The organism is Pseudomonas sp. UMAB-08 (assembly GCF_900095225.1).
In the GTDB taxonomy this organism is placed as follows: domain Bacteria; phylum Pseudomonadota; class Gammaproteobacteria; order Pseudomonadales; family Pseudomonadaceae; genus Aquipseudomonas.
The window spans coordinates 115344-172564 of sequence record NZ_LT607416.1 but is presented as its reverse complement, the minus strand read 5'-3'; the positions used below and the strand labels follow the sequence as shown (position 1 = coordinate 172564).

Genomic DNA, 57221 nt, shown 5'->3' with positions numbered 1-57221 from the left:
CATGAGCGATTAGAAGGCCATGTCGCAGAGCGGGTGGGTAAAGCGACCTACGCACAGTTCTGGCCCATCGTCGCGCAAATTGTGGTGCTGGATGCCGTGTTCTCGCTGGATGCGGTCATCACGGCCGTCGGCATGGTTGAACACCTGGCCGTCATGATGATTGCTGTGGTCATCTCCATTGGCCTGATGATCATTGCCAGTAAGCCGCTGACGAACTTTGTCAATGCGCACCCGACTGTGATCATGTTGTGCCTGGGCTTCCTGATGATGATCGGCTTCAGTCTTACGGCTGAAGGCTTGGGCTTCCATATCCCCAAAGGTTATCTCTATGCCGCGATTGGCTTCTCGATCCTGATCGAGCTGTTCAACCAGATTGCCCGCTCACGGCGTAAAAAACCCCTGCACGGGAGCCGCCCCATGCGCGAACGTACGGCCCATGCCGTTATGCGCCTGCTGGGCGGACGCAAACTGGAAGCCGATGAAGTCGGTGAAGAGATCGCTGACCTGTCGGACGAAGGCCAGACCGATGCGGTGTTCGGCCGACGCGAACGGATTATGATCAGTGAGGTTCTACAACTCGCGGAGCGCCCGATTCGTTCGGTGATGACACCGCGCGCCGAAGTCGACCACGTTGACCTGGCAGCTACGCAGGCAGAAATCCACACCAGACTGATGCATTCCTCATACTCCAGACTGCCGTTGATCCGCGATGGACGCATTGATGAGCCGTTGGGTTTCGTGCATAAAAAAGAACTCTATAAAGAGTTACTGACCGGCAATCAGCCAAACCTTGAGAGCATGGTGCGTAAAGCGGTCAACCTGCTGGAAAGCTTCACCATCCTTAACGCGCTGGAGCAGATGCGTAAGGAATCGACGCATATCGCCTTCGTCGTGAACGAGTTCGGTGACTTCATCGGCATCATCACCATGACGGATATTCTCGAATCCATCGCCGGTGAGTTACCCGATGCCAGTGAGGTCGAAGGCCCGAATATCGTCGCTGAAGGAGACGGGTTCATGGTCAATGGGGCGCTCAACCTCAGCCAGATTCGTGAGCGTATCGGCTTTCAGGCCAGGGCGACCGAAGATTATCAGACCATGGCCGGGCTGGTTGTCAGCCTGCTGGATCGACTGCCACACACCGGAGACCAGCTCAGTTGGGAAGGATGGAACATGACGGTGGTCGATGTTGAGGAGCGCAGGGTAAAGAAAGTGTTGCTCAGCAGAATGTAGACACCGTTGAACAAGGCCGTTTTAAGCGGCCTTGTTGCTCCGGAGTGACTGCGAAGTGACTCTATCGCTACTTGATGAACGCTCTCATATCACCGGCCAGCCCGTCGATCGCGGCCTTGAAGTCATCCACGGTAATCGCCTGGCTTTCATTTTTCAGGGTTTTACCGAAAACTTTACGCACGACTTTCACCACTGGCGAACCCGTGGCGGCGTCGACAAAACTCGCCTCAATGTAAAGTTCACTGTTCTGATCGCGATGGCCGGAAGCAGCGCTGGCAGCCCCCACAACCGCCGCGACCGGAACCACTTCGTACCATTGCATACCTTCGTTAGAAGCCGTTACACCGGTAATTGCCGCGTGCATGATCAAGGTGCGCGAACCGGGTGGTACAGCCTGCAGGCTGTTCACCACCCGGTACCTTTGTGAAAGAACGCCCTTGGCACTGCTGCTGGCATACGCCTGTATTTGCCTCAGCGTTTTCATGTCAACCCGATCCGTCGGCTTGGGTGCGGGGTACAACTCAAGTTCGTTGAACACCACCGTAGAGTACGCCCCGGGTTTAAAGTCGGGAGCCACCCAGCGCAGCACTTCCTTCCCGCTCGACGACGTCGTTTCCTGGAGTCCATCGTAATTCGGCAAAAAGCCTGAGAACTGTTCCTTTTCAGTCACTTTCGAGACACAACCACCCAGCAACAAGCTGCTCAGCGCAATGCCGACAAGCCATTTACGTGATGCTTTCATGTGCTTTGTACTCATGGGATTAATAGGGTATTTATTGTTGTCAGGCGTTAGAAACGCCACGTCATATTGCCGGTAACAGACTGAATCCAGGCGCTACTGAACTGGCCGGAAACGCGATCACCTGACAAACGTTTGCTCTGGTCGACAGGCATATCGCCCATCCACACAAAATCCCAGCCGAGGTTAAGGTCGGTATCATGGTCCACTGCATAAGTGACCCCGGCCCCCACATGCCATTGAGCACTCATAGGGACATTCAAGGTTCGATCACTGTTCGATACCGCCGAGGTATCGTAGGCGACACCGCCGCTCCAAAGCAGTTTCGGGGTGGCTCGGTACTGTGTGCCCAGCGCTAATTGATAGGTGTCCTTATAAGGCGCATTAACGGTGGTTGACTGCCCACCCGCACTGGACGTATCGACATCGATATAGATCTCGCCGAACTGTGACCAGTCCTGCCAGTTGACGGTCGCCAGCACGGCCCATTGCGCGTCGAGTTGTTGATAGAGGCTGAGCGTGACCGTTTGTGGGACCTGCACACCGAGCGTGGTGTCCGTACCATTCACGCGGTCCAGTAACAGGCCATTCCCTTGAACGTCTATACGGTCCTTGAAATCAAGATCAATCTTACTGGTATAAGCCAAACCAATCCGGGTGCCCGGCTTGGGTGCATAAATAACCCCCAGGTTAGCGCCGTACCCCCATGTACTGTCCTCATATTTGTACTGCCCGTCAGCACGATCCGTTAATCCAAACGGAGACCGATTGATCGCCGCCTGAGCTTGCAACATGCCGTACATGGCCTTTATGCCAACGCCCACTGACCACTCGTCATTGAAACGATAGGCCACACTGGGTACAAATGACACACCACCAATACTTCCATATTGACTGAAGTAACGACCGTACCAGTCATTCTTATAACTGAGCGCCAGACCGAAGTCGCCATACGTGCCAAAGCCGACACTCCAGTGCTCATCCAGTTTATGGCTTATAAAGAAGCTGGCACCCGGTGTCGGTTCAATAACATCGCCGCTGCCACTGCCAGCCACGTTAGTGTCCCCGTCAGCATCAAACTTCACATTGCCGTAAATAAGTTGCGCACCGGCCGCGATCTGGGTGCCCTCCAGATAACTGAGGCCTGCCGGGTTACTCGCAATGGTCGACGGCCCTTGCGCACGCGCCGCGGCACCCGCATTGACCAGACCGGTATTATCGCTACCGATCTCATAAAGCATGATGCCTCCTGCCAGCGCCTGTTGGCTGTAACAGAGCGTCAGCAGGGTAAACGCGGAGACCGGCAGCGTACCTGTTTTTGACGGCATAAGAACTCCAGGATCACGTAGGCGCACACACCGCCTACCCGATCGATACCTGAGTTAGTTACTTACCTGACTGGCTCAACATCGCGTGCTGGATTTGTTCCTTCACTGCATCCAGGTTAAAGCTGGCACCCTTTTGCATTGGAGGAAACTCAATCGCAGTCGCCGCCACCTTGGCAACTTCTTTTTGCACGAACTGAAAGCGCCAAAATTCGTAGAGGAACCAGTTCATGTACTGGTATGAGCCTTGAGCGCCTTTGGTAAAGCCCGTGCGCTCGAAGGGATCAAGGCGCAGGTTGGTGAGAACCGGCATGTCCAACTTCACGGTACTGCCGATCCAGCCATCGGGTTGATCAGTGAAGCGGTATTTGAAATCGTCGATACGCACGGCGGAGAGCGTGCCTTCGGTGAAATAGAAGACTTCGTGGCGCGTCGACGGCCCCTTGCCCATGATCATGTCGGTCTGATTGTAGCCATCAAGGTGCACCTTGTAGCTTTGACTGCCGACTTGTTTACCCTTCAGTAACTCTTCGACGATGTTCGGATTACCCGCCGCAGCGACAAACGTCGGGAACCAGTCCATCCCTGACATGATGCCGTTCTCGACCTTGCCGGCCGGAACTTTCCCTGGCCAGCGCAGAATGGCCGGGACACGGAAGCCACCTTCCAGGGCCGTCCCCTTCCCGCCAGCAAATGGCGTCTGGCCACCGTCCGGCCACGTAAAGTTCTCGGCACCGTTATCGGTGGTGAATACAACGATGGTGTTATCGTCGAGGCCCATGTCCTTGAGCTTCTTCAGGACATCGCCAACGATGTCATCCAGCTGGGCCATCCCGGCTTCCTGGATAGTCCAGTCGTTGTCCGCGTTACGCATCCCTTCATATTTGGGCGACAGGTGAGTGGTGACGTGCATACGTGTAGGGTTGAGCCAGAGGAAGAACGGCTTGTCATCCTTCTTGGCCTTATCAATGAAGCTCAAGGCAACGTCGCGAATCTCCTCGTCGACCGTTCTCATTCTCTCCGGATAGAGCGTGCCGGCATCTTCGACTTTCTGCTTGCCCACTTTGCCCCAACGCGGCATCACCGTAGGGTCATCAGTGTCGGTTGCCCAGCTGTGCACCATGTTGCGCGGGCCGACCGTATCTTTAAGCGCCTGTGGATAGTTTGGGTGGGCCGGATCTTCCATCGCGTCAAGGTGATAGAGGTAGCCAAAGAACTCGTCAAAGCCGTGAACCGTTGGCAGGAACTCGTTCAAGTCACCCAAATGGTTTTTGCCAAACTGCCCCGTGGAATAGCCCATCGACTTAAGCGTTGTCGCAAGGGTCAATGCCTGAGCGGGAATACCAATCGGTGAACCGGCCTGGCCTACGGTGGTCATGCCCGTGCGGATGGGCAACTCACCGGTGATGAAGTTGGCCCGGCCAGCGGTGCAACTCGCCTCGGCGTAATAATCGGTAAACCGCATGCCTTGGGCTGCCAGACTGTCGAGGTTCGGTGTTTTACCCGCCATCATGCCTTGATGATAGGCGCCAATATTAAACCAGCCGACGTCATCGGCCATGATGACAACAATGTTGGGTTTATCGGACGCTGCCTTCACGTGCAGGGGCATGGCAGTAAGCAAAAGAGTTGTTACTGTCAGCGCCAAAAAATCGATAGTTTTTGTCACGGTCAGTTCCTCAGTACTCTTATGAAAGTCTCAGGACTAGCCTACAACGTGAAAATTCGGGATACACACAGTAGCTGAATTTAATCCTAGGCGAGAATACTCAGATAGCCACTTTCTTTTTTATCGCTCGCCCTGGAACGGCTGCCAACTTCCAGGCCTGCAATATGCCCGCAAACCCTCTATTGCGCAGGTTCGTTACCGACACTCTTTCGTCGATCCCCACAGCGACTCATAACGTTTAGACATAATAATTATTCAGTTTCACTATGAACACGAACCCCCACACCCGCGCCCGTATATAAACAGGAATGAATATCGAAAACCGCCAAACACACTAGTGTAACTATTATGAGAACACACAGAATGAATAGTTGACAGGCCTCGGCCCTGCGTCAAAGCTGCAACCGTATTGGATAATGTTCTATCAGGACGACGGAATGCCGAAACATAAAAATAAATCAGCGCACTCCACATCGAGTCCCCGACACCCTTTCATGACGCCCTCTCTGCGTATCGTTTTAGCGATCCTGTTACCCTTGGCAGTCTTCAGTAGTTGGCTGTTCTTCCAAAACAGTAAGCCCGCGCCTTTGATCTATTCACCCGCCGTCACATCAGCACCACAACCGCTGAAAACAACTCCCACGCCAGCAGCAAAAATGGTCGACGAGCAGCAATGCCAGGGTTGCCACGGCGCGCAGGTAAGCGATTGGCAAGGCTCTCATCACCAGTTGGCCATGCAATCGGCTAACGCTGAAACGGTCCTCGCCAATTTCAGTGACATCACGTTCAAAAACGAGGGAGAGACCACCCGTTTCTCTCATAAAAATGACGGTTTCTGGGTCAACACTCCTGGCGCAGACGGTAAACCCGCTGATTTCAAAGTCGCTTACACCTTCGGCGTCGCCCCCTTGCAGCAGTATCTGATAGAGACACCCGGCGGGCGGTTGCAAGCGCTGGGGGTGGCCTGGGATACCGAGAAACATCGCTGGTTTCATCTCTATCCAGGCCAAGGTGTGAACTTCAAGAATCCCTTGCACTGGAGCAAGCCGAGCCAGAACGCCAACTTCATGTGTGTCGAATGCCATACCACGGGTTTCAAGCGCAATTTCGACACCGTGAGCAATAGCTTTGCCAGCCAGTGGAACAGTCTGGGAGTCGGCTGCCAGGCGTGCCATGGCCCGGCCTCTAATCACTTGGCGTGGGCGGCAAAGCCCAATGGCCTGACGCATGCCGGCTTTGCCGTCGATCTCAAAGATAAAGACGCCACCACCGAGATCGAGACCTGCGCCCGGTGCCATGCTCGTCGCGCACCGCTGGACGACGGTTATCAGGTCGGCAAGCGGTTGATGGATGATTACCTGCCCAGCGTGCTGACGCCCGAACTCTATGCGGTGGACGGCAAGATCAAGGATGAGGTGTTCGAATACGGCTCCTTCCTGCAAAGCAAAATGTTCGACAAGGGTGTGCGCTGCAGCAACTGCCACAACCCTCATAGCACCGCACTCAAGGACCCGGGCAACGGTGTGTGCGTGCAATGCCACAACACCGCAGGCACAACCTCCGTCGAGCGTGTCAATGGCAAGGGCCTGCAAGCGAAGAACTACGACTCTCCCGAACACCATCGGCATCAGGTCGGAAAGCCTGGCTCGCAATGTGTCGATTGCCACATGCCCGGCAAGCTGTACATGGGCAATGACTTTCGCCATGACCACAGTTTCAGTATCCCCAACCCCCTGCGCGCGCAGACACTCGGCACGCCGGATGCCTGTTTGAGCTGCCACCAGAGTGTGGCGGGCAACAAAATTATTGAGCAATTCAAGCTATGGATCGGCGACCCACCTGAACAAGCACCGCGCTACGACGAAAGCCTCTCGCTGATTCGCGGCGGCCAAACCGGTGCAGCACAGGCGTTGTACGAACAGCTGCAACGTAGCAACCTGCCCGCCATCCAGCGCGCAACACTACTCGCCGAACTGCCCGCCTACCCCAGCGCACAAGCGCTGAGGCTGGTCACCAAGGATCTGAACAATCCGGCACCGCATGTGCGCGAAAGTGCCATTCGCGCGGTCAGCGCCCTGATGCCCGAGGCGCAACGTCTGGCGTTGCTGTCACCGCGGCTCGATGACCCGGTCCGCGCCGTACGAATCGCCGCCGCCCGTGCGCTGCCAGGCGCTGCGAATGGCGGATTGGGGGCCTCTCAGCCCAGCTGGAACACCGCCATCGGCGAGTACGAGGCTGTGCAGTCGAGCCTTATGGAGCGCGCCGAAGCCAACCTCAACCTGGCGATGCTCTACCAGGCCAGTGGCCGCAATGCAGATGTCGAACCCCGCCTGCGTGCCGCCTTGCAACGTGACCCGGATTTCTTTCCGGCACTGGTCACACTGGTGGAGTGGCTGGAATCAAATGCTCGCGGCAAAGAGGCTCGACAGTTGCTGGACGACAGCCTGCGCGAACATCCCGACGTCGCCTTGCTGCACCAGGCCCAAGGCCTGGCAATGATTCGCGCGGGACAACGGGTACAGGCCATCCCCGCGTTACGCAGGGCTGCCAGGCTCGAACCGCAAAACGCTCAGTATGGCTACGTACTGGCAGTGGCCTTGTATGAAAACGGCCAGGTCGATGAGGCGTGCTCACAACTGGAGCAGATGCTCGAACACCAGCCAGCCAACCGCAATGCCCGGCTGTTGCTGATCCAGTACGACCTGAAAAACGGTCATGAGCCAAAGGCGCGAAGGTTGATAGAGGCATGGACGCACATCAACCCTGAAGACCCTGCGCTTAGATGATCGCTTTCTGCCACGTAAATGCCATTTTTTATGCCAACCAGCAAGGAACTGATCGCCGGTAATGCTGCCCGAAACCGCAGTTTTAGGACCGCCCATCTAAGTATTATGATCGTCCTACAATACATGATATCTTTTTGACATCATGCTCCCTGTACATAACATCTTTCCGGCTAGTTTTTTTGTGTATCGAGTGGTACTGGCGCACCTCGCCAGGTAAAGAGATCAGAAGTTAATGTGGTTTCCAAGAAGTAAAACCACAGCGCGCGGTTTGGTGGGTGTAGAGACAGGTCCAAATGGAATAGCTCTAGCCCATATACAGAGAAGCCAAGGCGAAGCTCCACGCCTGCTCAACTGTAGCTTCCGCGTAGCCGCGCCAGAACAGCAACCCGCCGTATTGAAAAATATGGTCGACGAATCAGGGCTTGGCGGCTTGCCGGTCAACCTTGTGCTGCACCCTGCTGCCTACCAGATGCTGCTTCTCGACAGCCCCGATGTCCCCGCTGAAGACTTGGGCGCCGCCATGCGCTGGCGCATCAAAGACCTTATCAGTGAACCCCTTGAAGACGTCGTCGTTGACGCGTTTGCCCTGCCCGAAGATGCCTACCGTGGCCGCTCGCGCATGGCCTACTGCGCCGTACTCAATAAAGCGCGCATGCAGGAGTGGGCCAAGCTGATCAAGCAGGCCGGTCTCAATCTGGTCAGCATCGACGTTACCGAAATGGCATTTCGCAATCTTGGCCTGTTGGCCGGTGCCGACAATCTGAACATCGCACTGCTGCGCTTGCGTTCCAGCGAGGGCTTGATCTGCGTGCAGCATGGCGCGGATCTGTATATGGCGCGCGTCATTGAGCATGGACTGGAACAGGCTGGCCAGGATTTTTCTTCCGCCACCCTGGAGATCCAGCGTTCCCTTGACTATTTCGAAAGCCAGTTAGGCAAGGGGCACATTAATCGCCTGCTGTTACTGCCCATGAAGCGCGATGGCGAAGCCGCACTGCAAGCGCTGGGTAATGGACTGACCGTCAAACTGCAGGCCCTCGACCTGCGCGAATTGTTCAGCGGGCAACCCGCGGCTGAACTGGACGAACAGATGCAGGCTCACTGCATGGCAGCCGTCGGTGCAGCTCTGCGCCAGACGGTTTCCTGATGCAGAACCTCAACCTTTATCAGGTAGAAAAAAACGCACGCCACGGACCGCAAAAACCCCAGCTACTGGCTGGCCTTGCCGTGCTGGTGCTGCTCTGTCTGTGTCATGGCGTTTGGCAGGGATGGCACCTGTATGCAGGCGCTGAACGTCTGACTCAGGCCCAAACCCTGGAACAACAGCAGCTACGCCAGCTGGAAGACGCCAAAGCCTCTTTCGTCCAACCGACACTCGATCCCCAACTGCCATTGCGTCTGGCCGATATAGATGCGCAAAACCGCGCACTGCAGCGCCTGGTCAGCTATCTGGACGTCGTGGCGCGCCAGCAGCGCATCGGCTTTGTTGCGCCGTTAGCGGCTCTGGCGGCACAGCACCCACCCAGTGGCCTGTGGCTAAACGCTATTTCCTTGCGCGAAGGCGGCACCCAAATGCGCCTGCAGGGTTTCAGCCAGCACCAACAAATGCTGCCGCAGTACCTGGAGCGCCTGGGCCAGAGCGCGGTATTCAAGGGGCGTGAATTTGCACGCTTCGATGTGCAACGTGGCGACGATCAACTGCTGCATTTCGACCTGTCCTCACGGGCTACCGATCCAAAGGACAGCCCATGAACACGAGCAAATGGTTGCAGCGCTGGCAGACCCTGGCCCCGCGAGAGCAATGGCTGGCCTGCGGGGTCGGTCTGGCGCTGTGCGGCACCCTGTATCTGGTGCTGCTCGGTAACCCGCTGGGCGCCCGCCTGGTCAAGCAGACGGCTGACTATCAGACTGCCGAAGCGCATCGGGTTGAAGCCGCGACCGCTCTGGCCAAGCTGCGTGCGGCCCTTGAAGCCGACCCCAATATCCCCTACAACCGCGCCCTGCTCCTGGCTTCGACGGACAGCGCGCAGTTGCTGGAGCAGATCGACCACAACACGGGCGAGCTGATCACCCCGGGCAAAATGCGCGCGGTACTTGAAGACCTGTTGAAAGCCCAGCCGGGTCTGCAACTGCTGAGCCTGGAGAGTTTCAGTACACCCGTCGAAGTCCCCTCGACCGACCCAGCCCCGACAACGAAGGCCAAGGGTCAGGCCAGCGCCGTTGTCCTGTATCGGCATGGGGTGAACCTGAAGTTACAGGGAGGGTACTTCGACCTGTTGCGCTACCTGCAAGCGATCCAGGGCACCCAGTGGAAACTGAACTGGGACAGCCTCGACTATCGGGTCGGCGAGGCCGGGGCAGCGCACGCACAGATCAGCCTGCAGCTGTATACCTTGAGCCGTTATGCGGGGTGGATCGGTGTTTAGATTTCTTCTAGCGAGTGTGCTGCTGTATGGCGCGATGGCCCAGGCCAGCATCGAAATCCCCCTCGATCCGACTCAGCCACCGGCCAGCCTCGCGCCAGCCCGTACGGATGAAAAGACTCAAACTCCAGTGCTGCAGGCCATCCTGCTGGGCGCCCAAGGCAGCCGCGCGGTCATCAATGGCCAAACACTACGCGTCGGTGACGAATATGCCGATGGCCGCGTACTGGCTATCTATCCCCAGACTGTTTTGATTGAACGCAAGGGCAAGCGCGAACTTCTTCGCCTGGCTAAATCCGTTATACAACCGAGCCGATGATGCCCATGATGAAGTTCTTGTCGGGCCCAGGCCTCCTTGGTCTGGTGTGCCTGTTAAACGCCTGCCAGACGTTCAACAGTGGCGACCAGGTGCTCTATGACCAGAGCAACCGGCTGCTCAACGAAAGCCTGCAACAAGCACAAAAGCAGGTCGCGCCTCCCCCATCGGTGCAAGCCGCACTGATACCCGCTTACTCCCCGCAAGGCCCCTCTTCGAACGATCCGCGTTTCGACGTATCGGCCAAGGACATGCCCGCTCGCGACTTCTTCCTGAGCCTGATGCAAGGTGCCGGGCAGAACCTGGTGGTGCATCCGGACGTCACCGGCAATATCACCTTCAGCCTGCACCGGGTCACGCTCGAAGAAGTGCTTAGCGCAGTACGAGACACCTATGGCTATGATTTTCGCCGCACCAGCTACGGCTATCAAATCCTGCCGAACAGTGTGATCACTCGCAGTTATGACCTCAATTATCTGAATTTGCAGCGCTTCGGTAAGTCCGACACCCGCGTCAGCGCAGGCCAGATGACCAGTAACAATAATAACCAGGGGAATAACGGCAGTAACGGCAACAACAGTGGTGGAAACGGTAGCTACGGCGGCAATGGCAACGGGAGTAATGGCGGCAGCAATGGCAGCAATGGGCAGGCGTCCACCCTCAATGCCAGCCAGGTGACCACCGTCAGTGACGCCGACTTCTGGAAGGAAGTCGGCGATGTCGTGAAAGTGATGGTGGGTGACGAGCCAGGTAACAGTGTTGTGGTTAACCCACAGGCCAGCCTGCTGGTGGTCCGCGCCAAAAGTGCCGACCAGGAAAACGTCGCGCGTTTTCTGGAAAAGGCACAACGTAACCTCCAGCGCCAAGTGATTCTGGAAACCAAGATTCTCGAAGTGACCCTGTCCAAAGGCTTTCAGGCCGGGATTAGCTGGGACCAGCTGGGTGGCGATATAGGCACGAGTCTGGCGGGCGCAGCGCTGACCGGCCCCACCGGTATTGGCGGCGTATTCAGCAGTACGATCAGTGCGGGTAATTTCAACGGGTTGATCCAGTTGCTGGAAACCCAAGGCGAGGTGCGCGTACTTTCAAGCCCGCGAATTTCCACACTGAATAACCAGAAGGCCGTGATCAAGGTCGGCACCGACGAGTTTTTTGTCACCGACGTGTCATCACAATCAGGCACCACGACGGTCGCCGGGGTCACCCAGCCGACCCAGAACGTGACCCTGACCCCGTTCTTTTCCGGTATCTCGCTGGACGTCACACCGCAGATCGATCAGAACGACACCGTGACCCTGCATGTACGTCCCACGGTTAGCCGCGTTACCGATCAGAACAAGATCATCACTCTGGGCACGAACACGGTGTTGAACCTGCCGCTGGCCCTGTCTGAAACCCGTCAGTCCGACTCCATCGTGCGCGCCCGCAGTGGCCGGGTGGTGGTGATCGGTGGCTTGCTTCAAAACAACAGCAACGACACCGATGCCAATATTCCATGGGCCAGCAAACTGCCGATCATCGGCAACCTGTTCAAGCAGCAGCGCAAATCACTGAACAAAAGCGAGCTGGTGATTCTCATGCGGCCGCAGGTGGTGAACGACGAAGTCTGGCTGGGCGAACTGCGTAAAACCGCAGAGACCTTCAAGGAACTCAAGTAAGGCCATGTACGAAGCCTACTTTGGTCTGCGCGAGAAACCGTTCGCCCTGACCCCCAATACCGAGTTTCTGGTCCAGCTGGCGCCTTATCAGGCCTGCCTTAATATGCTGCACGTGGCGCTTGGCGAGGGTGAAGGCTTTATCAAAGTCACTGGCGAGGTAGGCACCGGCAAGACGCTGATCTGCCGCGCCCTCCTCAAGCAACTGGACAGCGAACGCTATCAGTTGGCCTACCTGCCCAACCCAGGCATGAGCCCGAGCGGCCTGCGCCAAGCGGTGGCCCGCGAGCTGCACATCAGCGGCATTGAAGAGCTTGATACCCAAGGTGTGCTGGAGCTTTTGCAGCGGCGTTTGATCGAGCTGGCGGCGGCCGGTAAAAGCACGGTGCTATTGATCGACGAAGCTCAAGGGCTGCCAATCGGGACCCTGGAAGCGCTCCGACTGCTGACCAATCTGGAAACCGAGCAAGCCAAACTCCTGCAAGTGGTCCTGTTCGGCCAACCGGAACTGGATGTCACCCTGGCGCGCAACGATCTGCGCCAACTGCGCCAACGCATCACGTTTTCTTATCGTCTGCGCCTTCTAGACCTGAAAGACACGACCCGGTATTTGACTGAGCGCCTGGCCGTGGCTGGCTACCGGGGCGAGCCTCTATTTTCCAGGGCCGCAGTGCGCCGCTTGGTGCACGACAGCGGTGGCATCCCGCGACTGCTCAATATCCTGGCGAACAAGGCGCTGATGGCGGCCTATGGCGAGGGGCGCAAACAGGTCACGCAAAGGCATGTGCACCGTGCCATGCAAGATACCGACAGCGTCCTGCCGGCCCCGTACTCGTCGCGCCGGAGGATTGTAATGCTCTCGCTGTTGTTGGCCGCTGCTGTCGGCTTCGGGCTGATTCAGTACGGGGAGATGCTGGTATGAGCCTGGTCAACGACATGCTGCGCAACCTTGAGAGGCGCCGCGCTGCGCCAACCGAACGACTCAGGCTGGACGGCCTGTGGGCGGTGGATGAGGCCGGGGCTGCCCGTCGCAAGCGCTTTCAACGCGTCCGCACGGCCTTGACTGGACTGGCGCTGATCATCCTGATCGGACTGCCATTGGGTGTGCTGATAGACCGCCTGCTTGAATCACCCGCACTGCCGCACAGCGTAACGGCAATGCCCATCGCGCCTGCGGCCCCTGTCCCAGTGCCGGCACCGGTAGCGCCCGTTGTGACTCCAGGTCCTGCACCCGTCGCTTCGACCCACATTCTGGAAGTGCTCCCTCAGAACGATGGCCGCAGCCTGGTCCTGCAACTGCTGCTGGACAAGTCAGTGGCGTATCAACGCATTGATCAAAGCGGTTCCGTAACCCTCAGCCTCCCTGGGGCGCAATTGAGCACACAGCTTGCAGCCGACATGCCCCAAGGCCGGGTGCAGCGCGACGGACGCAGCCTGTCTTGGCGAGTACAGGGTCAGGGTCAGGGCGTGCAGGTGTTGCTGGTCGGTCTGGGTGACAACCTGCACGTGCGCGATCGACTTGAGCCCGCCGGCGATCATTGGCTGTTGTGGGTCGAAGTGCCTATGTCGGCAAAGGCATCGCAGACCGACGCCTCGGACAGGGTGGGCGATATGGAAAACAGTCCGGCCACTGACGCGACAACGGTCGATTCAGAGACCGCAGAGTCACCGCTGCCGGCATGGGCCAATGCGCGGGTACCGTCTGCGGAGGCGAGACCCCGACCTGCCGTCATCCCGGTGGTAAAGCCGCTCTCTGCCAGCGGTCCGCCACAGATGAAGATCGTGCCTTACCAGCCGGACGCTCTGGCTCAAGCGTTGCAAACCCTGCGGAGCGGTGACTATCCACGGGCTGTCCGTGAGCTTCAGTCCCTGCAACTGTCACGTGGGAACGATCTGGATGTCGTGCACGGTCTGGCCCGCGCTTACCTGGCCAACGGCCAATCATCATTGCTGCTGACGTGGTTACCGCTGCAGCTGAAACAGTGGCCGAACGACAGCGAGTTGCGCCTGCTATTGGCACGGTCGCAACTGCAATCCGGCAATGCACGCGGCGCGGTCGCAACGCTGGAGCAGAACCCTCCGCCATTGGCGCAGGAACTCACGTATCACGCGTTGCTCGCGGCCAGCTACCAGCAGACCGCGCAGTGGCAAAAGAGCGCTTCGTTGTATCAGCAGATGATCACACTACGGCCTGACCAGGCGACTTGGCAGTTAGGCCTGGCAATCGCTCTGGAGCGCCTGGACCAATCGGCTGCGGCGGCTCGCCATTATCGTCTGGCCCAGCAAGGGCAAGCGCTGGATGACAGCGCACGACGCTTCGCCAGTGAACGCGCGACAGCACTGGGAGCTCGGTGAACCATGATGAATAAAGAAGATATACGTCAGCGCAAGGTGCGCCTGGGTGACCTGTTGATCGAGGCCGGCCTGATCAGCGATGCTCAATTGCAGCGCGCCTTGCTGGAACAAAAACGCACCGGTTTCAAGCTGGGTCGTACCGTAGTCGACCTCGGTTTCATCGATGAAGTGCGCCTGCTGACGGCACTGTCCGAGCAGTTGAACATCTCCTTCATCGAACTCAAGCATTTCAAGTTCGACAAAAACCTGGTCCAGGCCCTGCCGGAAGCCGTGGCACGACGCTTCCGCGTCATCGTTCTTTCGCGTGAGGGCGATGGCCTGCTGGTGGGCATGAGCGACCCGCTCGACCTGTTCGCCCTCGACGAACTGGACCGCCTGCTGAAGACCACCGTACAGCCTGCCGTGGTCCGCGAGTCTGAGCTGCTGACCGCCCTCGACATGCTGTATCGGCGCACCAGCGAGATCAACTCGATTGCCGGCGAGCTGGAAGGTGAACTCAAGGACAGTGACTTCGACCTGTCTGTCCTGGGTGCCGACAACAACAGCGAAGCGCCGGTGGTGCGCCTCCTACAAACGCTGTTTGAAGACGCGGTGCAGATGCAGGCGTCGGATATTCATATCGAGCCCGGCGATGGCATCTTGCGCATTCGTCAGCGTATCGACGGGGTGCTCAACGAGCATGTCATGAAAGAGGCGCGGGTGGCCTCGGCCCTGGTCATGCGCTTGAAAATCATGTCCGGTCTGGATATCTCCGAAAAGCGCCTGCCCCAGGACGGGCGCTTCAATATCCGGGTCAAGAACCACACCCTCGATGTACGCGTGTCGACCATGCCCGTGCAGTTCGGCGAGTCGGTGGTGATGCGTCTGCTTGACCAGACTCACGGCATTACCAGCCTCGACGCTGGCGGCATGCCGGCGCAGATGCTGGTGCGGTTTCGCCAACTGCTGCAGCGCCCCTTCGGCCTGATTCTGGTCACCGGTCCTACCGGCTCGGGCAAAACCACCACGCTGTATGCCGGGCTCAGCGAATTGAACAGCCCGCAGAAGAAAATCATCACCGTGGAAGACCCGGTGGAGTACCGGCTGCCACGGATCAACCAGGTCCAAGTCAACGCAAAGATCGACCTCAGCTTCACCCGCGTGCTGCGCGCCGCCCTGCGTCAGGACCCGGATATCCTCCTGATTGGCGAGATGCGCGACCAGGAAACCGCCGAGATCGGGCTGCGTGCCGCGATGACCGGCCACTTGGTGCTCTCGACGTTGCACACCAACGATGCCCCGACGTCAGCCATGCGTTTGGTTGACATGGGCGTCGAGCCATTTCTGGTCGCCACCGCGTTGAGCGCCGTACTGGCCCAGCGGCTGATCCGTCGCGTGTGCGAAAACTGTCGGGAGACCCACGTGCCCGAGGTGCGCCAGATGGTGTGGCTGGAGGCCCTGTATGGCGCCTCACTGAGCGGGCGCAACTTCCAGCGTGGGTCCGGCTGCAACCACTGCCACAACACGGGTTACTCCGGGCGGATGGGGGTCTTCGAACTGCTGGAAATGAACGAGACCATGATCGCCATGCTGCGTCGCAACGACCCCCAGGGCTTCGCCGACGCAGCCCTGAGCAGCCCCCACTATCGGCCCCTCGCCGCCTGCGCGCTGGACTATGCGCTGGCCGGACTGACCAGCGTCGAGGAAGTGCTCAAAGTGTGCGTTTCCCGGACCGACGAGGTGCTGATCTGATGCGTACACGCTTGTACAGCCCGGCGTCCTTGATGCCCACGCCCGTCGAACGGAGTGTGGCGCCATGAGCCTGTTCCGGTTTACCGGCCGCGATGCTCAGGGCGGCAAGGTCAGTGGCAGCCGCAATAGCGGCTCTGCAGACACGTTGGCCAATGAGCTCCTGGCACAGAACATCATTCCACTGACCATCGAAGCGCAGGCTGAACAGGGCGATGGCCTGCTGGCGTTGCTCGCCGAACGCATGCGCAGAAAAAAAGTCGACCTGCTGGAGCTGATCATCTTCTGTCGGCAGATGCACAGCCTGAGTAAGGCCGGCGTACCGATCATCCGCGCGATTGGTGGCCTGGCCGAATCACACCGTAACCCATACTTTCGCGAGGTCCTGCTGGAGGTGCGCAGTGACCTCGAAGGTGGCATGAGCATGGCGGTGTCGCTCAACGCGCACCCCAAAGTGTTCGGCACCCTGTTCATCAGCATGATCAGCGTCGGCGAGAACACCGGCCAGCTCGATCTGGCCTTTCGCCAACTCTCGGTTTATCTGGAGCTGGAACGCGAGACGCGCAAGCGCATCAAGCAGGCCACCCGTTATCCGATGTTTGTACTGATCGCGATGGGGATAGGGCTGACCGTAATTAACCTGTTGGTGATTCCAGCCTTCGCCAAGGTGTTCGCGCAGTTTCACGCTCAACTGCCATTGCCCACCCGGGTGTTGATCGCGACCTCTCAGCTCTTTCAGGATTACTGGTGGCTGATGGGGCTGATGGTGGCAGGCGCTATTTATGGGTTCATCGCGTGGACAAATACCGAGGCGGGAGCCCTGCGATGGGACCGGACCAAACTGCGTCTGCCGATTGTCGGCGGCCTCTTCGAGCGTATCGCCCTGGGCCGTTTCACTCGCACCTTCGCGATGATGTACCGCGCGGGCGTGCCGCTCCTGCAGACCCTGACGATCAATAGCGTCAGCGTCGGTAATCGTTATATCGGCCGGGCCATCCTCAGTATGCGTGAGGGCGTGGAACGCGGCGAAGCACTGACCCGTACCGCGACCGCCAGCGGCCTGTTCACCCCGCTGGTCCTGCAAATGATGGCGGTGGGTGAAGAAGCGGGCGCGCTGGACGAGCTGTTTGTCGAGGTCGCGGACTTCTATGAGCAGGAAGTGGATTACGACCTCAAGCAATTGGCCGATGCCATCGAGCCGATCCTGATCGTGGGCATGGGCGCCATGGTGCTGGTGCTTGCCCTTGGCGTGTTTCTGCCGATGTGGGATCTGTCTGCGGCCGCCAAGGGCCACGCGTGAATCGGAACGATGGAATGGGCCGTAGCGTTCGCCGGATGCGTCGGCTGGGCTGGGGCATCACTGGACTGATGTTGCTCCCGGTGCTCCTGGCAATGGGCTGGAAAATCGCTCAGGTCAGTGAACGTCGGGCGATGGAGGCCACCCGTGAATACCTGGCCTCCAGCCTGAGCGGTCTGGCGGCGCAGCGGTTGGCCAACGGCAAGGTGCTGGAACCTGAATGGCGGAACGCCAACCCATTTGCCCTGCTGCGCTGGCAGCAGGACAACTACGGCGGCGCACTGCTGGCTGGCGCAGAGCCAAAACCGGGTTATTGGTACTGGTTGCCAGCCCGGGCCTGGATTGTGTACCGGGTACGGTTTGTTGAGGGATGGAAAACGTCGCCGGGTGAACTCCATGCCTACCGACTGTTAGCGGGGTCAGGCGCCACTTTTGCTCTGGAGCTGGAAGCGGTACCCGCTGCGGAGCTTTCCGCAGCGGATTGGTTAAATCGGTGAAGGGCTCATGATGAAAAAAAGCAAAGGCTTCACCCTGATCGAACTGGTGGTGGTGATCGCGATACTCGGCATCCTCGCCGCCGTCGCGCTGCCACGTTTTATCAACGTCACCCAGGATGCCCAGCACGCTGCGGTCAAGGGCGCCGGCGGCGCGCTGGCTTCTGCCGTGTTGCTCGTGCGCTCCCAGTACGAAGTGAACCGTAACGGTGGCACTAATGGCTGCGGCACGCCGGTCAACTGTCAGATCGACGTGCAGGGCTTTGGCACTAACAACGTCGACGTGAACACCAATGGCTGGCCGGTGGGTATCAATGCGACGGGCACCGCTGCCACCGCAATGACCGCAACGGCGTGCAATGAGGTCTTTCGCAACGTCCTGCAAGGGTCGGCACCCACGGTGGGAACGAGCGCAGGCACTGTCGACTATGTGACCACCGCCGCCGGCAACGTCTGCACCTTTACCTATCAGCCGAATAGCGCAAACGACACCATTTCATACGACGCCAATACCGGCGACGTATCCAGCACCATCAACTGACTCACGCTTTACCTAAAGGAATTAAATAATGAAAAAACAACAAAGTGGTTTCACCCTGATCGAGTTGATCATGGTGATCGTTATTCTTGGCATTCTGGCGGCGTTCGCGCTCCCTCGCTTTGCCAACTTCAGTGTCGATGCCAGGGTCGCAGCCATCAATGGTGCGGCCGGAGCCATGCGTTCAGCCTCTGCGATTGCCCATTCGCAATTTCTTGTCTCGGGTGCGCCCGTAGTCCTTGAAGGTACGACTATCACCATGGCGGAAGGCTACCCAGACTTGGCGGGCATGCTGGATGCGGCGCAAATCTCCTCCAAGGATTTCGTCACGACAACGGCCGGAACAGTGGGATCGAGCGGCGCACCGACGCCTGCTACTTGCAGCGTGGTCTACACAGAAGCAACGTCAACAGGGACTCCAGCGGTTTTAACAGCTCCGACCTTTGAAGTAAAAGTTGGCGGCTGCTAATGCCTGACAACCGCGGCTTCACGCTGATCGAGCTGATTCTGGTGATCGTTATCATCGGGATTATCTCGGCCGTTGTGGGGCCGCGGTTCTTTGATCGACAGGTGTTCGATGAGCGCCTGTTTTTCGAAGAAAGCCAGGCGGCCGTGCGCTATGGGCAGAAGCTTGCCCTGGCCAGCGGCTGCCTGACTCAAGTCAGCCTCGACAATAACGGCTACCACCTGCGCCAGGCGGCCAACTGCACCAGCGGCGCTTATAGCGCCGAGGTCAGGGGCCCGGATGGCGAAACACCCTTTGCCGCGCCAGCGCCCACTCATGTGACGCTGACAGCGGTCAATTTTCCCGTGGTATTCGATTCGCTGGGCCGTCCGTCCAGCGCGGCGAGTGCCACTGTCGGTACGCTCAACGGCGGCTTCACGCTCAGCGTGACGCCCGAAACAGGCCTGCTGCAATGAAGCGCCAAACGGGCATGACCCTGATCGAACTGGTCATGACCATCGTGATTATCGGCATCGCGGCGGCAGCCCTGTTCAGCGCCATGGCCGCCATCACCACACGGTCGGCCGACCCACTGCTGCGCCAACAGAGCCTGGGCATCGCCGAAGCCTATCTTGAGGAAATCCTTCTGAAGGACTACGTCGATGCGAACGGTGTCGTCTGCCCGGCGGTGCCCGGTAACCGCAGTCAATATCAGACGGTCTGTGATTACGCAGGGCTAAACGACAACGGCGCCCGCGAAGCAGACGGAACCTCTATCGCCGCCCTCGCCGCTTATCGCGTGAACGTCACGGTCACCCCGCACGCGTGGGCGGGCCTGGCGGCAGCTGATGCGCTTTATGTTGAAGTCACCGTCACCGACCCCGCAAACCAGCCGCTGGTGCTGGCCGGCTACCGGACTCGCTACTGATGAAAACCCCGGCATTGGCGGTTGGCATCCCGCAGCAAGCGCGCGGCTTCACCCTGGTCGAGCTGGTGCTCGTCATCGCCCTGGCCGGCATTATTGTGGTGATGATCAGCACAGTGCTGTCGCGTCCTCTGGACGGTTTCCTGGCCCAGAGTCGACGCGGCGAGCTGGTGGATCAAGCGGCTGGCGCGATGAACCGCTTGACCCGCGATGTACGCCTGGCCGTGCCCAACTCGCTGAGGGTGTCAGCCGATGGCCAAGCCGTGGAGCTACTGCTGATCCAGGGCGCTGCGCGCTACCGTGCGAATCGCAATGACAGTCAAGGCCTGCGTTTTTCCCCGGAGGCTGCTGGCACGTGCGCAAGTACTGCCATCGACGGTCGTTGCGATACCGTGCAGGTGCTGGACGGGGCATTCGATCCGACCGGGGCCCGCTGGATGGTGGTGTACAACATCGGGGCCGAATCCGGTGGCAACCCGGTGGTCGGGAGTAACCTTTGGGCACCGACCAATCCAGGAGTAATGACCCCGACAGGCAGCACGTTCAGTCTGCTTCCAGGCGCACCGGCTGGAGAAAGCATTATCGCGGTGGGCAACCTGCCCGCCACCGGTTTTCGCTTTGCCTATGCGTCGCCACAGCAGCGTGTGTATCTGGCCCAGACGGTCGTGGGCTTTCGCTGCCAGAATGGCCAACTGCTTCGCTACACCTATAGCCAACTGCTTTCTACACTGCCCGCCGCCCCGCCGTCCGGTTCCAACCCTGAGCCGCTGGCACTGAATGTCGATTGTGGGCAAACACGCTTTACCTACCAGGCCGGCAGCACTGCGCGCGCCGGTTTGCTGTCCCTGGCACTGCATACCACCCTCGACGGCGAAAGCTTCCAACTCTTGCAACAGGTCCACATCGACAATGCGCCCTGATCCCCGCTGGCCCCATCGCGCCCAGGGTTTTGGCCTGGTTGCAGCGATGTTCCTGCTCATCGTGGTCGCCCTGGTGGTGATCGCCATGGCACGCCTGTCCGTCGCGCAACACGGCACCATCAGCCTGTCCATACAACAGGCACGTGCCTATCAGGCGGCGCGGGCCGGGGTCGAGTGGGGCATAACCCAAGCGATCAGCAGCGGCAACTGTGCTCAGGGAACGCCGAGCCTGGCCGGTAACAATCTGGGCGAGTTCAGCCTCAATGTGGCGTGCATCCGCAACAACTATGTGGACAACGACGGCGCTGCCGTAAGCATCTTCCGGTTCACCTCCACCGCACAGAATGGCACCCCAGGCAGTCGCTCCGACTACGCCTACCGACAGCTCACCTCAACGATAGAGAAAGGGGCTCCATGAGCAGACAAACATGGGCACGGGGCGGTCTTGGGATTGCGCTTCTGGCGGGGCTGTTGCTAACGAACGTGGCGCAGGCTGCAACGACCTATACGTTCAGTTTGCTGGGTACTTTGCTGGGTATAGATGCCCCATGTTCGGGCACGTGGAGCCGCAGCGGTAATACCTTCACCTGCAGTGGACAGATGATACTGGGGGCGGGGGACAAACTGGCGGTGGGTTTCCTGACCATCGGCAACATTACCGTTGTCGCGAATCAAGGCTTCTCACTCGACACCAACTCGATCGGCACCAGCAGCAACACCGTGGCGCTGGTCTCTGGTCCAGGCGCTATCACCGTCACGGGCACCCACAGTACGTTCAGTGCCTCGATAAGCTCCACCGATGGCGCGATCAGCCTATCCAATGCCGTGGTAGCCGGCTCCGTCCAGACAACAAGCGGCGCCGTGACACTGGTCGGTGGCAGCGTCGCGGGTGACGTCCTTGGCGGCGGAGCAATTACCGCCACCGGAACCTTGGTAAACGGCAATCTCACCAGCAGCGCCGGGGCCGTCACGCTCGCGGGGGGCAAGGTCGGCGGTAACCTGCTGGTTCAAGGGGCGGTCACCCTCAAGCTGGGCACCGCCGTAACCGGAACCCTGACCAGCCGGGCAGGCGCACTGACGCTGACCGACTCCAGCGTGGGGGGCGATGTCCAGGCTTACGGGGCCATCACCTCCACCAACACAACCGTGAAAGCCAACCTGAGCACCAGCACTGGCGCGATCACTGTCGTCGGCGGTAGCGTCGGTGCTGCGGTTCACGCCGAAGGCGCCATCACCTCAACGGGGGCGCCGATTACCGGCAATCTGACCAGCAACTCAGGGGCGATTACCCTCACCACCGGCAGTGTCGGCGGTAATGTCCTGGCCGGGGGTGTCATTACGGCGACTGACACCCCGGTAACGGGCAACCTGACCAGCAGCGGTGCGGCTATCACCCTCGTACGCGGCAGTGTCTCGGGTGATGTCAATGCATTCGCCGCCATCACCGCCACCGACACGTGCATCGGCGGCGATGCAGTGTCCGGTGCCGCGACCACGCTCACTCGCGCTACCGTCGGCGGCAATGCCCAGGCCTTTGGGGCGATGACGCTCACCGGGACCAGTGTCGGTGGCAATGCCACGGCCGGCGGCGCCATCACTGCCACTGACAGCTGCATCGGTGGCGTTATCGTGACGGGCGGAGCCAAAACCATCACCGGCGACTGTTCATCCAGCCCGCCGCATAATGCTTGCAAGGCGGTAGCGCCGACGGCTCAAATTGACCACTTCGCGTTCAGCTATGCGGGCGCGGCACTCACCTGCAATCCGCAGCCGATCACAATCACCGCCTGCAGCAATGCCAGCTGCAGTCTCTATGCCGATCCGGTCAGTGTCGTACTGAGCCCTTCCAGTGGCTGGACAGCGACCCCGCCCGCAGGGATCAACGGCAACACCATTACCTTCAGTGGCGGCAGTGCTCAAGCGCAGTTGCGCAGCAGTAGCGTGGGGAGCGTGAGCCTTGCCGTTGCCTCGTCAGTCCCGGGGAGCACTTCATCGACGGTTTGCTCGACCAGCGACTGTACGATTGCCTACGCCGAGAGCGGTTTCATCTTCGATGTACCGACCCTGATTGCAGCCAGACCGCAGAGCAACATCGCCCTGCGCGCCGTGAAAAAAAGTGACACCTCGCAAGCCTGTGTCCCCGGGTTTGCCAACGTCACTCGCAGCCTGAGCTTTACCTCGGCCTACATCAATCCCGACACCGGCATCCAGCCAGTGATGGTCAATAACAGCCCGGTGACCAGCAGCCCGAGCAGCCTCAACCTGACGTTCGACAGCACGGGCAGCGCGCTGCTCACGGTACGCTATGACGATGCCGGACAGATGATGCTCACCGCCAGCTACGACGGCACCACCGCCAATGGCGATGTGGGATTGAGTATGAGCGGCAGTGATTTGTTCGTGTCCAAACCCTATGGCCTGTGCCTGCAGACCGCGTCGACCTGCACCGTCGCAGGCGTGAACGACAACTGTCAGGTCTTCGAAAAAGCAGGCGACAGTTTTCCCCTGCGCATTCAGGCAGTGGGCTGGCAGGCAGACGGAGAACCGCTTACGGCAGGCAATTTGTGCAGCAGCCATATCATCACGCCCAACTTTCAGATGAGCGATATCACCCTGAACAGCGCACTGGTGGCGCCCGTCCCTGGAGACAGCGGCACGCTCTCCCCGCCCCGATACAGCCATGTAGTGGGTAACCAGACCACCACCAGCACCTCGATTTCCGAGGTCGGTGTATTCCGCCTGACCGCCACGCCAACGGCCAATGGCTATTTCGGCGAAACCGTCAGCGGCGGTGGGAGTGGTTTGGTCGGCCGCTTCATTCCTGCTTACTTAGGGGTGCAAGCAAATGCCAGCCTGATGTCGAGCTGCGGTTCGTCCTTCAGTTACCAAGGCCAGCCAATGGCCTTTGCCATCGGCCAGGAGCCTACGCTGACTGTCACTGGTTTTAATCGCAGCGCAAGTATCACCCATAACTATGACCGTGGCGCGTTCTGGCGGTTGGCAACGCCAGTGCCGAATGCCTACACCTCGATCACCGGCAAGACCAGCCTGGATATCAGCGGGCGGTTGACCCGCAGTGGCATAGCAAACCTGGCACAAAGCGGTGCCGACAATGGTGACGGTACCGAGCGCTACCGCTGGAGCGGTGAAACGCTGCAGTACACCCCGGCACTCTTGCCACTGGCTGATGATTACCCGTTTATCGCGGCGATTCGTCAAGGTTTCAGCGCTGCAACATTGACCGATACCGATGGTGCCTGTTTTGGCGATGGCAACAGTTGTTCAGCGTACAGCTATGACTTTAGCGACAGCCCTGGCAGCGAGGTTCGTCTGGGGCGCTTGCGTCTGGACAATGCCCATGGCTCTGAGCTACAGGCACTGGATCTGCCCTTGCGCATCGAGACGTGGCAGAAACTTGCGGGCGGCAGTTTTCGGGTCGAAGGCCTGGACACCTGCACCACGGCAGCCGTTTTACAAACGCCTGCACTGAGCAGTTACACCGGGCAACTCAGCCAACAGAACTATGGCAATGACAAGGTCACGTTGATCGCACCCATCGCGGGTTTGGGGCTGTTGCGCTTGCAGCCTCCCGGGATCAACGGATCGGTACTCGGAGGACTGCCGGCAACACCGTCCTGGCTTTTCTACGACTGGAATGGCAAGGGGCGTGAGGCTGCAACGGGGCTGGCCAGATTCGGCATCTATCGAGGCTCATCACCAATGATCTTTCGCCGCGAAGTGTATCGCTAGCGACCTGCTCTTCACAGGCGCTGGCGGCTCACATCGACAAAGCGCTTAAAGCTTTGTTGTATCGACTGGCGCTCGCCACTCAGGCCGTTTGAACGCTGTCTCCGCGCCGGAAATCGAGACGGCTATACGATTCAGCACCTGCTCGGCGGTGTATTTTTTGGTGGTCGTGTTAAGGGCGATGAACACAAGGCCAATCACCAGCGCCGCATGAGGGATTTTTTTGATCTCTGTATTTTCCAGGCAACACAAAAACCCGCAGGCAGCGGCAGATCCCAGGAGAGCCCCGGCAATCGCCTCCTGCAGCGGATGGATATAGGGTGCCACGCAGTTGACGCTGAACCACCACGCGACCAATAACCCCACACCGGCTCCCGGCCAGCGAAGGCGAGGATCGATTTGTCGCGCGAGCAGGCTCATCGCCACGGGCAGCACCAGGCTGGTATTCATGGCATGACCGCTGATGACCGCAATGTTCAGGCTTTCAAGGCCGACACCCCATCCTTTGAAGAGGATTTTGCTCGCCCCGACAATCGCGTACACGAACAGCAGCACGGCGCCCCATAACAACGCCGACTGCCTGGACCTGGAAAACCAAAGCCAGCCCGCGATGACCACGGCCGCCGGAAGCATGACCGTAATGCCGCCGTACTGAGTGATGTCTGCCAACCTCATATCCCACGCAACCTCTATCAAGTCCTTCACTCAGGAGCCTATGAGAGCAGAATTTGTTCGGCCAAGGGCGCTTTACGGGCCTTTATATAGGCGATGAACGCGTCCATGTCAGAACTGCACAACGTTCTGGCAACGGCTTTGACCTCTGCAACCGGCCAGTCCCACCAGGCAGACCCTAGCAGGATCTCACGCGTGTCTTCTTCGAACCGCCATTTGATGAATTTGCAGGGATTGCCGCCGACCACCGAAAAAGGGGCCACATCCTTGGTCACGACGGCGCCTGCTGCAACGACTGCACCATGACCGACAGTGACGCCGGAAAGAATGACTGCATTTGTGCAGATCCAGCAGTCGCTGCCGATCACGACATCGCCCTTGCTCGGGGCAAAGTCCACAATACCCTTAACTTCGTCGATCATCGCCGGGAACGGATAGGTGGTGATCCAGTCGGTGCGATGCTCTCCTCCGAGCAAAATCCTCACCCCATCAGCAATCGAGGTGTAAGCACCCACTTTCAGAATCGTATCGTCACCGAACTCGATAACCTCCGGAATCCCGTACGTTCCAACGCCGATGGAATAGTTCGGATAACGCAATCTAATCCGCTCTGCGCACCGGTCGAGCTTGTCCATTCGGCGGAGCTGCTTTCTTGTTTTTCGCTTTTTTAGAAATTCCAAAAGCTTCATGCAATGGCTCTCATCGGTCGCCCGGTTGTGACTGAAGGCATTTCAACCAGACTCCGTCACCCAGCGGCCATCTCAACGATGGAGCAGCAGCCGTTTGAGTCGGCGAAAGGTGATCTTGTTGAACTGCCTGAAGGGGATGGCACGCAGCAAACGCCACGCGTCTTTTTTATCTGTCACCACCGCATACTTCAACGCTTTGTTGAGGATGACGGTCTTGCCTTTTTCGTAACCGGGGTGCGTTTGATAGGGGCTGATCGCTCTCATGTCAGCGTCGAGCAATACCTTGTATCGGCGGGACAGGTTGTTTGGATGGCGCCGATAGCGGGTGACGCACACCGGGAGCACATGGATCTGATAACCCTGGTTGGCGATTCTCAGCGTCATCTGAAAGTCTTGCACTTTGATGTTCGGCTCGTAGAAGCCTACCGCTTTAAGTGCCTCCATCCGATACAGAGAGACCGGCGCGCCCACCACGATGGCGTTGCTCAGTATTTCGTCAAAACCCAGGCACTGGATCCCGTCGAGTTTTTGCGTCTTGCCGTTGTTCCCTTCGCTGTCCATGTACGTGACCAGCGCGCCGACACAGCCGACTTCCGGGTGTTTATCCAGGTATTCGGCTCTTATACGCACCGAATCCGGAAGCATGATGTCATCGAGGTCAGGCGTGGAAACATACTCCCCTTTCGCGTACCTCAACCCATGATTGAGGGCCGCGCTGACGCCTTGGTTGGGCTGCGTATAGAGCTGGAACTTATAAGTGCTTTGCAGCGCCTGCAACATCGCATAGCTATTATCCGTCGACCCGTCGTCGACGATAATGACTTCTCTATTTTCATAATCCTGAGCGAAGATGCTTTCAAGCGCCTCCTCCAGGTACTTTTCTGCGTTGTAGCAGGGCGCAACAATCGAGACCAAAGGCCCTGTGACCGCTGCCTGATTGTGTGTAGCCATAAGTTCTTCAGTCATAAGTGTGATGTTTCTACTAAGCATTTCAACTAAACCCACCCGAAAAAAGCCGGCTTTGCAGTCGTTTCCGGGGCAGACGACAGCCACTCATCAGGCTCAGCGGTTGTCGGAGCCGCGTGCAGCGCGTCTACTGGGCTGAAGCCGACATATCATGCTGCAACACGCACCTGTTGTCATGAATTCAATGATGGCCTTATCTATCACAACCTTTCAAACCGCTCCGTGAAATACCCTCCATTATTCAGCCCACAAAAAAACGCCCCGTTCTTCATCCGAAGAACGGGGCGTTTTTGTTGCAGCAGCTGGCTTAGTTCAAGGTGCGTAAGTCAGCAACAACTCACTGGGCGCCTGAAAGTCCAGCGACATCATCACGCTCAGCGCGGTGATGGTGAAGATCGAGAAGACGAACAGTTTACGCGCCCAGACCCGGTCATCCACTGCCTTGTAACCGCTCCAGGCCATGTACAGCCAGTACATACCCATGACGGCCGCAACGGCCAGATAACTAAGACCGGCGTAACCACCCACGGTCAACATCAGGGTAGCCAGCAGGAACGCCAGGGTGTAGATCAGGATATGACGCTTGGCGACGACGATGCCACGCTTCACCGGCAAGACCGGAATCGACGCAGCGAGGTAATCGTTGAAGCGAAAAATCGCGATGGCGTAGGAGTGCGGCATCTGCCACAAACTGAACATCACCAGCAAGGTCAGTGCCGCCAGGTCGAAGCTGTTGCTCACCGCGACGTAACCGATCACGGGCGGCATCGCCCCTGACAAGCTGCCGACCAGTGTGCCGTGCACCGATTTGCGTTTCAGGTACAAGCTGTAGAAGCCGACGTAAATCACAAAACCGATCACCGCGAACAGCGCCGCCAGCGGGTTAGCCTTGGTGTACAGCAAACCCACCCCGGCGATGCCAAGCACGCTGGCGAAAATCAGGGCCAGTCTCAATGAAACCAGGCCCTGCACCAGCACCCGATTCTTGGTGCGCTCCATCTTCACGTCGATGTCGCGGTCGATGCAGTTGTTGAACACACACCCGGAGGCCACCACCAACGAAGTGCCGATGACAGCAGCCAGGAACAGGCCAAAGTCGACATGCCCTTTGGACGCCAGGAAAAAGCCACCTGCCACCGAAAGCACATTACCGAAAATGATCCCCGGCTTGGTGATTTGGATAAAGTGCTTCAGCGACATGGGGAGATCCTCAGTGCGCCATCATGTTCGTGTGGACGTTGTACATAATCCACAACGACAGGCCGACCACGATCGCAATGATCAGGGCGGTAAAGGCGAAGGCAATGATGTTCCAGCGCTGTTCGGACGACCTATTCATGTGCAGGAAGAACACCAGGTGCACGAATATCTGTACCACGGCGAAGGCCACGACAATGGCCAGGGTCATCGTCTTCGGGAACACCGGGTGCATCAAAAGACCGAAAGGGATCACCGTCAGAATCACGGAGAGGAAAAACCCGACGGCGTAGGACTTCAGGCTGCCATGGTCGGCACCGCCGTGGCTGATATGTGCGTTAGCCATTTACAGGGCTCCCATCAGGTAGACAACGGTGAACACGCAGATCCAGACCACGTCCAGGAAGTGCCAGAACAGACTCAAGCAGCTCAGACGCGTGTTGTTGGTAGCGGTCAGACCTTTCTTCTTGATCTGGAACATCAGCACCGCCATCCAGATCAGACCGGATGTCACGTGCAGGCCGTGAGTACCGACCAGCGTGAAGAAGCCCGACAGGAAGGCGCTGCGATCAGGGCCGAAGCCCTCGGCGATCAGGTGATGGAATTCATTGATTTCCATGCCGATGAACGCGAGGCCCAGCAAGAACGTCACCGCCAACCAGGCGATAACCCCGTTCTTGTTGCCCTTGTGCATCGCCAGCATGGCGAAGCCGTAGGTGATACTGCTGAACAGCAGGCAGAAGGTTTCTACCAGCACGTAAGGCAGTTCGAAGATGTCTTTGCCCGATGGGCCACCTGCGACGTTGTTACTGAGCACCGAGTACGCGGCGAAGATCGTCGCGAACAGGATGCAGTCAGTCATCAGGTAGATCCAGAAACCGAACACGGTCATGGACCCGGCATCCTCGTGCCCATGCTCCTCAGCATGGGCAATCTGAGTTTCTAATACTAAGTTCGACATGGTTTAAGCCTGCTTAGCCAAAGTTTGAAGGCGTGCATTTTCGATTCGCGCCACTTCTTCGGCGGGAACGTAGTAGTCGATGTCATCGTCGTTACTGCGCACGATGAAGGTGGCTACCATGCCGACCAGACCGACGGCGGCCAGCCACCAGATGTGCCAGATCAACGCGAAGCCAAAGACCAGACTGCCAAAGCTGATATACACGCCAACACCGGTGTTGCGCGGCATGTGGATCTTCTTGTAATCGACTGCTTTTTTGCTCTGTACCCCACGCTCCTTGGTCTCCCAGTGGGCGTCCAGGTCATTGACGTGCGGTTGCTCGGCGAAGTTGTAGAACGGCGGCGGCGAAGAGGTCGACCATTCCAGCGTGCGGGCATCCCACGGGTCACCTGTGAGGTCACGGTTTTTCTCGCGATCACGGATGCTGACCACCAGTTGCGCGATCTGGAAGATGATGCCGACCATGATGACCAGCGCACCACAGAACGCAGCGATCAGCCACGGTGTCCATGCCGGGTTGTCGTAGTGGTTCAGACGACGGGTCATGCCCATGAAGCCGAGCACGTAAAGCGGCATGAACGCCAGGTAGAAACCGACGATCCAGCACCAGAACGCATACTTGCCCAGACGCTCGTTCAACGTGAAGCCGAACGCTTTCGGGAACCAGTAGGCGAAGCCCGCCAGGTAACCAAACACCGCACCGCCGATGATCACGTTATGGAAGTGCGCGATCAGGAACAGGCTGTTGTGCAGCACGAAGTCAGCACCCGGAACCGCCAGCAGTACGCCGGTCATGCCGCCGATGCTGAAGGTCACGATAAAGCCCAGGGTCCAGAGGATCGGCGTGGTGAATTGAATTCGCCCGCGGAACATCGTGAACAGCCAGGTGAAAATCTTCACCCCCGTGGGCACGGAGATAATGATCGTCATGATGCCAAAGAAGGCGTTGACGTTGGCCCCCGAGCCCATGGTGAAGAAGTGGTGCAGCCAGACAACGAAGGACAACACGGTAATGGCGATGGTCGCGTAGACCAGCGAGGTGTAGCCGAACAGGCGCTTTTTGGCGAACGTCGAGGTCACTTCCGAGAAGATGCCGAAGGCCGGCAGGATCAGGATGTACACCTCGGGATGGCCCCAGGCCCAGATGAGGTTGACGTACATCATCGGGTTGCCACCAAGCTCGTTGGTGAAGAAGTGCATGCCCAGGTAACGGTCCAGCGTCAGCAGAATCAAGGTCGCGGTGAGGATCGGGAACGACGCCACGATCAAGATCGCGGTGCACAGGCAGTTCCAGGTAAACACCGGCATTTTCATCAACGTCATGCCAGGGGTGCGCATTTTCAGGATGGTGACAACGAAGTTCACCCCCGTCAGCAACGTACCCAAGCCTGACAACTGCAATGCCCAGATGTAGTAATCGACCCCGACACCCGGGCTATACGCCAGGCCAGAGAGCGGCGGATAAGCAACCCAGCCGGTGCGGGCGAACTCGCCGAGCCCCAGGGACAGGTTGACCAGCACCGCGCCGACCACGAACAACCAGAAGCTCAACGAGTTGAGGAACGGGAAGGCAACGTCGCGAGCACCGATCTGCAGCGGTACGACGATGTTCATCAGGCCGACCACAAAAGGCATCGCCATGAAGAAGATCATGATCACGCCGTGAGCGGTGAAGATCTGGTCGTAATGTTCCGGTGGCAAGTAGCCTTCGGAACCGGCGCTGGCGAGGGCCAGTTGCGAGCGCATCATGATCGCATCGGCAAAGCCGCGCAGGAGCATGACCAGCGCAACGATGATGTACATCACACCGATTTTTTTGTGGTCGACCGAGGTCAGCCATTCAGTCCACAGGTAGGACCACTTGCGATGATAGGAGATTGCAGCAACCAGTCCCGCACCCACCAGCATGATGATAACCAGCGTCACCATTACGATCGGTACATGGAAGGGAATGGCTTCCAGCGTTAATTTACCGAACATCTCTTACTCCTCTGCGCCGGCAGCCGAATGCATTTTCATGTCCATGCCCGTCATTTCTGGTGCATCGTCCGCCTTGTGGTGCATCCCCTTGGCCTTGTTCATCCCCTCATATTTATCAATGATGGTCTGGAACAGGTTGGGCTGGACGCTGGCGAAGTACTCAACAGGGTTTTTCACGCTAGGCTTGGCCAACTGATTGAATTCAGCGATTTCAAGCGGGTGTGGTGTTTTTTTGGCTGCAACGACCCAAGCATCGAAGTCCGCTTGCGACGTGGCATAGGCCTTGAATTTCTGGTCCGAGAAGCCTTCGCCGCTCAAGTTGGCCGCCATACCGTCGTACACATGTTCTTCGTTGGAGATCAGGTGCAGCTTGGTTTCCATACCGGCCATGGCGTAGATCTGACCGCCAAGGCCCGGGATGAAGAACGAGTTCATGGTGGAGTCGGAGGTGATCCTGAAGTTAACCGGGACATTGGCCGGGAACTTGATCTCGTTGACCGTGGCGATACCCAGTTCCGGGTAGATGAACAACCACTTCCAGTCCATCGCGACGACTTCGATGACCACCGGTTTGACGTTGGAATCCAACGGTTTGTAGGGGTCGAGTTCGTGGCTCGATGTCCAGATCAGGATGCCCAGCGCGATCACGATCAAGGTTGGAACGCCCCACACCACGGCTTCAATCTTGCCGGAGTGAGCCCAGTTCGGCGCGTAGGTCGCCTGGGTGTTCGAAGCGCGGTATTTCCAGGCGAAGGCGAACGTCATGATGATCACCGGAACCACCACCAGCAGCATCAGCAGCGTCGCGGTGATGATCAGGTTTTTCTCGTCAATGCCTATCTGCCCTTTTGGATCGAGCAGGGCCATGTTGCAACCACCCAGCGCAAGCATGCTCAAAAGGGCCAACGAGCCAAACAATCTGGGGTACCTTTTTCTACTCATCTCACGACCTCTAAAGCTGCGCACGCAATGCAGTTGGGTTTCGACCGCCAACACTTCACCCTGCCAGGTGTTGGCATGTTTTTTTGATTGAATAAGGGCCTGCCAGAAAAGCTCGAGAGCTGGGCGGCAAATCCAGAATTGTCTGTGGTTTCTTATTGAACTGGTGTGGCAACGGCCTGGTTAGCAGACCAATTCCATTTGGTGCGGATTTTTTGAAAGGGTGTCAGTCCCTGAAGCCGTATCGGCGTGGTCTACATAGAGTGCGTAGAGACGCTTTCGACCTCGTTTCTTGTCAATTGCAAAGCGGTACTGACTGATAAGTGTTAGCGATTGTAGATATGTAACCATTTGTTGACTATGGCTTATTCTGCAACAGTTCTTCTCGCATCCAACAATTATCAGCCGGCGAGGACATTATCGGGGGCTGAAAAAAAGCCCTACTTTCCGTCGGAAAACAGGGCTTTTGCGGCCTCCCGCTGAGTTCAGCGGACGGTGCGACGATTACGCATGATCCCCAACGGAACCAATATCACGGTCAGAACGAAGGCAGCCAAAGCCCACTGCGCCAGCGATAAACCGAGAATCGGTGGATACGGCGTGGTGCAGAAGCCATCAACCTGGAAGCCCAGCGGGAACCACGACGCCAGCGGCAGGCCATCAACGATAGGCTGTAATACATCCAGACCGCAGCTCTCGTTCGGATTCGCCAGGATGTAGACATGACGGCCGGCAGCGACGATGCCGCCAATCGCGCTAAGCACAGTCAGCCCCTCGAACACCGTGGTGCTGCGTTTGCCCGGCATCGCGGCGCCAATGAAGGCGAAAATGGCGATGAACAGCAAGGCATAACGCTGAAGAATGCACAGCGGGCATGGCGCCTCGTCCAATACCACTTGCATGTACAGCGCGCCACCGATCAACGTGAGGCAGATCACCCCGAGCAAAACCAGAAAGCGCTTTTCGCGTCTTAGGTACATCGTGCTGTCGCTCATTCCCTTACCTTTTGAGATGGTGTAACCCGAAGTGTAAATGCACAACGGTCTGATCGCCCGCGATAATCGTGGGCAGAGGTTACCAACTCAAGTGCAAAACCGCTGTACGGAACAATTGGGTGGCCGATGGCGCTGGATCTGACACGCAGCCTCAACCCTGCGAAGCGCGGACAAAAAAATGCCGCCAGCCCCTGACAGAGGCTGGCGGCATTTTTTATCGCGCCGGGTTTATTCGAGCACGGAAGCCGGGCCAAAGAACTCGTAGCGGCTTTGTTTCTCTGGTACGCCGGCTGCTTTCAGCTGGCGTTTGACCACTGCCATAAACCCTTTCGGACCCAGGAAGTAGGCATCCAGGTCCCGATCTTCGGGCAACCACTGTTCCAACTGCTGCTGATCAAGCAGGCCAACCGCATCCGCAGCAGGGCTCACGCCATCGTCTTCGGCGTAGCAATAGAAGTGCTTGAGCTGCGGGTGACTACCGGCCAGACCATCGACCCAATCGCGGAACGCATGCACCGCGCCATTGCGCGCGCAATGGATAAAGTGCACGGGACGCGAGGTTTCCAGCGCGGTCTCAAGCATCGCCAATGTCGGCGTGATGCCAACACCGCCGCTGATCAACACCAGCGGCTTTTGGCTCTCAGTCAGGGTGAACTCGCCCGACGGTGTGAACAACTGGAGGCTATCGCCAATCTGCAGTTGGTCATGCAGGTAGTTGGACACCACGCCATTGGGTTCGCGCTTGACGCTGATGCGGTATTGGTTACCACCGGCCACTGCCGACAGCGAATAGTTGCGGCGCATCTCTTCGCCACCGATGAACAACTGCAAGCCAATGTATTGACCCGCGGTAAACCCGAGGATCGGCCCGTCATCCGCAGGTTGCAGATAGAACGAAGTGATCTCGGCACTTTCATCCACCCGTTTTACCAGCTTGAATTCACGCGCACCGCGCCAGCCGCCAACGGCTTCGGCTTTTTCGTTGTAAATCGCGCCCTCGGCACCGATCAGAATATCGGCCAGTTGCTGATACGCATGGGTCCAGGCTTGCAGCACTTCATCAGTGGCGATGTCGCGGCCCAGCACTTCTGCGATGGCGCGGATCAGGCAGGAGCCAACGATTGGGTAATGCTCAGGCAGGATTTGCAAGGCGACGTGCTTGTTGATAATTTTCGCCACCAGATCGCCCAACTGCTCAAGTTCGTCGATGTGCCGTGCGTACATCAGTACACCGTTGGCCAGCGCCCGGGGCTGATCACCGCTGGCCTGATGCGCCTGGTTAAATAGCGGGCGCACCTCTGGGTATTCCTCAAGCATCATTTTGTAAAAATAAGTGGTCAGCGCTTCTCCGCCGCTTTCGAGCAGGGGCACGGTGGATTTGACGATGGCACGATCTTGAGCGTTCAACACGATTTGACTCCTGAGCCGCAAGGCTTCTAGCTAATTACGGCTTATACTTCAGGATTCGTGCCAATTATTTTTATGTTAAAAATCAATAGGTTGAAAACAATCAGTCAAAATGACCCATCGCGCATCATAGTCAATAAGACTCCTTTGCGTCCTTATGACTACTGAAACACAACGCGGCCTTGGGCTGCGTTTGCCGACAGCGTCATCGACCGGCTTGACTGTTTGCTGTCCTGAGGCACAAATGCCCTAAAGCGAAACCTTTGCAAGTCGATAACCCGGCATCGAAAGCTGTTTGCCACTCTTGTAGCGACGCCTTTAATCTTCAGAAGGTTGATATGTCCTCAAATAATGCCCGCGCAGACTCACTCTCACTCCTGCTGTTTACGTTGCGCAGCGGCAAGCTGATGGCCATCAACTTGCTCAAGGTCAGCGAGATCATCCCCTGCCCTGCCCTGACCCGCTTGCCAGAGTCCCATCCACACGTCAAAGGTGTCGCCGTCCTGCGCGGCGCGTCGTTGTCGGTGATCGACCTGAGTCGGGCCATTGGTGAACAACCGCTGCTCGACCCCTCGGGTGGCTGCCTGATCGTCACGGATGTCAGCCGCTCCAAGCAGGGCCTGCATGTGCAGGCAGTGAGCAAGATCGTGCATTGCCTGACCACGGACATCCGGCCGCCACCCTTCGCCTCTGGCAACAGGTCATTCATCACGGGGGTGACTCAGGTCGACGGCATGCTGGTGCAGGTGCTGGATATCGAAAAAGTCATCCACGGCATCGCCCCGGCGAGGATCATCGCCGACGAGCCTGCGCACCTGAGCGAAGAAGACGCCCAGGTACTGGCCAAGGCCAAAATCCTCGTGGTCGACGACAGCCAGGTCGCCTTGCAGCAATCGCTGATCACCCTGCGCAACCTTGGCATCCATTGCCACACCGCCCGCAGCGCCAAAGAAGCCATCGACCGCCTGCTTGAACTGCAAGGCACGGAGGAGCAGATCAACGTCGTGGTGTCTGACATTGAAATGTCGGAAATGGACGGCTATGCCTTTACCCGGACCCTGCGCGAAACGCCTGACTTCAAGGACCTGTACGTCCTGCTGCACACTTCCCTGGACAGCAAGATGAACAGCGAAAAAGCCAAGTCTGCAGGAGCGAATGCCGTGCTGACTAAATTCTCTTCACCCGAGTTGACCAAATGCTTGATTCAGGCAGCCCGTACGGTCGAGGCCCAGGGCATTTAATACAGAGCCCCCAGCCAGAGGATTCGACAGCCTGGTGCTGGCTGATGCGCCGCGATCTGCGTCAGACCCTCGCCCCCACAACGTGGCCTGCCGCCCTCCGCCTCCTAGAGTTCAGCCCTGAACTCGCGCCACAGGTGCACGCTCTATTGGTACTCGGTTACCAGCAAGGCGCAGGCAGCGTGCCGGACTATGAGCACTGGCACAAAGCGTTTGCCACCGACCCTGAGTTCGACCCGTCGCTGTGCTTTATCGCTGCCGATGAACACGGTCTGGTCGGCGTCGTACAGTGCTGGACCAGTGCCTTCATCAAGGATCTGGTGGTGGATCCACGCGCCCGCCGCCAAGGCTTCGCGCGCGCCCTGTTGAACCATGCCTTCGAGGCTTTCCGCGTGCGGGGTGAAGCGTGCGTCGACCTCAAGGTAATGGACAGCAACCACGACGCTCGGCGCCTGTATGAAACATCCGGTATGCGTTACGTCCAGCGCTTTACTGTCGACTGAGACCGCCCCCCGATCTCGTCTGCCATAATCCGCCTTTCGGAAACACCACTCGAAAGGAGCCAGATATGAAAGCATCCACGGCGCTGTGCATGGCCCTTGCGGTTGCTGCGACCCACGCCAATGCATCCAGCAGCCAGGCCTGGAGCGAACTGGACAAGGCCGTCATCGACAGTTGCGTGAAAGCCAGTCAGCTTAAAGAGGTAAAACCGGCCGGCACCGCAGCCCTGTTCGATGACAGCGTCGGGTACAGCGCACTCCTGCTCAAAGGCCGCTACCCGCAGGCGCACATGAAGAACAAGCCCGGCACCGAACTGTGCCTGTATCAACGTCAAACCCGAAAAGCCACCGTGAACGAGTGGGATGCAGTGACCACGTTGCCGAAAAAATAATCGCCCGGCAGTGGCGCGGCACGTTACCTGCGCTGTCCGTCGAGTCGGGTTGGGTTTTTCACGTATCGGGCGGGGAGATTGCCAATACGCTGCAGCGGGCCGGCGTTCAGGTGGTGAACGCCGATCCGTTGGACTATGCCTTCATTTCTTTTGCATAGCGTCTGGCGTAGCTGAACAGCGCTGAAAATCAGCGCTTGCCCATGGTCTTGCGGGTGCCGTGAGGCGCGACACCGGGGACTTTGTTATGGCTGGCTTTGCCCGACTTCTTGTAATACAGAGAGTCTTGAGTCTTGGCTTGCAACAGCTCGCCCGGCTTGAATGGAAAGCTGAATGCAGGAATAGCGGCTTTTTTATCGGTGGTTTCAGCACCCGGCTCGACGACTGTCACCTCTTCGGTGGCGACGGCTTCAGGAGCTGGCGTGTGTTCGGGGGTAGTCATGGAAGCTCCAAAAGTATCGAGTCAGTCGTCTGGCGAAAATGGGCAGTCGCCCAAGGCCCGGCAGCATACCTGAATCGCAGACGACCTGCCGCCATCACCTCTCACCTCCCATCGCCTGCTATTTGTAAAACAGGTCAATGATGACTTCAGCCTCGAAGGCGCCCGCTTTGGGTGTTTGGCTTTGCCAGACCAGTTCGGCCTCGAAATCGGCCTTCGCCGACTGACTCGTCCCGAGCAGATCCGCCAGATGGAAGGGCTGGTTGTAAGGCAACGTTGCGCCATCGCGGCCATTGATAATGCGGATGCCGACGCCGTCGTTGGCCGTGGGAATCAGAAAATCGCCAGACAGCACACCTGACACTGGCTTGAATCGCGCATCGAGGCTGAAGGGTGTGTCACAGGTGCGGCTGGTCACCAGTGAAAACGGACGTCGATCAATGACCCGCCCCACCGCGACCTCTTGAATCCCTATCGAGCCAAACTCCACCGTCTCCGGGGTGACCTGTAACTCGGCATCGCAGGCAATGAAACGCAGGCCGGTCAGGTTATTGATGACGTAGCTCAGGGTGTAGCCGGGCAATGGGTTCAAACCTGCTGCGCTGTCGAGTTGGAACATCCGATAGTCCAGCAGATGACTGGCCACCCCTGACGGTGGGGTCGGACCGAACTTTTGCACGAACACCGAGAACGCCAGATTGAAGGTGATGCGCGGGCACGCAGCCATATTCGCGTCACTTTCATGACAAACAGGCAGACTCTGGCCGGTGCCTATCCGGCCGCTGCTCTGTAGATAGTCGATACCGTCGACGGTCAGACCCGCGCGAATACCTTGGCCAATCGGCACGTTGTCCGGGTTCAAATAAATGAACACTTCCTCCTGCTGCTCTTGCAGACCGTCCTTGAAGCATTCGACCTGAGCATTGAACCGATCCGAGCGCCAGACGATGGTCCCCTCGGGCGATGCGGCAGGGATGGCAACGGTGCTGCCCAGATCGCCATTAATCACCACGGCCCCGGTGTTTTGCGCCGTGCAGACCAGGGCAAGACAGGTGGCAGGGCTTAGCGACAGCGTCAGCAATAACAGGCGAATCCAGCGAATATCGATCATGATTCAGGGGCTTCCAGGTGGGCAGTGTCCGGCAGCAACCGGGCCTTGAACGGCAAATGCCAGTCGACCTCCGCGCGGTAATTACGCTGACCGCCGTAGTCAGTCAGGGCGTTGAAGGACAGGTGTTGCCAGCGATTGTTGGCTGGCTCGTCTGTGCCCAGGGGCAGGGTTCGGGTGGTGCCCGGTGGCAGCAGCAGGTAGTCGCTAACGTCGCGTTTACCGTCGATACCATCGAGTCGCAGGTTCTGGAGAGAGGCGTGGTAAGCAGACCGGTTACTGACCCGCAACGATGTCGCGCCGGTCGCATCGCGGGTCAGGTTCCAGAGCAACTCCTGGGCGCTATCGGCCGGATCACCGGGCAAACCTGGCGGGCGATAGAACACGTTGATCCGCTGGCGGATGGCAATGCTCAGCGGGTTCTCGCCTTCTGCGCGTCGGGGGATTTCCATCACGTACAGGTGCAACAGCGATTCCCGCCCCTGCGGCATGCCGACGCCTTCATACAGGATGCGCAGCGCCTGTTTACCGTTAGCAGGCAGCTGTGACAGGTGAGGCGTCAGGGCAAACGGAAGATCATCAGACACACCATCGCTCTCACCCGCAGCGCTGCTCAACCACGCCTGGAGCAGCACCTCGCGGGGACTGCGGTTAATCACGTCGATGCTGACTTCGCGAAAAGCCCCGTCGAAGATCAACCGCGTTCCGGCAAGGGACACCGCAGCCTGCGCGCCGGTACTGGCGACCCCTATCAATAGCAACATAGGGCCGATCAGCCTGTGACTGAGTCGTTTCAACAGACTCATTGGCAGGTGACCTTCAGTCGTTCATAGGCACGTAGCGGGTCCTTCGGCGGCAGGCTATAGGGCACCCGGCAACGTTGATCGGACCACTTCACCCGCAGTACGCCTTGATCTTGCCCGGTCAACACCAACGCGCGACTGGTGGGATCGACCACCGCCAAAGACTTGCCGTGGTCATCCTCTACGCTGGCGCCCAACGGCACCTTGCTACCATCCGCGCGCACCAGTTCGAATTGCACGCGGCGCCCGATCGACGCTGCAAAGTGCACAACACTCACGGCACCACGACGAGGCACCACTTGGACGATGGCATTATCCACCTCGACGTCCGCCCCCAACTGCCGGGTGTCGAGACTGACCCAATTGGTTCGGTAAGGCTGTGCGTAAGGCAACACCGCGTAACCGTTGGCCGAAGTCTCGACGTTGCTGTAGTTGGTCAGTTTTGCACCGCTGACGTTTGGCACCTCGACCAGCGCGAAGGTTTCACCCAAAGGCTGGCCGAAGTTCACCCCGCCACGGTGGGCAACCAGCGACCCTGACGCACCCAGGCTAAAGGCATCGTAATCGCGACCCTGACTGTACCCGGCCTCAAAACGACCGTAGGGCGTGGTGGTGTTAAGTTTGCCGGAGCCGAAAGTGCCGGAACTGCTGTCGCGCCCGGCCTGTAGCGAATAGAAGGCATTTCGATTGTCCAGCACCTGACCGTTGAGACCGCCCTGGGCGTTGTAATCACCTTGGCTGTCGCGCACCAGATTGAACGATGCCCGGGACGCGCTTGAGCTTGAACCCAACGGCACTGTCAGGCTCAGGGAGAGCCGATGATCGGTGTTGGCCTGCCCGTCACCGTCCAATTGCTGGTTTTGCTCGATCGACAGGTTGTAACTGACGGTCTTCCACGCGCCGTTATAGGACAAGTACAGCTGACGGGTTTTGCCCGGCAGGTTCCAGTAACGCTGATCACTGGCGGTCAGGCTCAACGAACCGGATTGCCCTGGCAGCGACTGCGTGACATTAAGCTCTACCCGATCCTTTGCCCGGCCGGTGACCGTTCGAGCGATGCGCCCATCGAGCTCCTCTACGTGCTCCTGCAGCGTGCGGTATTGCTCAGTGGAATAGCGATAACCGGCGACGGCAAAGGTGGTGTTCGTCACGTCGAGGGTGTTGGCGTAGCGCAACCGCACGCTTTGGCCCTGGCTAGTCTTGCTCGCACGCGCCTGGCTGATCGACTGCGTCAGGTCGGCCGAAAAAGCCCCCAGGCCGGTATTGACGCCGGCCCCGACATTCGCCGCTTGATAATCCTCGGCCCATTGCAGCCCACCGAACCCGGTCAACCGTTCGGACAGGCCATAAACCAGGGTGCCACTGGTGAATGTCGGCGAGGCCTGTTGATCGGCATTGCTGTCGTATCGACCGGCGGCGAGGCTGTAGCGCAACGCACCGTGGGGCACCATGATCGGCAACGAGGTAAACGCCTGCGTAAAGGTGCGCGTGCGCCCATCCGCCTCCACTACCGTGATCGATAGATCGCCATTGGAACCGCTGGGGTAGATATCGGTAATCTCGAACGGGCCCGGAGAAACGTTGCTGCTGTACAGCAGAAAGCCGTTCTGGCGAACTTCAACCGTGGCATTGGTCTCGGCAATACCACGAATCGTCGGAGCGTAGACCCGCTCGCTGTCAGGGAGCATGCCGTCGTCGGAGGCGATTTCTGCACCGCTGAACCGCACACTGTCGAAGATCAGCGAGTTTGAGTAGATCTCACCGAGTGTCAGTTGCCCCTTGAGCCGCGTCAGGTCGCGCTGGGCGAACGTGCGGTTACTGCTGAAGCGATAAGGCTGATTGCCGCCGTAGGTCAGCGACGACTCGTTGCGCAGGCGCCAGGCGCCGAGGTTCAGGCCATTTCGCAGGCCCAGGTAATACTGATCCGTGCGCGCTTGCTGATTGTGCCGACGGGCGCCATTGAAACTGTAATTGATGAAGGCGGCGGTCTCGCCTTCAGTCCAGAGTTCAGGTGACACGTAACCCCGAGCGCTACGGGCCATGGCGGTCTGCGGCACGCTGACACTCAGGCGCAGGCTATTGGGCTGGTAGTCGACACGGGCAAATTCGACCTGCGCCGCCAGGTCAAAACAGGCACCCGGTTGCAGATCAACCGCCAGGCTTGCGTCGTTGTGCAAGCGTTCCATATCCAGTCCAAAGGCCTGGAGCATCTCCAGCGTCAGGCAGGGTTCGATCAAGCCTGAGGCCGGGTTTTGGGTGAACTTGACATCATTGCGTCCACTCAGGACCCGATTGACGTACACATCCACCCGGTAGACGCCAGGCAAAACGCTGTTGCCCCGCAGAAACTCCTTGAGGTCGGCGGGCTCGTCGGTGCCCTGGATAAACGCCGTGTTGAATTTCATCGAGGGGCCCTTTCCAGGGTCGCTGGATTGATCGGGCGATGCCACGGCTGACGTCGAAAACGCCATGCCCACACTCATGGCAAGCGCACTGAGGCTGAACGATGCGCACGCGTAAAACCTCGTGACGCGTTTATTCGCGTGCAGGGAATGGCCTGAGAACAATCCCTGGGTACTTCGGTTGAGCCGTTCCATGTGCTGTTATCACTCAATCCTTGGAGTACTGCCGCGCCGGAGAATCCTTTCGCGCAGGCGCAAAACTGCCGAGCCCGGGCAGGTGCCGCCACTCGGGTTACCCGGTGAATAAAAAGTTCTGGAGCGGTCGCTAGTGGACGCCGGTGTCGGTCTTGGCGACCTTGATCGCATTGACCGCCTCGCTGGCGATCTGCGTGGCCCTATAGGGCACTAGCCCACCGAAGTCATTGATGCTGGTGAAGCCAACGTTTAAGGGATGACCATTGGCCGGCTTGGCAAGCGGCAAGTCCAGAGACTGTTTCGGTGCCAACATCAGGCTGTCCTTCTTCAGCACGTGAGTCGTACCCTCCAGAACGTCAATCCTGACCATGGACACGAAATAAGGCCCCGGATTGCTCACCTGCAACCTGTCGCCCTCCAACACACGCCATTGGAGTTTCTCCGAGGCCTGTGCCGGTTCGGCCCTTAACCCTTGAGGTCGAAAGAACACCTTGATGCGCTGACGAATAGCGATCTGCAAGGCGTTCTCTGCGGCGGCCTGAGGAATCTCCTGCACATTGAGCCAGAACACCGACTCGCGGTCCTGCGGCATGTCCACGCCCGCATACATGATGCGCAGCAACTGTTTACTGTCAGCCGGCATGCGGGCCAGCGCCGGGATAATCACAAATGGCAAATCGACAGTGCCCTGTGCGTCAGATTCAAGCCAGGACTGCAGGAGGATTTCTCCGCCTCCGCTGTTATGCACGCCGAAACTGACTTCCTTGTCCTCGGCCGGGTAAATAACGCGGGTGGTGTTGAGTACGATGCCCGCCTGGGCACTGGCGGCCAGCGTCAGCGCCAGCGAGAAGCAGGCATAACGGATTGCGGTGTAAAACATGATGGCATTCACCTTGAGTCGAGGTGCGACGGGGTGAGTACGACTCACCCCGCCAGTGGCTTTACTCGTAATCAAGTACGAAAGGCATGAACCCATCAGCGTTGCCTGGGTTGGTCGGGGTGCCGTTAAGCACGTAGACCGCTCCAAAATTCAGCTCTGCCGTCGCGCCGCTCGTACCATCCTTGATCAGCGGCTTATCGATCGTCTCGGTGCCACTCAAGTCCATAAGCTGAGATTCCGCGTTGAGCAAGCCAATACCGACACCGTCTGCGGCACCCGTGGTACGCAACAGCTTGGCGTCGTTGTTATCCAGACCGCTGCCAGAGCGTGCGATGAAGCGCATTTTCACCGTGTCGTATTGCTCGACGCCTGCGCTGCAATTGACCAGCAGCTGGACAGGTGTAGCGGTTTCCAGCTTGCTTGCGGTCGATGAACCAATATCCGAGAACGAAACGTTACCCAGATCAATATTGATATCGCCATTAGGACCGGCACCGACCCCAGCGCCCGGCCCGACGTTACAAGAGATGTTGGTCAGCGTGCCGTTGAACACCAGCTTCCCGTTATTTGCAGCGTTGGCCGAACCTGCTGCGCCCAAGCCCAAAGCACCCAGTACAGCCAGTGTGAGAGAGAATTTTTTCATGCTAACGACATTCCTTGCGTTCGTTCTGTATGCCCATCATTGGACGAACAGAACTATAACGGCACGGCGCATCATCCGATGTCAGGATAACCACATTACGAGTATGGATTTGGCAACAGGAAAAGCAGGCACTTTCTGTGGGAATATTCCTGATTATCGATAGGCGCCCGGAAACAGGGGCTTTGCGCGAAAAGAGCAAATGCAAAGTGTGAGCGAAGTTACGATTCACGTAATTTCAATACAGTGTTTGCATTGATCTAAACCTGTCACGCGCCCTTCAATCAGAAGAACAAAAACCGCATTTATTTCCGGGGTTCCTCTCGCCGCCCACACACTACTGGTAGGTCAACGTAACCACCCCGACCCTGGACTCTTTGTCCAGAGACAACCCTGTACCCTCCACCGCACCTGAAGAGGAAAGTGCCGTGAATGCAGTATTGAATGGAATGACATCACCACTGCAGGCATTCCGATAAGTGTCCACGGCAAGGGTGATTTCCGATGTGACCCGAATCGGCTGCAGCGCCTTAAAATAGGGGCTTTCAGACAGTGGCTGGACCGCACATCCAGTATTGACCACCTGCCCGCTGAAGTGGATAACGCCACCGTTGGCTGATGCCCCGGCGCTGAAGGTAAACACCACGACCGAAAACAACATACACCTGACCGAGCTACCGTTCATTGCAGGACTCCGTGCGGCGTTTCACATCAATAAACAACGCTGAAAAAAAGAACTCACCCGGGTATTCAAAACTATAAGTAAGAACTTTCCTCGGGTTTCTTTCACCAACCTTTCAGCCGATCATATCAAACAGGCACCTGATGCCTATTATTTATTATCGTCAACGCTCATCTTTTCTTTAATAGACCGTCCGCGCGCAGACGCGCAGAACAGAGAGGCGAAGCCTGCCTACGGCGCTAGCTGTCCATTCTGTCAGTTAGCCGTCATTTTGCTGACCGGGTTGGCAGGCTATAAAGAAGGGGCTGACACTGACGATGACGAAAGCCTGCACCAGGCGCCTCCTCTCATCCCTGTCCTTCCCTTTGACTTGCCCGGCGCCTTCCCTGCATGCGTAAACAGACCCGAACCGCAATCGCCGCCAGCGCCATCGTTGCGCTCATCGCGCTCGCCAGTTGGAGCCTGACCCGTCCTGCCCCGGCAAAAGTATCAGCGCCGACGGCGATTCCAGTCCGGGTCATCAGCGTGGTCAAGGAGGATGTACCGCGCTATGTCACCGGCATCGGTTCAGTGCTCTCGCTGCACAGTGTCATCGTTCGCCCCCAAGTCGATGGCATCCTGACCAAACTGCTGGTCAAGGAAGGTCAGCAAGTCAAAGCCGGCGACCTGCTGGCGACCATCGATGACCGTTCGATTCGTGCGACGCTGGCTCAGGCTCAGGCTCAGTTGGGACAAAGCCAGGCACAACTGGACGTCGCGCAAATCGATTTGAAACGCTATCGCTTGCTGACGACGGACAACGGTATTTCCAAGCAGACGTTCGACCAGCAACAAGCGCTGGTCCATCAGCTTCAGGCCACTGCGCTAGGCAATCAGGCGTCGATCGAGGCCGCACAAGTGCAGTTGTCCTACACGCAGATACGCTCACCGGTGACCGGGCGCGTCGGTATCCGCAACGTCGATGAAGGTAACTTCCTGCGCGTCAGCGACGCTCAAGGTCTGTTCTCCGTGACCCAGATCGACCCGATTGCCGTCGAGTTTTCTTTACCGCAACAGATGCTTCCAACCTTACAGACACTGGTCCACGGCAGCACGCCAGCGACTGTCCAGGCCTACATAGGCAATACCGATAACGGCACGTTGTTGGGCGAGGGCAAATTGACCCTGATCGATAATCAGGTGACTGCCAACACCGGCACCATTCGCGCCAAAGCCGAATTCAACAATCCCACGGAGAAACTCTGGCCCGGCCAGCTGGTGACCATCAAGATCCAGACGGCCATTGACCGGGATGCGTTGAAAGTACCGCCGCAAGTGGTCCAGCGTGGCGTTGATCAGCACTTCGCCTACCGCGTGAACGGCAACAAGGTCGAAGTGGTGCCGGTGCAAGTGGTGTATCAAGACAGTGAATTGACCCTGATCAAAGGTCCCAAGGCCGGTGATGTACTGGTCAGCGACGGCCAATCCCGGCTTAAACCTGGCGCGCGCGTGGAGGTAATCACCGCACCGCCCATTGACGGACCAGACACCGCGATGGAGACCGCACGATGAAAGGCCGAGGGTCGGTATCGGCGTGGTGCATTGATCATCCGGTCGCCACCTTGCTGCTGACGTTTGCAGGGGTGTTGCTGGGCCTGATTGCCTTCCCGCGCCTGCCTGTCGCGCCGTTGCCAGAGGCTGAGTTCCCGACTATCCAGGTCGCCGCCTCCCTGCCAGGCGCCAGCCCGGAAACCATGGCCTCCTCGGTCGCGACCCCGCTGGAGGTGCAGTTCAGCGCTATTCCCGGCATGACACAAATGACCTCAAGCAGCGCATTGGGTTCGACCAATCTGACGCTGCAATTCACCCTCGGCAAAAGCATCGACACCGCCGCCCAGGAAGTCCAGGCGGCCATCAACACCGCTGCGGGCAGGCTGCCCGCAGACATGCCCAACTTGCCGACCTGGCGCAAGGTCAACCCGGCCGACAGCCCGGTGTTAATCCTCAGCGTCAGCTCAAACCTGATGCCCGGCACCGAACTCAGTGACATCACCGAGTCCTTGCTCGCACGCCAGCTCAGCCAGATCGACGGTGTCGGCCTGGTCAACATTACCGGGCAACAACGCCCCGCAATCCGGGTTCAGGCCGCGCCGGAGAAACTCGCGGCCTTGGGCCTGACCCTGGCCGACGTGCGCGTGGCGCTGCAACACACCAGCTTGAACCTGGCCAAAGGCGCGCTGTATGGCAAGGACAGTGTCTCGACGCTCTCTGCCAACGATCAGCTGTTCCAACCCGAGGATTACGCGCAACTGATTGTGTCCTACAAAGACGGCGCGCCGGTTCACCTCAAAGATGTCGCCACGGTGATCAACGGTGCGGAGAACGCTTACGTCAAAGCCTGGTCCGGCGATCAACAGGGGGTCAACCTGGTGGTCTTCCGTCAGCCGGGGGCGAACATCGTCGAGACCGTGGATCGCATTCAGCGCGAGTTACCGCGCTTGCAGGAAATGCTGCCGGCGTCGGTGGAAGTGTCAGTGCTCAACGACCGGACCAAAACCATTCGAGCGTCGTTGCATGAAGTGGAAATAACCCTGCTGATCGCCGTGCTGTTAGTGGTCGCGGTCATGGCCCTGTTCCTGCGCCAGTTATCAGCAACCCTGATCGTCAGCAGCGTCCTGGGCGTGTCGTTGGTGGCCAGTTTCGCGATGATGTACCTGTTCGGTTTCAGCCTGAACAACCTGACACTGGTGGCGATTGTCGTGGCCGTAGGGTTCGTGGTCGATGATGCGATTGTGGTGGTCGAGAATATTCACCGCCACCTCGAAGCAGGCGACGGCATGCGCGAAGCCGCGATCAAGGGCGCCGGGGAAATCGGCTTCACCGTCGTGTCGATCAGTTTCTCGCTGGTGGCCGCGTTCATCCCGCTGCTGTTCATGGGCGGCGTGGTCGGGCGGCTGTTCAAGGAGTTCGCCCTCACCGCCACCGCGACCATTCTGATTTCGGTAGTGGTCTCGCTGACCCTGGCACCCACCCTCGCAGCCTTGTTCATGCGCGCCCCCAAGCATGATCCAGATGCCAAACCGGGCTTCGGCGAGCGCTTATTGGCGCTGTACGAACGAGGTCTGCGCAAGGCACTGGCTCACCAGCGCGTGATGATGGGGATTTTCGGCATGACACTGGTGCTGGCAGTCGCCGGTTACATCGTCATCCCCAAAGGCTTTTTCCCGGTCCAGGACACCGCTTTCGTGCTCGGCACCAGCGAAGCCGCCGCCGATATTTCCTACCCTGACATGGTTGAGAAGCACTTGGCGATAGCCAAAATCGTCGGCGAAGACCCGGCGGTCCAGGCATTTTCTCATTCGGTGGGGGTGACCGGCAGCAACCAGACCATCGCCAACGGACGTTTCTGGATTGCCCTCAAAGATCGCAGCGATCGCGATGTATCGGTCAGCGAGTTCATCGACCGCATACGGCCGAAACTGGCAACAGTGCCGGGCATCGTCCTGTACCTGCGCGCCGGGCAAGACATCAACCTCAGCTCCGGCCCGAGTCGAAGCCAATACCAGTACGTGCTCAAGAGCAATGACGGTCAGCTCCTCAATACCTGGACCCAGCGCCTGACCGAAAAGCTCCGGGAAAACCCGGCCTTCCGTGACCTGTCCAACGATCTTCAACTGGGTGGCAGCATCACCCACATCAGCATCGACCGCAGCGCCGCTGCGCGCTTTGGCCTGACGACCAGTGACGTCGACCAGGCGCTGTACGATGCGTTCGGCCAACGGCAGATTAGCGAATACCAGACCGACATCAACCAGTACAAGGTCATCCTTGAACTCGATACCGAGCAACGCGGCAAGGCCGAGAGCCTGAATTATTTCTATCTGCGCTCACCGCTCAGTGGCGAAATGGTCCCGCTGTCGGCTCTGGCCAAGGTCGACCCACCGAGCGTTGGTCCCCTGTCCATCAGCCATGACGGCATGTTCCCGGCCGCCAATCTGTCCTTCAACCTCGCCCCCGGCGTGGCGCTGGGCGATGCGGTGCTGATGCTCGACAAGGCCAAGAGCGACATCGCCATGCCCGCAGCAATCATCGGCTCGTTCCAGGGGGCGGCGCAGGCGTTCCAGAGCTCATTGGCCAACCAGCCGTGGCTGGTCCTGGCAGCTCTGGTGGCGGTGTACATCATCCTTGGTGTGCTGTATGAAAGCTTCGTCCACCCCCTGACCATCATCTCGACCCTGCCCTCCGCAGGGATCGGCGCACTGTTGCTGCTCTGGCTGCTGGGCCAGGACTTCTCGATCATGGCGCTTATCGGCATCGTGCTGCTGATCGGTATCGTCAAGAAAAACGGTATCCTGTTGGTCGATTTCGCCCTGGATGCCCAGCGCAATCGAGGGCTCAGCCCACAAGACGCTATTTATGAAGCCTGCCTGACGCGCTTCCGACCGATCATCATGACCACGCTCGCGGCCCTGCTCGGCGCCTTGCCGCTGATGCTCGGTTACGGCGTCGGCGCGGAGTTACGCCAACCTTTGGGGATTGCGGTGGTCGGAGGGTTAGTCGTCAGCCAAGCGTTGACTCTGTTCACCACGCCGGTGATCTACCTGCAGCTAGAGCGGCTGTTCCATCGGCGCCCGCCACACCCTGCGCCTGACCCCGCAACGGCTCTGGCCATAGACAAGTGAGTGTCGCCCCATGCGTGTGCTGATTATCGAAGATGAAGAGAAAACCGCCGACTACCTGCACCGGGGCTTGACCGAACAGGGCTACACCGTGGATCTGGCCCGCGATGGCATCGAGGGCCTGCACCTGGGGCTGGAAAGTGACTACGCGGTGATCATTCTCGACGTCATGCTGCCGGGCCTGGACGGGTTCGGGGTGTTACGTGCGTTGCGCGCGCGAAAGCAGACACCGGTGATCATGCTCACCGCTCGCGAAAACGTCGACGACCGCATTCGCGGCTTGCGCGAAGGCGCGGACGATTACCTGGGCAAACCCTTCTCTTTTCTCGAACTGGTCGCACGCCTGCAAGCGTTGACCCGACGCAGTAGCGGCCATGAGCCGGTACAGATCAGCATCGCCGACCTCTGGATCGACCTGATCAGCCGCAAGGCCACACGCGCCGGGATGCGCCTGGACCTGACCGCCAAGGAGTTTTCCCTGCTCAGCGTGCTGGCTCGCCGCCAAGGTCAGATCCTCTCGAAAACCTCAATTGCCGAGATGGTCTGGGATATCAATTTCGACAGCGATGCGAACGTCGTCGAAGTTGCGATCAAACGCCTGCGCGCCAAACTGGATGGGCCGTTCGAGCAGAAACTGCTGCACACCATTCGCGGCATGGGCTATGTGCTGGAGAACCGCAGTGGCAACTAATTCCATTGCCCTGCGCCTGAGCAGCCTGTTTGCGCTGGTCGCAATGCTGGTGTTTCTGCTGATCGGCTGGGCCCTTTACCTGCAAGTCGAAAAAGGCCTGGGCCAGTTGCCCGCCGCCGAGGTGGAAGCGCGCTACAGCGTGCTCGAATCCGCCGTTACCCGATTTGGCACTCCCGAGCATTGGGCGAAGATCAGCGCCAAACTCAAACTGCTCAGCGAAGAAGACAAACGCATCCGCTTCTGGGTCGTCAGCGACAACCCGACCTATGAATTCGGAAACCCGGATGCCGCAATCCGCCAGTTCGCCAAGGGCCCGCCGGGCATGCGCGACATGGCACTGGCCGGCCATGAGTTCCCGTTCAAAGTACTGGTCAGCCAGTTCCCGGCACAGGATCAACGCCCGCCGCTACGGTTTTTGATTGCAATCGATACCGAAACTTTCTGGCAGACCCAGCACTCGCTGCTGATCGCCTTGATCGGCCTCGCGGCCGCCGGCATCGTGCTCGCTTCAGTGCTGGGTTACTGGGTCGCACGCATCGGTTTGAAACCCTTGGTCAGCCTATCGCTGGAAGCTCGGAAACTGGCGCCCCCACGCCTGTCTGGCCGCCTGCAATTGTCGTCCCTACCGCCTGAACTGGACCAGTTCGTCAGCTCATTCAATTCGACGCTGGAGCGAGTCGAGCAAGCCTACTCAAGGCTCGAATCCTTCAACGCCGATGTCGCCCATGAACTGCGCTCGCCGCTGACCAACCTGATCGGTCAAACTCAAGTGGCGCTGACCCGTGGACGCTCAGCCGAGCATTACTTCGAAGTGTTGCAATCGAACCTGGAAGAGCTTGAGCGATTGAGGTCGATCATCAACGACATGCTGTTTCTGGCCAGCGCCGACCAAGGCAGCAAGGCCACCGAATTGACGTCCACCTCACTGGCCAAAGAAGTCGCCACCGCCCTTGATTATCTGGACTTCATCCTCGAAGACGCCCACGTGCGGGTCGAGGTCCAGGGCGACGCCAGCGTGCGTATCGAAAAAGCCCACCTGCGACGGGCGCTGATCAACCTGCTGCACAACGCCGTGCAACACACCGAACCAGGGCAAGTGATCCGGGTCGACATTCAGGCCCAGGACGACCATGTCTGCATCGGCGTGGCCAACCCCGGCGCAGAAATAGCCAGCGAACACTTGCCTATGCTCTTTGAACGCTTCTATCGCGTCGACGCTTCACGCAGCAACAGCGGCGCCAACCACGGGTTGGGCCTGGCCATCGTCAAAGCCATCGCCCTGATGCACGGCGGGACCGTTTTCGTGCACAGCCAGCAAGGCGTCAATACCTTCGGCATCAACCTTCCGCGCTGAAGCATTGCCCTCTTCATTGCAGACGTCCCTGCTCCCGAAAACTTGCTATCCCCGCCGACACGTTAAAATTCGTGCCGCACTTTGTTACCAGAATGACAAAAGTCCTTTGAGTACATGCCTCTTTTTCGAACTTCGTCTGACCTATATTTTTGTCGCACTTAATTAGCACTTGCCTAGCAAGAAGGTCTCAAAAATGTCCACCAGTATGGGTATTGCCAGCGTTTTCGTATTGTCTTCGTTCCTGTTGTCCGGTCAAGCGTCTGCAGAAGAGTCGCAGTCCTTTGTTTCACAGAAAGCCGCACGTCAGGCGTCTGTTGAACAAGCCCAAACCCGAGCAGAAATGACCGCAAAGACACCGAACAACGAGCAATCTCTGGAAAAATCGGTAGATCGTGGCACTTCCGATAACGCTCAAAAGGGCTAATCGACTGTAAAAACGTTTCCCTCGACAGTCGATCAAATGCCCCATTTGATCGACCGTTCTTTAAAAGCCACTGCTATCAGTGGCTTTTTTTTTGCGTACCATTTTGCGCTGCAGTGGCTGCGTCCCTCGGCTCTCCAGCCCACCTGAATCCCGCCCCGCCCCCTGCACAACATGTGAGTTCAGCATGAAGACTGATCGTATGCGCTATCAAGACATGTCAGACTTGTAACAATTGTTAGAGAGAGCACGTTGATACCCCCCTAAGGTATAAGGTGTTAAATACGTTCTACTCAGGTGTCAAAAAAACCTTACTTAAACTAATTATTGTCTTTTAAATCAGTACGTTAAATTATTTACAGCGTTTTATTTCCATAGAATTCCGGTCATGAACCCAACCTTTACATTGCATGCAACGCCAGGAAAGTGGTCCAGGCCCGAAATCATCCTGATTTTCGGCAGCACCTTTGCGGTGCTCGCTATTCTTGTGATCGTCACGTCACTGCTGTTTCGCGAACGCGACAGCGCGACAGAAATTGCCGCCCGCGCGGCGTCCAATATCGTGCAGTTGATCGATGCCGACGTGCAGCGCAACGCCGAGCTGTACGACACGTCCATTCAGGGCATGATTGCCGCATGGCAGCTTCCGGGGATCATGACCATCCCGCCACAGATGCGTCATCTGATGCTGTTCGACCGCTCCACAGCTGCGCCCTACAAAGGTGATTTACTGTTATTGGACAAGAATGGCGACATTCTTGCTGACTCTACTTCGCTCGTCCCCAGAGCCGGCAACTTTGCTGACCGTACTCACTTCCGGGCGCACCGGGATAACCCATCGTTGGGCCTACTGGTCAGCGATCCGTTCAAGATGCGCCTGGGCGACCCGGACTGGTGCATCAGCTTCAGTCGCCGCGTGTCTTCACCTGAAGGCGAATTTCTTGGCATCGCCTCGGGGGCGATGCGGCTGCTGTATTTCAATGAGCTGTTCAAAGGCCTGAATATCGGCAAGGACAGCAACGTGAACCTGCTCAATACCCACGGCATCATGCTGGCGCGACAACCGGTGCTGGATGGCAAGAACCTGACCGGGGAGGATTTCAGTCAGAAAGCCAACTTCAAGCGCTCTCTCAAAGAAGGCAGTGGTCACTTTACCAGTGTGTCCTCGCTGGACAACAAAGAGCGTCTGTACACCTTTTCGCGAGTCGGCGATTTGCCGCTGATCGTGGTCGTTGGTCAATCAGTGGAAGAGGTGTATGCCGCCTGGAAGCGCACGACCTTATTGGTGGGCAGCGCTACCAGTATCTTGTGTTTCGGCATTTTATGGCTGACGTTTCTGCTGCGCCGCGAACTGCGTTTGCGCCAGCGTGCCGAACATGGCTTGGCCCACTTGGCTGCGACCGACGGTTTGACCGGCCTGGCCAATCGTCGCCGGCTCGATCAGGTACTGAAAACCGAATGGGCGCGAGGGTTACGTTCAGGGCAGCCGCTGTCGCTGCTGATGATTGATGTCGACAACTTCAAGACGTTCAACGACCGCCACGGTCATCATGGTGGCGACGAGGCCCTGCGTACGGTGGCGGCGACTATTCTTGGCCGTATTCGCCGCCCTGGAGACCTTGCGGCGCGTTATGGCGGCGAAGAGTTTTCCGTGGTACTGGCCGACACACCGCTCGAAGGCGCGCAGGTCATCGCCGAAGCCATCAGGGCTGCGATCGAGGCCCTGCCGCGCTTTGCCAATGACGAACACGCCATCACCGTCAGCATCGGCGTCGTCTCTCATGTGATGCGCCCCGGCGACACACTGAGCACCTTGACCCGCATTGCCGATCAGGCGCTGTATCAAGCAAAACGCAAAGGTCGCAATCGTGTGGAGTGTGGATCATGGACCTCCCATCGCGACCCTCTTGTCACTTGAGTTGCAGATTGCGCCACGCATAAAAAACGCCAGACGAGCTGGCGTTTTCTCCAAAATGCTCAATCAGCTTTTTTGTATGTGAGCGGTATCACGCATGGCTTTGACCTGATCGTGGTTACGCTGTGCACCGTCAAGCTGCTTCTGAATCAAGGCGACAACGTTCGTTGGCAGATTCTTTTCACGGGCTTTTTCAAGCGCTTTTCTGTAAGCCTTGAGTGCAGTGTCTTCACCACGCTCTACCTCACTCAGAATCGCCTCATCGCTTTTACCAGTCACCACCGACTTCAGATCGACCCAGGCGCGGTGCAGCGAACCCACGATGCTTGAAGACGTTTCAGGATCCCCGCCCAGAACACGAACTTCGGCCTGAAGCTCCCGAACGGCGGTAGCGCACTCTTGTGACCGGCTGATAAAAAAGCTCTTTACCGTCGGATTTTTGATGTCTTCGGCGCTGGTATGAAAGCCTTTTTCGCCATCCTTACTGGTTTCAATCAGATCATTGAGCAGTGAAATGGCTTCTTTATTAATATCTGTCATTTTTTCCAACTCCTTATCGGTTAGTGGATGACAGTTGAAAAAAGCAGCCTTCATGCCACATTCTATTTTCTTTAAATACCCTTAAATTTCAACAAGTTGATTTACACAAGAGACAGATCAATCGTTCTTTCTGCAAGAACTGTCGTTTGGCCTGCATGCAGAATGCACGTATCTTGAAGGCTGTCGTTTCGTGCACATCCTACGTGCCCCCATTGAATGGCCTGGACATGAATCCCGAAAAGCTTGAACTGCTGGTCACTCGCGAAATGCCGTATGGCAAATACAAGGGCCGGCTCATTGCCGATTTACCGGGGCAGTATCTGAACTGGTTCGCTCGGGAAGGTTTCCCCTCGGGTGAGTTGGGCAGCCTGTTGGCGTTGATGCACGAGATCGACCATAACGGTTTGTCCGAACTGCTTGACCCACTGCGCAAACGCCAACGCCCGTTCCGCCCCTGACAGTTCAAACGCCAAGCGAGCTCATAATGCCGACTGATCAACATGCCGCCACCGCTCTGGACTGCGCCCGCGATGAAGCCTTCTGGCAGCGCGTCGCTTCACGCTATGAGGTCGAGCCTGGCCCGATCAATCTGGAAAATGGTTATTTTGGCCGCATGACCCGGACGGTGGTCGAGGAGTATCAACACCGGATCGCTGCCATCAACCGTAGCAGTTCGGTGTATGTGCGCCATCAGTTCGATCAGGTCGACAGCGTGCTGATTCGCGATCAACTGGCGGCCATGGTCCAGGTGCCCGCCCACGAGATCGCCATCACCCGCTGTGCCTCCGAATCCCTGCAATCATTGATTCGCAACTACAACGCCCTGCAACCTGGCGATCAGGTGTTGATCAGCGATCTGGATTACATCAGCGTGCAAAGCGCCATGCGCTGGCTGGCGAAGAGCCGTGGTGTGGAGGTGATCGAAATCCAGCACCCGCATCCCGCCACCTATGAAAACCTGCTGGACAGTTACCGCACAGCCTTCGAGAGCCACCCCCGCTTGAAGTTGATGGCGTTGACCCACGTCACCCACCGCACCGGCCTGGTGATGCCGGTGCAAGCGATTGCCTCGTGGGCCAAGACCCATCGCATTGATGTGATCCTTGACGGCGCACACGCCCTTGGTCAACTCGACTTCAAACTGGACGAATTGGGCGTGGCGTTTGCCGGATTCAATCTGCAGAAATGGATCGGAGCGCCGCTGAGCCTGGGCTTTATTTACATCGCCCAAGAGCGCCTGACAGACATCGACCCGGACATGGGCGACAGTCGTTTTGCAATCGACGATATCCGGTCGCGCGCGCCCTATGGCACGCCCAATATCCCGGCACTGATGACCCTGCCGCGAGTATTCGAAGAGCATTTGGCGATGGGCGGTGCCGCCGTGAAGGGCGCACGCCTGAATTATCTGCGCGACCTGTGGGTCAAGCCTGCAAGGGAATTGTCGGGAATCGAGATTTTGACGCCGGACGACCCACGGCTGTATTGCGGGATCACGTCATTTCGCTTTACCCGCCAAGCGGATCAGCAGCGGATGGTCGAGCGTTTACTGGAGGAGTACAACCTGTTCACGGTGGCGCGCGACGGCGCTACGTGCGGGCCGTGTATCCGTATCACACCGGGCTTTACCACATCGGTGGCTGAGATCAAAACACTGGTACGGGCACTGCGTGAACTGAGCCAGTAACCTAAAAACACGGTGCACCCGACCAAGGCGCACCGTGAAAAGCCAAGCAACAACAACCAACAACCTATCTGTCAGTCAAACAGCGCCAGCGCTTCAATACTGGCCGCTTCAATCCGTGCCCACTCGCCATTCTTGATCCAGGCGTTGTCGAGCATCCACGAGCCGCCCACGCACATCACGTTCGGCTGCGCCATGTAGCTCTTCAGGTTGTCTGGATTAACCCCACCGGTAGGACAGAATCGCACTTCGCCGAACGGGCCGCCGAGGGCTTTGATTGCTGCTACGCCGCCGCTGATTTCCGCCGGGAACAATTTGAAACGACGGTAACCCAGGGCATACCCCATCATGATCTCCGAGGCGCTACTGATCCCCGGCAACATCGGCAGCGGGCTGTCGACGCCAGCCTGGAGCAGCTCGGGCGTGCAACCGGGGGTGACGATGAATTGCGCGCCCGCCGCTTCAGCGTCCGCCAGCATCTGCCGGTCAAGGATGGTGCCGGCACCGACGCACAACTCGGGGCGTTGTTCGCGCAGGATGCGAATCGCGGTCAGGCCGAATGCCGAGCGCAGGGTCACTTCCAGCGTGGTCAATCCACCGGCGGCCAGCGCATCGGCCAGGGGCAGAATGTCTTGTTCGCGGGCAATGGTTATCACCGGCAAAATCTTCGCCTTGGCGCAGAGTTCGTCGATTTGGACAATCTTGTTCGCCATGCTGTTCAGCGGCAGGTTTTTTTCGATTGTTTTCATGGCGGCTGATCCTTTGCTCATGGGCACCAGTAAATCTCTAAGGAGGCATTCAGAAAGGCACGGATGGGCATTTGGGCGAAATCATCGCCCGCCACTGCAGTGCGTAACGTATCGAGTTTGGCCTGCCCGGAAATGGACAGGATCTGCAGACGGGCAGATGCCAGCAACTGAAGCGTGAGGGTCAAGCGCTGGCGCGGCACGGTCGGCGCCAGCATGGGCAAGCAACGACGCTGTCCATCGAGGCGCAACGCTTCGCTGAGGTTCGGGCTCTTGGGAAACAGCGACGCGGTGTGACCGTCATCCCCCATGCCCAACACCAATACATCAATCGGTGGCAACTCAGCCAAGGCTTGATCGGCCTCTTGTGCCGCCTCATCCAGGGTTGGCGTTGCGCGGTACAGCCCAATAAAACGGGCTTTAGCCGCCGGGCCCTGAAGCAAGTAGCGCTTCAACAGGCCTGCATTGCTGTCGGCATGCTCGACCGGCACCCAGCGTTCGTCCGCCAGGCTCACCACCACCTTGGACCAGTCCAGCGACTGCTGCGCCAGGCTTTGGAAAAATGCCACCGGACTGCGCCCGCCGGACACCACCAGGGTTGCCACGCCATGCGCGCTGATGGCGCTGCGCAGTTGCTCAGCCACCGCCGTCGCCAGCTCACTGGCCAACAGCGCCGGAGTGGCAAACGTGTGAGCGACTATGCCCGCAGGCAGTTCAACTTTAGATATCCCCATACCAGGACCTCCCGTCACGAGTAATCAGTGCAATGGAGCTCATCGGCCCCCACGACCCAGCCGCGTAAGGCTTGGGTGCATCGCCGGCCTTTTTCCAGCCCGCGATCAGTTGGTCGCACCATTGCCATGCGTACTCAATTTCATCTTTACGGACAAACAGGTTCTGATTGCCACGCATGACTTCCAGCAACAACCGCTCGTAGGCATCGGGGATCCGTGCGCTTTGATAGGTGTCTGAAAAATTCAACTGCAAAGGGCCGCTGCGCAACTGCATGCCTTTGTCCAGGCCTTGATCCTTGGTCATCACCTGCAAGGAAATGCCTTCATCAGGCTGCAGGCGAATGATCAACCGGTTGCTGATCTGCAAGCGCTGCTCGGGGGCGAAGATGTAGTGCGGCGGCTCTTTGAAATGGATCACGATCTGCGACAGCTTTTGCGGCATGCGCTTGCCGGTACGCAAGTAGAACGGCACACCCGACCAGCGCCAGTTGCGAATGTCGGCACGCAGCGCAACGAAGGTTTCGGTATCGCTCTGAGTATTGGAGTTTTCTTCCTCCAGGTAGCCCGGCACCGGTTTGCCTTCGCTGTAACCGGCAATGTACTGACCACGTACCACCTGCGTCGCAAGGCGCTCAGGGGTGAACGGCGCCAGGGCTTTAAGCACCTTGACCTTCTCGTCGCGAATACTGTCGGCAGACAGGTCGCTCGGCGGGTCCATGGCGATCAGGCAAAGCAGTTGCAGCAAGTGATTCTGGATCATGTCGCGCAATTGCCCGGCCTGATCGAAGTAACCCCAACGGC

General features: G+C 58.3%; 54 protein-coding genes (2 of these 54 cut by a window edge). 30 read left to right on the top strand and 24 right to left on the bottom strand.

Going from position 1 to position 57221, the window contains the following annotated elements:
* A protein-coding gene (locus K0F75_RS06360) for a TerC family protein (protein ID WP_219061013.1) crosses the window boundary here: on the top strand, positions 1-1233 show its 3' portion. The gene continues 315 nt to the left of window position 1, outside the view; 1233 of the gene's 1548 nt are visible here — the last part of the coding sequence; its start codon lies off the left edge, out of view; the stop codon is at positions 1231-1233.
* 67 nt (positions 1234-1300) lie between these two features.
* Here K0F75_RS06360 and K0F75_RS06355 read toward each other — a convergent pair whose 3' ends face one another.
* Genes K0F75_RS06355 through K0F75_RS06345 form a run of 3 tightly spaced genes read right to left on the bottom strand, consistent with a single transcriptional unit; the run spans position 1301 to position 4909 of the window.
* Complete coding sequence (locus K0F75_RS06355; protein WP_219061305.1) at positions 1301-1975, bottom strand: DUF3313 domain-containing protein; 675 nt, start codon at positions 1973-1975, stop codon at positions 1301-1303.
* Between the two features lie 47 nt (positions 1976-2022).
* Positions 2023-3300 (bottom strand): OmpP1/FadL family transporter, encoded by a 1278-nt coding sequence (locus tag K0F75_RS06350; protein ID WP_219061012.1) that lies wholly within the window; start codon positions 3298-3300, stop codon positions 2023-2025.
* 58 nt (positions 3301-3358) lie between these two features.
* A complete protein-coding gene (locus K0F75_RS06345) occupies positions 3359-4909 on the bottom strand; it encodes an arylsulfatase (protein ID WP_219061304.1) in 1551 nt (516 codons plus the stop codon).
* 494 nt (positions 4910-5403) lie between these two features.
* On the opposite strand from K0F75_RS06345, the gene K0F75_RS06340 reads away from it, so the two are divergent.
* The 18 genes from K0F75_RS06340 to K0F75_RS06255 all read left to right on the top strand — a co-directional run bounded on the left by K0F75_RS06340 (position 5404) and on the right by K0F75_RS06255 (position 24598).
* Positions 5404-7752 (top strand): tetratricopeptide repeat protein, encoded by a 2349-nt coding sequence (locus K0F75_RS06340; RefSeq protein WP_219061011.1) that lies wholly within the window; start codon positions 5404-5406, stop codon positions 7750-7752.
* Positions 7753-8155: 403 nt separating this feature from the next.
* Complete coding sequence (gene pilM / locus K0F75_RS06335; protein WP_257604269.1) at positions 8156-8899, top strand: type IV pilus biogenesis protein PilM; 744 nt, start codon at positions 8156-8158, stop codon at positions 8897-8899.
* The gene (locus K0F75_RS06330; protein WP_219061009.1) at positions 8899-9504 is read left to right on the top strand and encodes a PilN domain-containing protein; all 606 of its coding nucleotides are present in this window, start codon (positions 8899-8901) and stop codon (positions 9502-9504) included. Before pilM ends, K0F75_RS06330 begins: the two co-directional genes overlap by 1 nt.
* Positions 9501-10178, top strand: coding sequence for a type II secretion system protein GspM (locus K0F75_RS06325; protein ID WP_219061008.1), 678 nt, complete (start codon positions 9501-9503; stop codon positions 10176-10178). The genes K0F75_RS06330 and K0F75_RS06325 overlap by 4 nt, the downstream gene beginning before the upstream one ends.
* A complete protein-coding gene (locus tag K0F75_RS06320; RefSeq protein WP_257604268.1) occupies positions 10171-10494 on the top strand; it encodes a Type II secretory pathway component in 324 nt (107 codons plus the stop codon). The genes K0F75_RS06325 and K0F75_RS06320 overlap by 8 nt, the downstream gene beginning before the upstream one ends.
* 5 nt (positions 10495-10499) lie before the next feature.
* Positions 10500-12149 carry a pilus (MSHA type) biogenesis protein MshL gene (locus tag K0F75_RS06315; protein ID WP_257604267.1) on the top strand — a complete coding sequence of 550 codons (1650 nt, stop codon included), beginning with the start codon at positions 10500-10502 and terminating at the stop codon, positions 12147-12149.
* Positions 12150-12153: 4 nt separating this feature from the next.
* Positions 12154-13068: an ExeA family protein gene (locus K0F75_RS06310; protein WP_219061006.1), complete on the top strand. Its 915-nt coding sequence runs from the start codon at positions 12154-12156 to the stop codon at positions 13066-13068.
* Positions 13065-14501, top strand: a complete 1437-nt coding sequence (locus tag K0F75_RS06305; protein WP_219061005.1) for a lipopolysaccharide assembly protein LapB — start codon at positions 13065-13067, stop codon at positions 14499-14501. Before K0F75_RS06310 ends, K0F75_RS06305 begins: the two co-directional genes overlap by 4 nt.
* A 6-nt stretch (positions 14502-14507) precedes the next feature.
* The gene (locus K0F75_RS06300) at positions 14508-16232 is read left to right on the top strand and encodes a GspE/PulE family protein (RefSeq protein ID WP_219061302.1); all 1725 of its coding nucleotides are present in this window, start codon (positions 14508-14510) and stop codon (positions 16230-16232) included.
* Between the two features lie 64 nt (positions 16233-16296).
* Positions 16297-17529 carry a type II secretion system F family protein gene (locus K0F75_RS06295; RefSeq protein ID WP_219061004.1) on the top strand — a complete coding sequence of 411 codons (1233 nt, stop codon included), beginning with the start codon at positions 16297-16299 and terminating at the stop codon, positions 17527-17529.
* 14 nt (positions 17530-17543) lie between these two features.
* On the top strand, positions 17544-18023 hold the full coding sequence (locus K0F75_RS06290) for a hypothetical protein (RefSeq protein WP_219061003.1): 480 nt from the start codon (positions 17544-17546) through the stop codon (positions 18021-18023).
* Between the two features lie 10 nt (positions 18024-18033).
* Positions 18034-18561, top strand: coding sequence for a type II secretion system protein (locus K0F75_RS26040; RefSeq protein ID WP_219061002.1), 528 nt, complete (start codon positions 18034-18036; stop codon positions 18559-18561).
* 28 nt (positions 18562-18589) lie between these two features.
* Positions 18590-19027, top strand: coding sequence for a prepilin-type N-terminal cleavage/methylation domain-containing protein (locus K0F75_RS26035; protein ID WP_219061001.1), 438 nt, complete (start codon positions 18590-18592; stop codon positions 19025-19027).
* Positions 19027-19479, top strand: a complete 453-nt coding sequence (locus tag K0F75_RS06275) for a prepilin-type N-terminal cleavage/methylation domain-containing protein (RefSeq protein WP_219061000.1) — start codon at positions 19027-19029, stop codon at positions 19477-19479. Before K0F75_RS26035 ends, K0F75_RS06275 begins: the two co-directional genes overlap by 1 nt.
* Entirely contained in the window at positions 19476-19931 is a 456-nt protein-coding gene (locus K0F75_RS06270; protein WP_219060999.1) for a prepilin-type N-terminal cleavage/methylation domain-containing protein, read from the top strand. The genes K0F75_RS06275 and K0F75_RS06270 overlap by 4 nt, the downstream gene beginning before the upstream one ends.
* Positions 19931-20848 (top strand): type II secretion system protein, encoded by a 918-nt coding sequence (locus K0F75_RS06265; RefSeq protein ID WP_219060998.1) that lies wholly within the window; start codon positions 19931-19933, stop codon positions 20846-20848. The genes K0F75_RS06270 and K0F75_RS06265 overlap by 1 nt, the downstream gene beginning before the upstream one ends.
* The gene (locus tag K0F75_RS06260) at positions 20838-21266 is read left to right on the top strand and encodes a hypothetical protein (protein ID WP_219060997.1); all 429 of its coding nucleotides are present in this window, start codon (positions 20838-20840) and stop codon (positions 21264-21266) included. The genes K0F75_RS06265 and K0F75_RS06260 overlap by 11 nt, the downstream gene beginning before the upstream one ends.
* Positions 21263-24598, top strand: coding sequence for a DUF6701 domain-containing protein (locus K0F75_RS06255; RefSeq protein WP_219060996.1), 3336 nt, complete (start codon positions 21263-21265; stop codon positions 24596-24598). Before K0F75_RS06260 ends, K0F75_RS06255 begins: the two co-directional genes overlap by 4 nt.
* Positions 24599-24643: 45 nt before the next feature.
* Here the strand turns inward: K0F75_RS06255 and K0F75_RS06250 are convergent, their stop codons facing one another.
* From K0F75_RS06250 to hmpA, 10 genes are all read right to left on the bottom strand, one after another.
* A complete protein-coding gene (locus tag K0F75_RS06250; RefSeq protein WP_219060995.1) occupies positions 24644-25270 on the bottom strand; it encodes a hypothetical protein in 627 nt (208 codons plus the stop codon).
* Between the two features lie 38 nt (positions 25271-25308).
* Positions 25309-25956, bottom strand: a complete 648-nt coding sequence (locus K0F75_RS06245) for a CatB-related O-acetyltransferase (RefSeq protein ID WP_219060994.1) — start codon at positions 25954-25956, stop codon at positions 25309-25311.
* A 72-nt stretch (positions 25957-26028) separates the two neighbouring features.
* The gene (locus K0F75_RS06240) at positions 26029-26922 is read right to left on the bottom strand and encodes a glycosyltransferase family A protein (protein ID WP_219061301.1); all 894 of its coding nucleotides are present in this window, start codon (positions 26920-26922) and stop codon (positions 26029-26031) included.
* A gap of 312 nt (positions 26923-27234) precedes the next feature.
* Positions 27235-28122 carry a heme o synthase gene (cyoE, locus tag K0F75_RS06235; protein ID WP_219060993.1) on the bottom strand — a complete coding sequence of 296 codons (888 nt, stop codon included), beginning with the start codon at positions 28120-28122 and terminating at the stop codon, positions 27235-27237.
* Positions 28123-28132: 10 nt separating this feature from the next.
* Positions 28133-28465 carry a cytochrome o ubiquinol oxidase subunit IV gene (gene cyoD / locus K0F75_RS06230; RefSeq protein ID WP_219060992.1) on the bottom strand — a complete coding sequence of 111 codons (333 nt, stop codon included), beginning with the start codon at positions 28463-28465 and terminating at the stop codon, positions 28133-28135.
* On the bottom strand, positions 28466-29080 hold the full coding sequence (locus K0F75_RS06225) for a cytochrome o ubiquinol oxidase subunit III (protein ID WP_219060991.1): 615 nt from the start codon (positions 29078-29080) through the stop codon (positions 28466-28468).
* Between the two features lie 3 nt (positions 29081-29083).
* Positions 29084-31060 (bottom strand): cytochrome o ubiquinol oxidase subunit I, encoded by a 1977-nt coding sequence (gene cyoB / locus K0F75_RS06220; RefSeq protein ID WP_219060990.1) that lies wholly within the window; start codon positions 31058-31060, stop codon positions 29084-29086.
* Between the two features lie 3 nt (positions 31061-31063).
* Positions 31064-32002 (bottom strand): ubiquinol oxidase subunit II, encoded by a 939-nt coding sequence (gene cyoA / locus K0F75_RS06215; protein WP_219060989.1) that lies wholly within the window; start codon positions 32000-32002, stop codon positions 31064-31066.
* 482 nt (positions 32003-32484) lie between these two features.
* A complete protein-coding gene (locus K0F75_RS06210) occupies positions 32485-32994 on the bottom strand; it encodes a disulfide bond formation protein B (protein ID WP_219060988.1) in 510 nt (169 codons plus the stop codon).
* Between the two features lie 228 nt (positions 32995-33222).
* Entirely contained in the window at positions 33223-34404 is a 1182-nt protein-coding gene (hmpA, locus tag K0F75_RS06205) for an NO-inducible flavohemoprotein (protein WP_219060987.1), read from the bottom strand.
* A gap of 335 nt (positions 34405-34739) precedes the next feature.
* On the opposite strand from hmpA, the gene K0F75_RS06200 reads away from it, so the two are divergent.
* From K0F75_RS06200 to K0F75_RS06190, 3 genes are all read left to right on the top strand, one after another.
* Complete coding sequence (locus K0F75_RS06200) at positions 34740-35642, top strand: chemotaxis protein (protein ID WP_219060986.1); 903 nt, start codon at positions 34740-34742, stop codon at positions 35640-35642.
* Positions 35643-35686: 44 nt separating this feature from the next.
* Entirely contained in the window at positions 35687-36142 is a 456-nt protein-coding gene (locus K0F75_RS06195; RefSeq protein ID WP_219060985.1) for a GNAT family N-acetyltransferase, read from the top strand.
* Positions 36143-36207: 65 nt separating this feature from the next.
* Complete coding sequence (locus K0F75_RS06190; RefSeq protein ID WP_219060984.1) at positions 36208-36531, top strand: hypothetical protein; 324 nt, start codon at positions 36208-36210, stop codon at positions 36529-36531.
* A gap of 187 nt (positions 36532-36718) precedes the next feature.
* Here K0F75_RS06190 and K0F75_RS06185 read toward each other — a convergent pair whose 3' ends face one another.
* The 7 genes from K0F75_RS06185 to K0F75_RS06155 form a co-directional block, all read right to left on the bottom strand.
* Entirely contained in the window at positions 36719-36970 is a 252-nt protein-coding gene (locus K0F75_RS06185; protein ID WP_219060983.1) for a hypothetical protein, read from the bottom strand.
* Positions 36971-37088: 118 nt separating this feature from the next.
* Positions 37089-38078 (bottom strand): fimbrial protein, encoded by a 990-nt coding sequence (locus K0F75_RS06180; RefSeq protein WP_219060982.1) that lies wholly within the window; start codon positions 38076-38078, stop codon positions 37089-37091.
* Positions 38075-38881: a molecular chaperone gene (locus K0F75_RS06175; protein WP_219060981.1), complete on the bottom strand. Its 807-nt coding sequence runs from the start codon at positions 38879-38881 to the stop codon at positions 38075-38077. The genes K0F75_RS06180 and K0F75_RS06175 overlap by 4 nt, the downstream gene beginning before the upstream one ends.
* The gene (locus K0F75_RS06170; protein ID WP_219060980.1) at positions 38878-41361 is read right to left on the bottom strand and encodes a fimbria/pilus outer membrane usher protein; all 2484 of its coding nucleotides are present in this window, start codon (positions 41359-41361) and stop codon (positions 38878-38880) included. The genes K0F75_RS06175 and K0F75_RS06170 overlap by 4 nt, the downstream gene beginning before the upstream one ends.
* Positions 41362-41605: 244 nt before the next feature.
* Positions 41606-42355 carry a molecular chaperone gene (locus K0F75_RS06165; protein WP_219060979.1) on the bottom strand — a complete coding sequence of 250 codons (750 nt, stop codon included), beginning with the start codon at positions 42353-42355 and terminating at the stop codon, positions 41606-41608.
* A 61-nt stretch (positions 42356-42416) separates the two neighbouring features.
* Positions 42417-42998: a fimbrial protein gene (locus K0F75_RS06160; protein WP_219060978.1), complete on the bottom strand. Its 582-nt coding sequence runs from the start codon at positions 42996-42998 to the stop codon at positions 42417-42419.
* 334 nt (positions 42999-43332) lie between these two features.
* Positions 43333-43680: a hypothetical protein gene (locus K0F75_RS06155; protein ID WP_219060977.1), complete on the bottom strand. Its 348-nt coding sequence runs from the start codon at positions 43678-43680 to the stop codon at positions 43333-43335.
* Positions 43681-44067: 387 nt separating this feature from the next.
* On the opposite strand from K0F75_RS06155, the gene K0F75_RS06150 reads away from it, so the two are divergent.
* From K0F75_RS06150 to K0F75_RS06125, 6 genes are all read left to right on the top strand, one after another.
* Positions 44068-45228, top strand: coding sequence for an efflux RND transporter periplasmic adaptor subunit (locus K0F75_RS06150; RefSeq protein WP_219060976.1), 1161 nt, complete (start codon positions 44068-44070; stop codon positions 45226-45228).
* Complete coding sequence (locus tag K0F75_RS06145) at positions 45225-48338, top strand: multidrug efflux RND transporter permease subunit (RefSeq protein ID WP_219060975.1); 3114 nt, start codon at positions 45225-45227, stop codon at positions 48336-48338. Before K0F75_RS06150 ends, K0F75_RS06145 begins: the two co-directional genes overlap by 4 nt.
* A gap of 10 nt (positions 48339-48348) precedes the next feature.
* Positions 48349-49026 (top strand): heavy metal response regulator transcription factor, encoded by a 678-nt coding sequence (locus tag K0F75_RS06140; RefSeq protein WP_219060974.1) that lies wholly within the window; start codon positions 48349-48351, stop codon positions 49024-49026.
* Entirely contained in the window at positions 49016-50380 is a 1365-nt protein-coding gene (locus tag K0F75_RS06135; protein WP_219060973.1) for a heavy metal sensor histidine kinase, read from the top strand. Before K0F75_RS06140 ends, K0F75_RS06135 begins: the two co-directional genes overlap by 11 nt.
* A gap of 193 nt (positions 50381-50573) precedes the next feature.
* On the top strand, positions 50574-50804 hold the full coding sequence (locus K0F75_RS06130) for a hypothetical protein (RefSeq protein ID WP_219060972.1): 231 nt from the start codon (positions 50574-50576) through the stop codon (positions 50802-50804).
* A gap of 385 nt (positions 50805-51189) precedes the next feature.
* Entirely contained in the window at positions 51190-52719 is a 1530-nt protein-coding gene (locus tag K0F75_RS06125) for a sensor domain-containing diguanylate cyclase (RefSeq protein WP_219060971.1), read from the top strand.
* A gap of 63 nt (positions 52720-52782) precedes the next feature.
* On the opposite strand, the gene K0F75_RS06120 is transcribed toward K0F75_RS06125, so the two are convergent.
* Positions 52783-53256 carry a PA2169 family four-helix-bundle protein gene (locus K0F75_RS06120; RefSeq protein ID WP_219061300.1) on the bottom strand — a complete coding sequence of 158 codons (474 nt, stop codon included), beginning with the start codon at positions 53254-53256 and terminating at the stop codon, positions 52783-52785.
* Between the two features lie 227 nt (positions 53257-53483).
* Between K0F75_RS06120 and K0F75_RS06115 the strand changes: the two genes are divergently transcribed.
* Positions 53484-53714: a DUF3820 family protein gene (locus K0F75_RS06115; RefSeq protein ID WP_219060970.1), complete on the top strand. Its 231-nt coding sequence runs from the start codon at positions 53484-53486 to the stop codon at positions 53712-53714.
* A 26-nt stretch (positions 53715-53740) separates the two neighbouring features.
* Positions 53741-54943: an aminotransferase class V-fold PLP-dependent enzyme gene (locus K0F75_RS06110; RefSeq protein ID WP_219060969.1), complete on the top strand. Its 1203-nt coding sequence runs from the start codon at positions 53741-53743 to the stop codon at positions 54941-54943.
* A 71-nt stretch (positions 54944-55014) separates the two neighbouring features.
* Here the strand turns inward: K0F75_RS06110 and K0F75_RS06105 are convergent, their stop codons facing one another.
* The 3 genes in view from K0F75_RS06105 to zwf are tightly spaced (at most 17 nt apart) and all read right to left on the bottom strand, a layout consistent with a single transcriptional unit that may run on beyond the window.
* Positions 55015-55689 carry a bifunctional 4-hydroxy-2-oxoglutarate aldolase/2-dehydro-3-deoxy-phosphogluconate aldolase gene (locus K0F75_RS06105; RefSeq protein ID WP_219060968.1) on the bottom strand — a complete coding sequence of 225 codons (675 nt, stop codon included), beginning with the start codon at positions 55687-55689 and terminating at the stop codon, positions 55015-55017.
* Between the two features lie 17 nt (positions 55690-55706).
* Positions 55707-56420, bottom strand: a complete 714-nt coding sequence (pgl, locus tag K0F75_RS06100) for a 6-phosphogluconolactonase (protein WP_219060967.1) — start codon at positions 56418-56420, stop codon at positions 55707-55709.
* Positions 56407-57221, bottom strand: the 3' portion of a protein-coding gene (gene zwf / locus K0F75_RS06095; protein WP_219060966.1) for a glucose-6-phosphate dehydrogenase. It continues 655 nt past the right edge of the window; 815 of the gene's 1470 nt are visible here — the last part of the coding sequence; the start codon falls outside the window, past its right edge; its stop codon occupies positions 56407-56409. The genes pgl and zwf overlap by 14 nt, the downstream gene beginning before the upstream one ends.

Coding starts and splice junctions, on each gene's coding strand:
- K0F75_RS06355 (WP_219061305.1), bottom strand. CDS start 1,975: ATGAAAGCATCACGTAAATGGCTTGTCGGCATTGCGCTGAGCAGCTTG.
- K0F75_RS06350 (WP_219061012.1), bottom strand. CDS start 3,300: ATGCCGTCAAAAACAGGTACGCTGCCGGTCTCCGCGTTTACCCTGCTG.
- K0F75_RS06345 (WP_219061304.1), bottom strand. CDS start 4,909: ATGCCCCTGCACGTGAAGGCAGCGTCCGATAAACCCAACATTGTTGTC.
- K0F75_RS06340 (WP_219061011.1), top strand. CDS start 5,404: ATGCCGAAACATAAAAATAAATCAGCGCACTCCACATCGAGTCCCCGA.
- pilM (WP_257604269.1), top strand. CDS start 8,156: ATGGTCGACGAATCAGGGCTTGGCGGCTTGCCGGTCAACCTTGTGCTG.
- K0F75_RS06330 (WP_219061009.1), top strand. CDS start 8,899: ATGCAGAACCTCAACCTTTATCAGGTAGAAAAAAACGCACGCCACGGA.
- K0F75_RS06325 (WP_219061008.1), top strand. CDS start 9,501: ATGAACACGAGCAAATGGTTGCAGCGCTGGCAGACCCTGGCCCCGCGA.
- K0F75_RS06315 (WP_257604267.1), top strand. CDS start 10,500: ATGATGAAGTTCTTGTCGGGCCCAGGCCTCCTTGGTCTGGTGTGCCTG.
- K0F75_RS06310 (WP_219061006.1), top strand. CDS start 12,154: ATGTACGAAGCCTACTTTGGTCTGCGCGAGAAACCGTTCGCCCTGACC.
- K0F75_RS06305 (WP_219061005.1), top strand. CDS start 13,065: ATGAGCCTGGTCAACGACATGCTGCGCAACCTTGAGAGGCGCCGCGCT.
- K0F75_RS06300 (WP_219061302.1), top strand. CDS start 14,508: ATGAATAAAGAAGATATACGTCAGCGCAAGGTGCGCCTGGGTGACCTG.
- K0F75_RS06295 (WP_219061004.1), top strand. CDS start 16,297: ATGAGCCTGTTCCGGTTTACCGGCCGCGATGCTCAGGGCGGCAAGGTC.
- K0F75_RS06290 (WP_219061003.1), top strand. CDS start 17,544: ATGGGCCGTAGCGTTCGCCGGATGCGTCGGCTGGGCTGGGGCATCACT.
- K0F75_RS26040 (WP_219061002.1), top strand. CDS start 18,034: ATGAAAAAAAGCAAAGGCTTCACCCTGATCGAACTGGTGGTGGTGATC.
- K0F75_RS26035 (WP_219061001.1), top strand. CDS start 18,590: ATGAAAAAACAACAAAGTGGTTTCACCCTGATCGAGTTGATCATGGTG.
- K0F75_RS06275 (WP_219061000.1), top strand. CDS start 19,027: ATGCCTGACAACCGCGGCTTCACGCTGATCGAGCTGATTCTGGTGATC.
- K0F75_RS06270 (WP_219060999.1), top strand. CDS start 19,476: ATGAAGCGCCAAACGGGCATGACCCTGATCGAACTGGTCATGACCATC.
- K0F75_RS06265 (WP_219060998.1), top strand. CDS start 19,931: ATGAAAACCCCGGCATTGGCGGTTGGCATCCCGCAGCAAGCGCGCGGC.
- K0F75_RS06260 (WP_219060997.1), top strand. CDS start 20,838: ATGCGCCCTGATCCCCGCTGGCCCCATCGCGCCCAGGGTTTTGGCCTG.
- K0F75_RS06255 (WP_219060996.1), top strand. CDS start 21,263: ATGAGCAGACAAACATGGGCACGGGGCGGTCTTGGGATTGCGCTTCTG.
- K0F75_RS06250 (WP_219060995.1), bottom strand. CDS start 25,270: ATGAGGTTGGCAGACATCACTCAGTACGGCGGCATTACGGTCATGCTT.
- K0F75_RS06245 (WP_219060994.1), bottom strand. CDS start 25,956: ATGAAGCTTTTGGAATTTCTAAAAAAGCGAAAAACAAGAAAGCAGCTC.
- K0F75_RS06240 (WP_219061301.1), bottom strand. CDS start 26,922: ATGACTGAAGAACTTATGGCTACACACAATCAGGCAGCGGTCACAGGG.
- cyoE (WP_219060993.1), bottom strand. CDS start 28,122: ATGTCGCTGAAGCACTTTATCCAAATCACCAAGCCGGGGATCATTTTC.
- cyoD (WP_219060992.1), bottom strand. CDS start 28,465: ATGGCTAACGCACATATCAGCCACGGCGGTGCCGACCATGGCAGCCTG.
- K0F75_RS06225 (WP_219060991.1), bottom strand. CDS start 29,080: ATGTCGAACTTAGTATTAGAAACTCAGATTGCCCATGCTGAGGAGCAT.
- cyoB (WP_219060990.1), bottom strand. CDS start 31,060: ATGTTCGGTAAATTAACGCTGGAAGCCATTCCCTTCCATGTACCGATC.
- cyoA (WP_219060989.1), bottom strand. CDS start 32,002: ATGAGTAGAAAAAGGTACCCCAGATTGTTTGGCTCGTTGGCCCTTTTG.
- K0F75_RS06210 (WP_219060988.1), bottom strand. CDS start 32,994: ATGAGCGACAGCACGATGTACCTAAGACGCGAAAAGCGCTTTCTGGTT.
- K0F75_RS06200 (WP_219060986.1), top strand. CDS start 34,740: ATGTCCTCAAATAATGCCCGCGCAGACTCACTCTCACTCCTGCTGTTT.
- K0F75_RS06195 (WP_219060985.1), top strand. CDS start 35,687: ATGCGCCGCGATCTGCGTCAGACCCTCGCCCCCACAACGTGGCCTGCC.
- K0F75_RS06190 (WP_219060984.1), top strand. CDS start 36,208: ATGAAAGCATCCACGGCGCTGTGCATGGCCCTTGCGGTTGCTGCGACC.
- K0F75_RS06185 (WP_219060983.1), bottom strand. CDS start 36,970: ATGACTACCCCCGAACACACGCCAGCTCCTGAAGCCGTCGCCACCGAA.
- K0F75_RS06180 (WP_219060982.1), bottom strand. CDS start 38,078: ATGATCGATATTCGCTGGATTCGCCTGTTATTGCTGACGCTGTCGCTA.
- K0F75_RS06175 (WP_219060981.1), bottom strand. CDS start 38,881: ATGAGTCTGTTGAAACGACTCAGTCACAGGCTGATCGGCCCTATGTTG.
- K0F75_RS06170 (WP_219060980.1), bottom strand. CDS start 41,361: ATGAGTGTGGGCATGGCGTTTTCGACGTCAGCCGTGGCATCGCCCGAT.
- K0F75_RS06165 (WP_219060979.1), bottom strand. CDS start 42,355: ATGTTTTACACCGCAATCCGTTATGCCTGCTTCTCGCTGGCGCTGACG.
- K0F75_RS06160 (WP_219060978.1), bottom strand. CDS start 42,998: ATGAAAAAATTCTCTCTCACACTGGCTGTACTGGGTGCTTTGGGCTTG.
- K0F75_RS06155 (WP_219060977.1), bottom strand. CDS start 43,680: ATGAACGGTAGCTCGGTCAGGTGTATGTTGTTTTCGGTCGTGGTGTTT.
- K0F75_RS06150 (WP_219060976.1), top strand. CDS start 44,068: ATGCGTAAACAGACCCGAACCGCAATCGCCGCCAGCGCCATCGTTGCG.
- K0F75_RS06145 (WP_219060975.1), top strand. CDS start 45,225: ATGAAAGGCCGAGGGTCGGTATCGGCGTGGTGCATTGATCATCCGGTC.
- K0F75_RS06140 (WP_219060974.1), top strand. CDS start 48,349: ATGCGTGTGCTGATTATCGAAGATGAAGAGAAAACCGCCGACTACCTG.
- K0F75_RS06130 (WP_219060972.1), top strand. CDS start 50,574: ATGTCCACCAGTATGGGTATTGCCAGCGTTTTCGTATTGTCTTCGTTC.
- K0F75_RS06125 (WP_219060971.1), top strand. CDS start 51,190: ATGAACCCAACCTTTACATTGCATGCAACGCCAGGAAAGTGGTCCAGG.
- K0F75_RS06120 (WP_219061300.1), bottom strand. CDS start 53,256: ATGACAGATATTAATAAAGAAGCCATTTCACTGCTCAATGATCTGATT.
- K0F75_RS06115 (WP_219060970.1), top strand. CDS start 53,484: ATGAATCCCGAAAAGCTTGAACTGCTGGTCACTCGCGAAATGCCGTAT.
- K0F75_RS06110 (WP_219060969.1), top strand. CDS start 53,741: ATGCCGACTGATCAACATGCCGCCACCGCTCTGGACTGCGCCCGCGAT.
- K0F75_RS06105 (WP_219060968.1), bottom strand. CDS start 55,689: ATGAAAACAATCGAAAAAAACCTGCCGCTGAACAGCATGGCGAACAAG.
- pgl (WP_219060967.1), bottom strand. CDS start 56,420: ATGGGGATATCTAAAGTTGAACTGCCTGCGGGCATAGTCGCTCACACG.